We start from the raw sequence: 57,671 nt of genomic DNA on the forward strand, positions 1-57,671 counted from the left end.
AGACTAAGAAATCCAGATTATCTGGTTCGTCATCGATCGCTAAAATTTTCACCCCTAGAAGATCCTGGGATACTTCAGATCCGCGCTCAGGTTGATCAAGTTGAGTTTGAATCATGGCAATCGGCAATCTGACGGTGAAGGTGGCACCTTGATTTTCTCCTAAACTTTCCGCAGAGATCGTTCCCCCATGCAGTTCGACGAGATGACGTGCGATCGCAAGTCCTAACCCTAACCCGCCAAACTGCCGAGTTGTCGAAGAATCGGCTTGACGGAAGCGCTCGAAAATATACGGTAACACTTCAGCCCGAATGCCTTTGCCCGAATCGCGAATCTGAATCTGAGCTTCCGTCTCAGCCTGCGAGAGCGTGACTTCAACGCGTCCTGAAACCGGCGTAAATTTCACAGCATTCGATAGCAAGTTCCAAAAGACCTGCTGCAATCGGTTGGCATCCCCTCGAACTGAGCCAAGCAGTGGATCAACCGTGAGCAAAAGCTCGATCGCCTTCGATTCTGCGGCTAAGCGAACCGTTTCGACTGCGGCTGTCACCGTTTCGGCAAGATTGATCCAATCGCCGTTGAGGACAACCTTTCCTTGCAAAATCCGAGAGACATCCAGCAAATCTTCGATCAATTGAGCTTGCAACACTGCATTGCGCTCGATCGTGTCGAGCGCTTGGGGCACTCGTTCTGGGGGACATTTCCCGCCTTTGAGCATTTTCACCCAGCCGAGGATCGGATTGAGGGGCGTTCTCAACTCGTGCGAGAGAACCGCGAGAAATTCATCTTTGATCCGATTCGCTTGTTCGGCTTGTTCGCGCAGCAGCTTTTCTCGATCGAGCAGTTCTTGTCGTTCCGCTTCACGGCGTTTGACTTCGGTGACATTGAGCAATGTGCCAACCCACCGGATCGGATTGCCGACGGAATCCGTAAAAACTTTACCGCGACAAGCAACCCACCGCTCAATCCCATCCGAGAACCCAATGACTCGGTACTCGATCACCTCATCGCCTGAGCTTTGTCGAGCGAGTACGGCTTGGACAAATTGATTGACGCGATCGCGATCATCGGGATGCATTCCAGCTTGCACCGTGTCGAAGGTAATTTCGTCCTCGCCGGTTGTTGCGAACATTGCCTTACAGCCGTCATTCCAAATGATCCGTCCGGTCACGAGATTAAAATCCCAAGTCCCGAGTTCTGCCGACTCGATCGCCAGTCGTAATCGCTCTTCCGTCTCTTGTAATGTCGCTTCGATTTGTTTGCGCTCGGTAATGTCAGAGAGCGCGCCTGGAAACGAAATGGGCGTTCCGTCTGCGTCATATTCGACCCGTCCTCGTGCTGTGACCCAACGCTCTGACCCATCGGCTGAGCGCACTCGATATTCTGTGAGATAGTCTTCTCGGGTCTCGATCGCAGTCTGAATCGCGGTTGCAACCGACTCGTGATCGTCTGGGTGTATGGCATTTAAGAAAATTTCGAGCGGTAATCCCCGCATTGCAGTTTCAGGATCAACCCCCAATAACTGCGCCAATGCAGCGTCCACTGAGATGACATTTTCCTGCATTCGCCAGCGCCAGGTATAAATCGATCCGGCAGCGAGCGCTGAAGACAGAAGCGAGTCTGCTTCTCTTAATTCGGCTTCGGTTTGCTTGAGTTGAGACAGATCGATCGCAAAGAAAAACCCACTTTGAGACGCTTGATCAAATTTGCCGCCCCCTAGCAAAATTGGAACCCGATGCCCATTTTTGTGAATGTATTCTTTCTCAAATGCTGTGCAATAACCTCGCGTCATAATTTCTTCAACGGCTTCGGCATCTCGCTTTTCCCATTCAGGTGGGGTCAGCGATTTCCAAGTCAGGAGTCCGGCTTCAAGTTCGGCGCGGGTATAGCCAATGAGATCCAGCAGTGCATCATTCCCGTCCGTTAAGCCCCCGTCTTTTGTCCAAATGCCGATCGGAATAATATTGCACTCAAACAAGCTGCGAAATCGGACTTCGCTTTCAAGTAGGGCTTGCTGCGTTTGTTTGCGCTCGGTAATATCCGACACAAACACAGATATGCCCGTGGCTGAAGGGGAAACCCGATTCAGAAACCAACGATTCCAGGTGGAGTAGAAGCATTCAAACTCGATCGTTTTTTGCTCAGCCAGACTCCGACAATATTCGGTATAAATCGGGGTGTGAATCGCTTCGGGAAATACCTCCCAAATGCAATGACCCACTAATTCCGCTTCAGACTTGAGAAACAATCGGGTTGCCGCAGCATTGACATAAACATAGTTCCATTCTCGATCGAGCACAATGAATGCATCGGTGATGCTTTGCAAAACTGTTTCAGCTCGTGTTTTTTCGGCTTCTGCTGCTTCGCGCAGGAGGCGTTCTCGCTCAGCGACTTCCTGCTGCATTTTTGCATTAATTTTCTCTTGGGTAATGTCTCGAACTTCGATCACGGTTCCGATCGTTTGACCGGCTTCTCGAATGGGACTGGCTGTATAAGCAACCGGATAAAAATGTCCATCCCGATGAACAAAGACTTCTTCGCCTTGCTCTTGGTTGTTTTGCGGAAAGACTTGATCGATCGGGCATTCACATAATGGGTAAGGGCTACCATCCGGGCGAGTATGGTGAATCGCATCATGTAAAGCCCGCCCCTGAAGCTCATGCAGCGCATATCCAGTGAGCTTTTCAGCCGCAGGATTCATATAAACGCACTGCTGATGTTCATCCATCACAAACAGCGCTAGGGTTGCATTGTTGCAGACCGTTTCTAGATACTGCTTGTAGTACCGAGAATCTGCTGATGAGTTTGGAAATTGCTGAAATTCACTCAAAGACTGGCGAGGCTGGGTCATGAATCGCGGAGACGAGAATCGCAAATCTATCATAAGATAGAGCACTGTGGCTTAGAGTCTACCGATCGATAGAATTGACTAGGGTTTGATATAGCTCAATATAGCGCTGTGCTTGAAGTTCTAGCCGATATTCTGACACTGCGATCGTTCGGCAATTCTCGCGCATCTGTTGACGCAATCGGTCGTTTTCGAGCAGGACTAAAATTCCAGTTTTGAGATCCTGAACGTCTTCTGAGTTTGCCAAGTAGCCTGTGATATTGGGGCGAACTAAATCAGGCACCCCTCCGACACGGCAAGAAATCATCGGCGTACCACAGGCAAGACTTTCTTGAAGCACGAGCGGTAAGTTATCGGCGCGGGTCGGAAATACGAGCAGATCTGCGGCGGAATATACGATCGCTTTTTCTGCGTCATCTTGGATATAGCCGAGTGAGACAGTTTGAATTCCAGTCTGCTCGGTGTCGCCACTGCCGAATGTGACAAGTACGAGTTGAGATTTAATCGCGTCTGGTAACTGTTGCAATGCGGCTAAAACTAAATCACCTCCTTTGCGGCGTTCCTGAAGGTGAGTCGCGACAAAGAGTAAAACTCTTTTGCCGTTTGGCAGGTTTAATCGCGATCGACAGTACTCTGGATCAAGCGGTTTATAGACATCCACATCTATTCCGTAAGGAATATGATGCACGGCAAATCGTCTAAATAGTGGGCTTTCTCTGGCAACGGTTGCCAGCCAGCGACTCGGAGCGACGATCGTTAATCGAGCTTTGTGATACGCCCATTTTTTCAGCTTCCATTCCCAATGGCTACTATCGCGCCGCATCGGTGGAAAAATGGTGAGATCGGGACAGTTACCACAGCCAATTTTCCAGCGATCGCAGTCATAGCTAAATGAACAATGCCCGGTCATCGACCACATATCATGCAGAGTGAGAACCGCAGGCTTGTGTTGGGTAAGATGTGCGATCGCTAAATAGTTAAAGTAGCCGTCATGTAAGTTATGAAAATTGAGCAAATCAGCACTTTGATAGCTCGGATGTTGTTTGAGATTGAACGTCGAAAGTAAATGAATCTGAGCAAATCCCAATGGATCAGTAATGCTTTGAATTCGTCTCTCTGTCCGTGAAGGCGAAGGAAGTTGAGTAACGCGATCGCTTTGAGTAACCTTACGAGCAACGAGGAATCGAGAATCAATCTTCTGATCTAATAGTCCTTGATGCAGTCGATAGCCTGCCAGTGCTGCACCTCCTGCTACATCCGTTTGGTTGAAATGGAGAACTTGCATGGATCGGAATACTATCTCTAAGGTGAAGTCGATCGCACATCAAAATAGCTCGGGTTCTTGAGACGGAAGCAATTTAGCTTAGAGAATTTTGAGTGTATGGACAATCAGTTTTTGAGCGATCGTTCAAGTTTTTTGAGCGATCGACAAACGCAGATTCAACTCATTCAAAAGATCAACAAGCATCAGGAGATTCGGCATCTCTCCTTGTTCTAATAATTCATAGCATTCTCGCCATTTGACAGCATTTGATAGCTCAGTCAAACTCGCACGTGCCTCAGCAACGTTCTTCAGGGCTAGGCGAATATGCTGCGGATCGCCATCTTCTAGAACAGAATCCAGGTATGCTGCGGCTTTTTCTGGATCTTGCAGCGAACTAACTAAGAACGCATGATAACTTTTAGTCGTTGGCATTGGCTTGAATTTACTTATGGAGAAGCGCAGCCTAGAGCCTAAGCTGCGCTTCCACAGGTTAGAGCGGGCGATAAACGCGATAGTTAATATCGGGGAAGATATTGTCGATCGCTTCTACTTTTTCAACCCAGCCCGAATCAACCTTGCCGTGGTTGATATCTTCATAGAGCTTGTTGAAGCGCATTAAATGCGATCGTGTTCTTCTAATCGCATACGGAACCATCGTGCCCGTTCGCATGATAAACGCCCAATCCGAAGACTGTGCAAGCAACAATTCGCGGGCAGCTTGATTCAGCGCTTTCCACTCTAGTTCATCCGCAGGCTCACGTTTTGCAAGTTCGATCATGCGTTCTGCGGCTTTGTGCAAATGCGGATAGATCCAAGCATTCGTCTCATTTAACCAGTATTCGTGGAAGCCCTTGTATCCCCAACTCGATTGAGACGGGCGACACACTTGCTGAGTCGGATGCGTTCTCAAATAGTCAGCGAGGTGAGTCATCTCAAAGGTACTTTGATCGAACCACGATTTGCGGAAGAGGTAATCGATGAACATCGGACCTTCATACCACCAGTGCCCGAAAAGCTCTGCGTCATAGGGCGAGACAATGATCGGCGGACGGTGCATGATGCCAAATAAATGCTCGACTTGGCGTTCGCGGTTGTAGACAAAATTCGCGGCATGTTCTGTGGTTTTCTCACGTGCCCAGTAAGGATCGTAAAGCTGCTTATCGCCCAGACCTAAGCCTTTTCCGGTAATTTTGTGGTACTTGATGCCGACATTTTTACGCTGACCGTTGGGCATAACGTACGGTTTGATGTATTCATAGTCCGCATCCCAACCTAAATCGCGATAGAACTCTCGATATTCAACCGCGCCCGGATAGCCGACTTCTGAAGACCAAACTTGCTGCGAGGATTCGTGATCACGTCCAAATGCTGCGACCCCTGGCTCTGTGAAAATCGGTGCGTAGCTGCCATAACGCGGACGAGGACGGGCATAGAGAATTCCATGTCCATCCGTGAGGAAATAGCGCAGACCTGCATCGGCGAGCATCCGCTCGACCCCTTCGTAATAGGCACATTCAGGGAGCCAAATGCCTTTCGCAGGACGACCAAAGGTTTTTTCGTAATGTTCACAAGCGACCTGGATCTGTGCCCAGACGGCTTGCGGATACATTTTCATCAGCGGCAGATATCCGTGGGTTGCGCCGCAGGTGATGATTTCGAGGTTGTTGGAGTCGAGAAACTGTTTGAAGGCGTTGATTAAATTACGATCGTACTTCTCCCAAGTATTGCGAACCCCGTTGAATTCTTTGGCGTTGTATTCCGCCAGATATTTCATGTGCCCAGAATGAGCGTGACGCTCGACTTCCAGTTCTGCTAATTCTTCGAGCTTGGACAAGTGCTCGTCATAGCGTTCTTGGAGCAGTGGATCTGCCAACATCGAGCAGAGCGGCGGGGTCATGCTCATGGTGATTTTGAAGTCTACGCCGTCGCGTTTTAAGCCTTCAAAAACTTGAATTAAGGGAATATAGGTTTCAGTAATTGCTTCATACAGCCATTCCTCTTCTAATACAAAGTCACTCTCCGGATGACGGACGAAGGGCAAGTGAGCGTGCAGAACGAGGGCAACATATCCAATACTCATAAAGACGCTGGGGTAAGTGGGCGGGATCGTTGCCAAAATTGTACGGCAAAATTGAGACTAAGTTTTGTTAAATGGGGAGCAGATTTTTAGATCGGGGATCAAGTTGCAAAATTGGGGATCAAAATGATTTGAGACGCTAGAGCCGCAGGTGGACTGCCAAAAACTAGAGGCAGCGATTTTCTCACTGCCTCTAAAAGCGGTATGAATTTGAATGTAGGCGAGTTTAGGCTGCTCAATCTCCCATTCTGGGAAACACAAAGAACTACATCCGGTTAATAATGTTCTGCACGATTCCCACGCCTGTGACAGCCTGCCAGCCAAACAGTCCAGTAATCACTACGTTGATAACGATGTGGCTGAGTCGCGCCCATTCTTGTCCTTTCTGCATGAATGGTGTAAGCGAAGCTGACATTGCAATCAGACAGGTCATTCCTAATCCTGTTATCAAGTGCGGATTGACAAAAAGTTTACCGCTATTGATATAAGTCGCACCCATTGCCCCGACTGAACCAACCACCATCAACGTGAGTACGATCGCACCGATTTGGTGATGCTTGATGTTGAATCTTTGCTTGACGAGCTCTTTCTTCAAATCACCTTGAGCCGATCGAGTGCGTCGCCATTGCAGCCCGGTATACATTGCGTAACTGGTCAGCGCTAGCAAAACCCACATCAAAACAGGATGGACAAACTGACTGTAAACCTTGAGGGTGTGAAGGATATCGGCAGACATAGAAACGTGTTCTTGAGAGGAATGTAATAGAACTTAACACAATCAATGTAAGAAGTGCCGAATTCCTGTGAGAACCATGACAATTCCAAGTTCGTTGGCAGCTTTGATCGAGTCTGCATCGCGCATACTTCCACCGGGTTGAACGATCGCTTTAATTCCCGCTGCGGCTGCCGTTTTCACGGAGTCATCAAATGGGAAAAATCCGTCCGATGCGAGAATTGCGCCTTGGGCTTTTTCGCCTGCTTGTTCGAGGGCGATTTTGGCAGAGCCGACTCGATTCATTTGTCCAGCCCCGACTCCTAAAGTTGTGCGATCGTTGCTCACAACAATGGCATTCGATTTCACATGCTTACAGATCTTCCAGGCAAATAAGAGTTCTGCAAGTTCTTCAGGGGTTGGCTTTTTCTCGGTGACTAATTGCCAAGCATTCGGATCTGCCACAATGTCATCTGCGGCTTGGACTAAGAATCCACCTGCAATCTGTTTGACGTTATTCTTCGCGCCGTTGGTCAAATCTGGAAGGATCAGCACTCGAAGATTTTGCTTGGCTTGCAGAATGGTTTGAGCTTCGGAATCAATGCCAGGTGCAACTACGCATTCTAAGAAGGTTTTGGTGAGAGACGTTGCGGTTGCAGCGTCGATCGCTCTATTCAGTGCAACAATTCCACCGAATGCGGAAGTCGAATCTGCATTGAACGCTTTTTCGTAAGCTTCAGCGATCGATGATCCCATCGCTGATCCACAAGGGTTGTTATGTTTAATGATCGTTGCGGCTGGATCATCATTGGCAAATTCTGCAATGATCGATCGGGCTGCTTCTAAGTCAACCAAGTTGTTGTAGCTGAGTTCTTTGCCTTGCAATTTTGTAGCGGCTGCCCAACCTGTCGGGGTTGCTCCAGTTTGATACCAAGATGCAGGTTGATGCGGATTTTCTCCGTAACGCAGTTCTTGGATTTGGGTTCCGGTGAGGGTAAAGGTTTCCGATTTCTGTTCGAGTTGCTGTTCGAGATAGGCTGCGATCGCTGCATCATAACTTGCTGTGTGTTTGAAAGCCTGAAGTGAGCAGGCTTGCCGGAATGCGATCGAGGCTTCTCCATTTTTGCGGAGTTCTTCGAGGTACGTGTCGTACTGATTGGGATTGCAAAGGATGGTCAGGTTGGCAAAATTCTTCGCCGAAGCGCGAACCATTGCAGGGCCGCCGATGTCAATTTGTTCGATCGCGTCTTCTAATGTGACATCGGGTTTTGCGATCGTTTGTTCAAATGGGTAGAGATTGACGACGACTAAATCGATCGGGCGAATGTTCTGAGCTTCCAAATCTGCCACATGCTCTGGCAAATCGCGTCTTGCTAAAATTCCGCCGTGAATTCGAGGATGTAGGGTTTTGACGCGTCCGCCTAAAATTTCGGGCGATCCGGTGTAGTCGGAGACTTTCGTCACGGGTAAGCCTGCTGCTTTCAAGGCTTGAGCCGTTCCACCGCTGCTGATAATATCGAAGCCAAATTCTTCGACTAATTGTTTTGCAAATTCGACTAATCCTGTTTTGTTGGAGACGCTTAATAGTGCCAAACGTGCCATCGATTTAGTTCCCAAGTAAAAAGAGATCTCTAAGCATACAATCGACTGGATGAGATAGGAATTTTATGCTGAATACGATGACAATTCCCGCCAAGTCTGGCACTGCAACTGCTGCGATCGTCATATTGCATGGCTGGGGTGCAAATGCTCAGGATGTGGCGTTTCTCTGTTCTTTGCTGAAATTGGATCAGGTGCAATTTATTCTGCCTGATGCGCCGTTTCCGTTTCCTTATAGTCCTGAAGGTCGGATGTGGTACGACTTGAGCGAGTCAAATTTTTCGAGTGATTTTGGTCAGCGATCAGATTTAATCAGCAGTCGCCAGCAGTTAAGGGATTGGCTCAATTCTTTAGAGGCAACAACCGGAATTCCTTTATCGCGCACAATTTTGGGTGGCTTTTCTCAAGGCGGGGCAATGACGTTGGATGTGGGATTGTCTTTGCCGTTAGCGGGGTTGATGATTTTGAGTGGGTATCAACATTCCACGCTGCATCCTGGGGCGACGGTTCCGCCGATTTTGATGGTGCATGGTCGGCAAGATATGGTGGTTCCTCTGGCGGCGGCGCAGCTTGCGAAGAAGAATTTAGAGGGATTGGGTATCGCGATCGACTATCAGGAATTTGATATTGGGCATGAGATTTCGCCGTTGGTTTTGAATGAGGTTTATGAGTTTGTGCAGAAGATTTTGCCGGGAGTGGGGGGAAATTAGTCGGCAATTGCATGAATTTTGTGGGTTGGGAGTGGGGCGATTGTTTCGCTGCGTTGCGATTCCGCCCGTGATTGGAAATCCGGGCTAACAGAGAAAAGTCCACTAAAGGGACTGAAAGGCTCTCATACTGGCTGTTTTAGTCCCTTTAGTGGACTTCATTTTATTAGCCCGGATTTTCAATCACGGGCGAGGCAGAATCGGAGCTTAGGGACTTTATTAAACTGTAAGGCTTCTATCTCCCTATCCGTTTTTGGTGAATCGTTCTAGCGAGACTTGTTGCAACAATGCGTCTGGGGTTCCTTTTGACTGAATAGCAAATCTTCGGGCTAAAGGAGGAACGATCGCTAAAGGGTTGCCAAAGCCTGAGAACACATGCAGCGTCTCGTGTCCTGGAATTTTGCCAACTAAGGGTAAGCGATCGCCGCTGAATGCGACGAGGCAATGTTGCCAGGTTCCGGCTAGTTCGCTGACTTTGGGTAAGACGCGGCTGATTTTTTTTCGCAGGTCGGCTTCACTTTGACGGGCATCGATCGCGGCATTAGGATCAGTTAAAGTTCGGCTGACTTGTCCAATTAAAATGCGACTATCTCGGAACTGAACTGCTCCAGCATCGAGAATGGCAGGGGTTGGTTCTTGTCCGGGTTGATCCCAGATTGCATCATCACGGCTGGCATTTGCTTCTAGGGTGAATCGCTCGGCTTCGGCTGGCATGACCAACGTACTAAGCTGCACGGAACTAGAAGGGATTTCGATAATTTCGGCGTGGGTGAAGTACTGAGCGATCGAGATGCCTGAGTTTTTCAAGAATTGGCGCGTTAAGGCTCCCATGCAGAGGACGATATTGGCTGCAAAAAATTCGCCTTCGGTGGTGAGAACGCTGGTTTTGAGGAGTTGGGTGACGGTTGCGATCGTATAGGTTCCGGTCGAGCGCTGCATGGCTTGGATGTAGGCTTGTGCTGTTTTTGCGGCATTGATGTGTCCGTGTTTGACGGTTAAGGCTCCAGCGATGCCGTTTGGGTCGAGTAAGGGTTCTAGCTCACAGGCGGATTCGATCGTGAGAAATTGCGGAGGGGTTGCAAAGTTGGCGTAGGCGGCAGTTAGGGTTTCGGGGTTGGATTCGGGGGCGATCGTTAACAGTAGATCGATCTCGCGAAATTCGGTGTCGGCATCGAGTTCGGCGGAGAGGTTTTGATGAATGATTTTTGCTTCGGTGCAGAGTTGGCGGGTGAGGTCGGTTGTGCCTGACCAGTAGGCGATGCCGCCATAGCTAAAGCGGGTTGCTGAGGGGGGATTGCGATCGACATCGAGTAAGAGGACGGAGTAGCCTTGTTGGGTGAGTTCGTAGCTGAGGGATGCGCCTGTGATTCCTGCGCCGATGACGATCCAATCGTAGGTTTGCATAGGTGAGTGTGTTGTGGATGGGTGTGGAGTGCTATCACTGCTCAGAACTATGAATCTCAGCAGTGATAGTGAGTGAGTCTGGCAAGCTTTTTCATCGTATTGGGTAATTGGGTTTCAGTTGATAGATCAATTCTGCGGTGGAGCATTTTCTTCTGCTCTTTCCTCCGGATCAAACTGTAAGCTTTCATCGATCCCTTGAGCTTGGTGATATTTGGCGATCGCGTCTTCAATTTTGCCTGCTTTTGCTAAGCGATCGGCTTCGTCAAGCAGTTGAGCAGCAGTTGAAAGATTCTGGGCATGGGTTTTGGGGTCAAAGGTAAGGTTGGGATTCCAGGATTTGGCGAGGGTTAAGTTGGCGATCGCGTCTTCAATTTTGCCTGCTCTGGCAGCATCTTCGCTCTGGTTGACTAGGGTTAGCGAACTGGCGAGGAGTAAGGCAGGCTGATGGCAGGTGGAAAGCGATTTGAGAACCTGGGGATTGACGATCAAATAGTTTGTTAGCCATCGGCAGCCACGAGCTAAAAGCATGTTGAGGTCTTCTACAGGTACAATCTGTGCTGTGTGGTCGAGTGAGGCAGTCAGGATGCGTTGTCCATCGGGGCTGAACTTGGCTGCACTTACCCAGGATTGATGTCCGGTGAGCGTGGCAATTTCCTGTCCGGTGTTTGCATCCCAAACTCGAGCTGTGTTATCAGCTGATGCCGTCACGACGTGTTGTCCATTGGGGCTGAACTCGGCTGCACCCACGCTGCTTTGATGTCCAGTGAGCGTGGCAACTTCCTGTCCGGTGTTTGCATCCCAGACTCGAGCTGTGTTATCGGCTGATGCAGTAATGATGCGTTGCTTATTCGGGCTGAACTCGGCTGCACTCACACTGCTTTGATGTCCAGTGAGCGTGGCAACTTCCTGTCCGGTGTTTGCATCCCAGACTCGAGCTGTGTTATCGGCTGATGCAGTAATGATGCGTTGCCCATCAGCACTAAACTTGGCTGCCCACACTGTGCCTTGATGCCCAGTAAGCGTGGCAATTTGCTGTCCAGTTTTTGCGTTCCAGACTCGAGCCGTTTTGTCGTCTGATGCAGTGAGGATGTATTGCCCATTCGGGCTGAACTCGGCTACCCACACAGCGCCTTGATGCCCGGTGAGCGTAGCAATTTGCTGTCCATTTTTGGCATCCCAGACTCGAGCCGTTTTATCGGCTGAAGCAGTCACGATGCGTTGTCCATTCGGGCTGAACTTGGCTACAATCGCCCATCCTTGATGCCCAGTGAGCGTGGCAATTTGCTGTCCAGTTTTTGCGTTCCAGACTTGAGCCGTTTTATCGGCTGAAGCAGTCACGATGCGTTGTCCATCAGGGCTGAACTTAGCTGCCCATACAGTGCCTTGATGCCCGGTGAGCGTAGCAATTTGCTGTCCAGTTTTTGCGTTCCAGACTTGAGCCGTTTTATCGGCTGAAGCAGTCACGACGTGTTGTCCATTGGGGCTAAACTCGGCTGCACCCACACTGCTTTGATGTCCAGTGAGCGTGGTAACTTCCTGTCCGACGTTTGCGTTCCAGACTCGAGCTGTTTTATCGGCTGAAGCAGTCACGATGCGTTGCCCATCGGGGCTGAACTCGGCTGCCATCACCGTGTCTTGATGTCCGGTGAGCGTGGCAATCTGCTGTCCAGTTTTTGCATCCCAGACTCGAGCTGTGTTGCCCCACGATGGAGAGAGGATGCGTTGCCCATCGGGGCTGAATTTGGTTGTCATCACAAAGCCTTGATGTCCGGTGAGCGTGGCAATCTGCTGTCCAGTTTTTGCATCCCAGACTCGAGCTGTGTTGTCATCTGATGTAGTCAGGATGTGTTGCCCATTGGGGCTGAATTTGGCTGCCATCACAAAGCCTTGATGTCCGGTGAGCGGGCCAATCTGCTGTCCAGTTTTTGCATCCCAGACTCGAGCTGTGTTGTCATCTGATGTAGTCAGGATGTGTTGCCCATTGGGGCTGAATTTGGCTGCCATCACCGTGCCTTGATGTCCGGTGAGTGTGACAATCTGCTGTCCAGTTTTTGCATCCCAGACTCGAGCCGTTTTATCGGCTGATGCCGTCACGATACGTTGCCCATCGGGACTGAACTCGGCTGCTCCCACACTGCCTTGATGTCCGGTGAGAGTAGCAACTTCGTCTCCGGTGTTTACATCCCAGACTCGAGCTGTGTTATCAGCTGCTGATCTAGTGAGGATGTGTTGCCCATCGGGACTGAACTCGGCTGCTCCCACACTGCCTTGATGTCCGGTGAGAGTAGCAACTTCGTCTCCGGTGTTTGCATCCCAGACTCGAGCTGTGTTATCAGCTGCTGATCTAGTGAGGATGTGTTGTCCATCGGGGCTGAACTTGGCTGTACTCACACTACCTTGATGTCCGATGAGCGTAGCAACTTCGTCTCCGGTGTTTGCATCCCAAACTTGAGCCGTTTTGTCATCTGATGCCGTCACGATGCGTTGCCCATTCGGGCTGAACTCGGCTGCCCACACATTGCCTTGATGTCCGGTGAGAGTGGCAACTTCCTCTCCGGTGTTTGCGTCCCAGACTCGAGCCGTTTTATCGGCTGATGCCGTCACGATGCGTTGCCCATTGGGGCTAAACTTGGCTGTTAGCACATTGGATTCATGTGCTAACAGTATTTGTCTTTGAAAAGGTTGCCGCGATCGATTTTCCACCCTATCCAAGATCGTTTGTAGTGAAAAAATCGGACTCGCCGCAAATCCATCTTGCCCCTTCGTTTTGATCAAACCCTGTAGGCGCTGCCCTGCTTGCATCGCATCTATTAGCCCTCGGATTTGTTCGACATTAGAGAGCTTTAGCGCTGCCACGCCGTCTTTCTCCAAAGCATTCGCAGTCAAAATCGTATTGCGTTTATCCTCAGCTACCCTAAGACTCGTCTCTGCCCGTTCAGTCTGTTGCTGTGCGGCTGTCGTTGCGGCTTGCGCTTTCCCTAACTGCACCTGTGCTACCTGAATCTGCTGCTGTGCCTGTTGCAATTGCTGTTCCGCCTGCTCTTTCGCCACAGCCACAACTTCCTTCTCCTGGTTCACCTGCGCCAACTGCTGTGCTGCAACCTTCGCCTGCTGCTGCGCCTGAGTAAATTGCTGCTGCGCCACCCGTGCTTTTTCTGCCGCCTGTTTTGCCTGCGTTTCTGCTGCCTGCTTCTGCTTTTGTGCCTGCTCAAATTGCTTTTGCGCTAATTGCGCTTTCTCATTCGCTGCCTTCTCTTTTTCCTGAGTCTGCACTAAACTCTCATTCGCTTCCTGCATCTGCGATCGCGCTTCTGCTGCCTGCCGCTGCGCCTGGATTGAAGCTGGAATTGCGATCGCTGCCACAGTTACCGCTGCCCCAACTGCCAATAAACTCAGCAAACTCACCCGCTTCGCTTTCGCTACCGCCTGTTCTAGAATCCGCTTTGCCTCTGCTGTCGCATCCTCCGTCGATCGACTCGCCCGAATATAGTTCTGCTGCAACTCAGTCGGCTTCGGCTCTTTCGCTTCCCCCTGACTCAGCCATGCTTCCGCCGATCGCAAATCATCGCCCTTCAGCCCAAAACTCTCATTCCGCTTTTGTTCTTGCCACTCGATCGCTTTTTCCAAAATCCGAGTGTGTGCTCTGACATACTCCAAATCGGTATCGATCGCCTTCAACAAAACCCGCATTCCTGACTCAAACTCATCTGTTTCGCGAAAAAACAGCCAATTATGCATCGAGAGGTTGGGATGTACCTTTGCCATCTCAAAATCATCTCGGCGCACGATTGGAACCAGTCGCTTATTAACGTGAGTTCGACACGCTAAAAGATGGCAGGAGGCAAAGCAGGCAACCCTTTCGGTTGCAAATCGAGCGACGGTAACTTGGGCTGATAGGTGTAAGCAATCAACCCGGCCATCAGGTTGACCAGAAAATTCCAATAACTGCGATGACGAGAATGCTCAATCTGACAAATGTTCTTCAATTGGTCATTCACTGACTCAATGAGGGAACGCTTTCGCAGCAGAATCTTATCCATCAGCGTGACGAGCTTCTGTTTCATATTGCGCTTGCGTTTGGTGATCAGTTTCAAGCCGCGCTCGTACAGTTCCTCAAACAACTTCTGTGAGATATAGCCCCGGTCTCCAAACAGCTTGCCGAAGATGCCTTCGGTCATTTCAGCCACAGGAGCACGGTCGTCAGTATTGGCAGGAGTCAGCTTGAACGCCAGGAGTTCTCCGTGTTCGTTGATGATCAGATGCAACTTGAAGCCGAACTTCCAGCCCGTTGAGCTTTTGCCCCAACCCACTTGATGTTTGAACACCTTGTGACTGTGGGCACGGGCGGGATGGCACACCTCAATTGGAGTGGAATCGACAAAGGCAATCCCCGTCATCTCGCCGCGTCGGGTCATCAGGAAGCAACACAACAGCATCAAGCACCAAGGCATCAGTTCCACAAATCGGGTGTAGCTCACCAAATTCGGAAACGCTTTGCGCCAATGCGGTAGAACGGTCAGGGTATAGAAATCCTTGAATGTCCTTGCACCAGAAGCATGAAAGGCAATCACGATGGTCATCACTTCACTCAAGCGCAACCGGGAACGACTGCGTTTCTCTCCAGGCATCGACGGCAGTTGGGGCTGGTGTGCCCATGCCCATTCAAAGGTCTGGCAGAAGTCGTCTACGTCGCAGAACAAAGCTGTCAGGTCGAGGCGCGATACGATAGGTTCCATAAGCTGAGACTCGAAAGATTTTGATTACTCTTTCAAACGTAGTCTCAGCTTTTCTTTTGCGCTACTTTCCCTCGTCGAACTCACGTCTTATTATGCTGAACGGCGTGCTCAATTTCGTCTCGACAAACCTTCGACTCGATCGAATCGCGGCTGATCACAAACACAAATGTATTTGCACTTTCGATGCCACGCTGAATTTCATGCCACCATTCTGCACTGAGGGGAATATCTTCCCAATCGACCCACGCATCCCGATTCTGCGCTTCGAGTGCCTGATGTAACTGTTCTACAAATGACTTATCCTTCCGGGAGTAGGAGATGAAAACGTCACGCATTTTGCCCCTGATAATTTCTGATTTCTCAGCTTTTTAGACTATAAAGCTTTCGTATTTAATTAATGAATTGGGTGCTAAGTGTTTTGACGGGCGAAACACAACTGAACTCTGCCGATCGTATTGAGTTGGATCGCGATCAAATTAAGTTAGATCATGATCGTATCGAGTTGAATCACGATCGCATTAAGTTGAAACGCGATCGCGTCAAGTTGAATCATGATCGTATTGAGTTGAAACGCGATCGCATCAAGTTGAAACGCGATCAAATTAAGTTAGATCGCGATCGCATCAAGTTGAATCGCGATCAAATTAAATTTAGCTAAGCGGGTACTTCAAAGTATAAAAAACTCTTCGCTCACGCTGTCCTCCCACCCCCGAATTCATTCCGTGGCGAGATAGAACGGAGCGAGGAAACTACTGATACTTCTCAAACACCCTCTAAGCAACTGCCCAATAGAACAATTCAAATCGCGATCGCATAGAGCAAAACGACTAAATTTTCTCTCGCGGTCGGCTACTCCTTACTTGCCTTAGACATTTCTACTCAGCCTCCTCAAAAGCGACAAACAGTGGAGTGCAGAAAACATTAAATTTCTTGAGGAGTAACTCATGGCAAGACAAAAACGAGGCTCACAAATTCTCGTCCAAGCCGAACAGCGCGCCGCAGGCTTAACCACCATCGATCCCAACCTAACCCTCAGCGACGAATCGACCCTCTCCAACTATTCAAAGCTGATCCAAAAACTGCGGACTCAAATCGACACCTACAACGCCACCCTTTCCACCCTCGACGAACTCACCCGCGACATCAAAGCCACCGAAACCCTACTTACGCGATCGTTCCGAACGAATGCTCGCAGGAGTCGCTGCCAAATACGGTAAAAATAGCAACGAATACGGCAAAGCAGGCGGCACACTCAAAAGCGAACGCCGCCGCTCAACCAAAAAGAAAACGCCTATCCTTGCCCCTGTCGAAGAATCCCCCGTCAAAGAGAGCGACTCTCTGCAAATGCTAATCTCTGCCCTCAAAACCGAAGAAGCACCCACTTCAACCAACGGCAACGGTTACAAACCTACCCTATCCGAGCTTCAATAGTCCAACCCATCAAACCCAAGAAAAAGCACTGCGAGAGTTTGATCTCAGCAGTGCTTTTTCTTATAAACCCAATTGATAAACCACATCCAAGATCAAATCAGCTTGAAAAGTATCGTTTATCGTATTCACCCGCTCCCGGATTGGATGTCGGGGCTAGTTGAACGAAGTCTACTAAAGGGACTAAAAGCCAATTAGAATCAGGTCTTCAGTCCTTTTCAAAGGACTTCGCACTGTTAGCCCCGAATTCATTCCGGGGCGAGATAGAACGGAGCGAGGAAACAATTGATACTTCTCAAACATGCTCTAAGCGTTCTTCGGCTCCACCAAATTCTCCAACCCATCAACCACTTTCATCGACTCAATCTTATCCCCCGCCCGCAGCTCTCTTAAAACATCTGCGCCTTCCGTCACAAATCCGAAAATCGAATAGCGACCATCCAGCAGATTCGCACCCGCAGGCGTTAGCTCCGGCTCAAACAAGAAAAAGAAAAACTGAGACGATCCCCCATTCGCATCAAAATCAGGACGCGCCAGAGCCATCGCCCCATAAGCAGAAAACGGCAGCACAGGCGGATCAAGATAGCGTCCCGCATCCTCTAACGTGATGCCATACGTCGGAACCTTATCGCCTTTGACTAAAACTTCCAAAGGAATCGCCCGATACTTCTTCGTCTTCGGATCGACAAAGCCAACCTCATCTCCAGGTGGATCACCGACTTGCAACACGTAAGACTCTTCTGCACGAGTAAACGGCAACCCGTTATAAAAACCACGCTGCACCAAATCAACAAAATTCCCTGCCGTTACAGGCGCACTAAACCCATCTACCACGATCGTTAAATCCCCTTTCGAGGTCTTCGCTGCGATCGTTGCGCGTCCCTTTAACTGCGGCAAATTGCTATACTCTTGCGGCACTTCATACGGGAACTTAGAAACCATTGCTGCTTCCAAGTCGCCTATTTTATCTAATAGTTCTGCTCGCTTCTCTAGCGTTTTGGTTTTATCTTTTGCAGTAGCAATTTCGGTCATCTCCGCAATCCCAGCTTTCAGTTGCTCGATCAACTGCTCCGCTTCAGACTTGCGATCGTCCACCACGCTTGCCAATAATTTGTCACTTTTCTTCGTCAAAATGTTATTCGCACGACTCAAATCCGAATTCACCGCACCCCAGCGTCGATTTGCCCGCAACTGAGCCGCGACATCCTCCAAACTGTCCTGAAGTTGACGCACTTCAGGATTCTCGATCGGTAACGCATAGCGCAACAACGCTTTCGGATCTTTAATCGCATTCCCCTGCGGCAGTGCCAACACTGGTGGCTCAAATCCCACCAAAATCACCACCACGCAGAGCAAGGCAACTCCGCATTGGCTCAAGCGCACGATCGCGCGTTTCCATGAATCATTACAAAAAGACATACAGCTTCAACCCTAGAGATCAGTCAGCCACTCCGATTGTCCCATGTCGAGTCGCGATAAAAAGCGGTCGGGGGACGGTAAAATGAAGTGCCGAATGTTCTCCCCCAATTAGTAAGTTAAAGTCATGATTTCCAGTAACGATTTTCGTCCCGGTGTCAGTATTGAGCTAGACGGCTCAGTCTGGCGTGTAGTGGAATTTTTACACGTCAAGCCGGGTAAGGGTTCTGCATTTGTTCGTACCAAGCTCAAAAACGCCCAAAATGGCAACGTGGTCGAGCGCACATTCCGAGCCGGGGAGACCGTACCGCAAGCAACGCTCGAAAAAAGCACGATGCAACACACCTACAAAGAAGGTGATGAGTTCGTGTTTATGGACATGGAAACTTACGATGAAGGTCGGCTCAGCGCGGCTCAAATCGGCGATCGCGTCAAATACCTCAAAGAAGGCATGGAAGTGAACGTCGTCCGCTGGAACGAACAAGTTTTGGAAGTTCAACTTCCAAACTCCGTCGTGCTGGAAGTGACTCAAACTGATCCCGGTGTCAAAGGCGATACCGCAACGGGTGGCACAAAGCCCGCGATCGTTGAAACGGGCGCACAGGTCATGGTTCCGTTATTCATCACCATCGGTGAAAAGATCAAAATTGACACTCGCAACGATACATATTTAGGTCGCGAGAAAGAATAGCGAACCCCCGATCTGAGATCAGAAAGATCCTCTACATATCTTTCTGATCTCCCATCTAATTTTTGAGGAGTATAAGAACTGTGCCACTTGATCTGACTGAGCTACGCGAATTATTAACCACGTTAAATCAAACTGATATCTCGGAATTAACGTTAAAAGCAGACGATTTTGAATTAGTCGTACGCCGAGGAACGCGAGTTGAAGTTGCGCCTGTTGCCGCGATCACAACGACTGCCTCTACCCCTGTTGTGATGTCCCCGGAACCCGCGAAGGCAGAAACGCCGGTGGCACCCAAGAACGATCGTAAATTAGTCGATGTTGTCTCGCCGATCGTGGGTACGTTTTATCGCTCTCCTGCGCCCGATGAACCTCCCTTTGCCGATATCGGCAATCGCATTCAGAAAGGACAAGTCGTGTGCATCATCGAAGCGATGAAAGTGATGAACGAAATCGAAGCCGAAGTCTCCGGCGAAATCGTCGAAGTCCTCGTGCAGAATGGACAGCCCGTGGAATATGGACAGCCTTTGATGCGCGTCAATCCGGCTTAGTCTTGTCGAGCATTGCCGGGGTCTCAATGCGATGGACACGAATCTGATGCAAGCGTGGCCCCTCCACCGAAACCACGGTTAATTCATAATTGGCATATTGCAGCGTTTCTCCAGGCTGCGGAATTTTTTGCCATTGGTAAAATAGAAAACCGCCTAAAGTTTGATACTCCTCGATCACAGGTAGATTGAGATCCAATCGATCGTTAATTTCTTCTAGATTCATCTGTGCCTGAATCATAAAGGTATTTTCATCGATCGTTTGAATCGGCTGCTCCTCATCGCTTTCTTCTGTCTCCCCAATAATTTGAGTCACGAGATCTTGAATCGTGACCAATCCCGCTGTGCCGCCAAACTCATCGACCACTAAAACCATATGTTGTCGATCGCGCTGCATCAGCGTCAGTAGCTCTCCCAAACTCGTATACTCCGGGACAAATCGCGCTGGCTGAATCCAAGACTTCAAGGGACTATCCATGTTTAACGTCCCTTGCACCAAAGGCTCAGCCAGCTCTTTCAAATGCACAAACCCACAAATATCATCCAGCGATTCTCCCGTAATGGGAAATCGCGAATGTCCGCTTTCCGCCACTTCGACCAACAAGTCGCGCACCGTTGCCTCGATCGGTAAAGTAATCATGCTCGGTCGCCGCACCATCACTTCTTCCGCCGAAACTTCCGCAAATTCAAACACATTGCTGAGCAATTCGCGTTCTTCCTGCTCCAACCCGCTCGACTCGCTAGAAGTCGCAATAATCAGCTGTAATTCTTCCGGTGTGACCTGGTTGTACCACCCTTGCCCGGTATACTGCACCCCAATCAAGCGCAATAAGAACTGAGTCGATTGATTCAAAATCCAGATAAAAGGATTGAAAAATCGCGCGATCGCCAAACTAAACGGACCCAAAAACCGCGCAATTTCCTCGGAGTACCGCATCGCCAGAGACTTTGGGCACAGTTCACCGAGCACAATTTGCAGATAAGCAATCAGCAAAAACGAGATCGGAATCGAAGCCGAGTGTGACAAAGGCTGTATCCAGGTTTGCGGCAAAGGAAGCTGAGTGATCCACATGGACACGATCACCGCCATCGATGATTCACCAATCCAGCCCAGCGCTAGACTCGATAACGTAATGCCAAGCTGAGTGGTAGACAGTAAGCGATCGATACTTTGTTGTAAAGACTGTACGGTGCGAGCTTGAATATCCCCCGCATCGACCAATTGATTAATTCGAGAGCGACGCACTGACACGATCGAGAACTCAGCCGTCACGAAGAACGCATTAATCGCGATCAAGAGCAGCACCGAGAGAAATCGCAAACTGACATCGGTAAAATTTAGAGGCTGAAGCACTACCGCTAGAGCAAGCGGAATGGGGGCAGTCATTGGGCAATCAGAGTAAGAAAATTCGGGCTGAGAAGTTGAGTTTAGCGTTATTTAATGGGAATGTCTGCCATCTTCAGTTGCAGTTTTTGGTCAGGATAATCACTCAGTTGAATTGAGAGCTTCTGAGCATCATCTAGCATCGAAGTTGGAATACTAATCGTCCCACTTAAGCGATCGCTCTTGGCAGGCAATTCCGATGGCAATCCGGTTGTTTCTGCAACGATCAGGCGACCTTTATCATCCGTGACATTCAGGAAACTATAGAGAAATTTCACGGGTTGACTGCCATCATTTTTCATCGCTACGTCGAGCAGCATCGAATCACCCTGTTTGCGAATCCCCGTTACTTCCATCGCAACATCATTCGATCGTGTAAGAATGGGCAGCTTTGCCGTTGTCACAGTCGCCACAGATTTCTCAGATTTTGCTGGAGGTGCTGCGCTTGTATTCGAGCTTGTACTCGCTGAACCTGCCCGACCCGTCGCATTGATTTTTTCTTTGACCGATTTGATGATGTCTTCTTCTTTCAAGATCACCAATTCTTCTCGTCCACTCGAATTTTTGGCAGTGCCCTTATTCGTGGGGCGAGAGTCGGGTTGGGTAATGCCTTTGAGTGCTTCTCGTCCGATCGCGTATCCCCAAGTCGCGGTAAAAACTCCTGCTCCTAACATCAGGGCAAGTAACGTAAAGGTTAGGGCAACGGTGGAATTAACTTTCATGGGCGATCCAACGCAATGGGAACTGGAAATTTATATCAGCAATTGTATGCTGCAATTCTCATTCTTGGACAATTTGAATTTTTGAGGCTGGACAGAGCGAGAGATAGGTGAAGCGCGGCGTTATCAATCGCAAAAATCGATCGGTTCAATTTTTCTAAGCGAGGCGTTAAAACCGAAAAAGTCGAGTTAAAATACGGCTAATTCCCAGGGTTGGCCGAGCGGTTTAGGCAGCGAACTCATAATTCGCCTCAGGCGGGTTCAACTCCTGCACCCTGGATTCAGTTAATTTTGGATTCAGTCAATTCAAGAACTGAATCCAAACTCCAAATTCCTAGTATCGCTGCGGCAATAGTGAATTCGGCGGGGTCATCGGCTGGACTGGAAATTGTGGATCGAGTGGCTGTTCGATCGCAAATTCACTTCCCACAACGCGATTGCCAGAAGTTGGCAGCGTTTGCACCGACAGATTAAATGGGTTGGGCAAATCGGCTGTCCGAATCAACGGATCGCTTGAATTTTGCTGATTCATTAAGTCTAAGTAAATGCGATGAATCCGCTCCCCATCGCGAGAAATTTGATTTTCCGGATACCCATAAGGCGTTCCGATGATGGTTTGGGTATACCGTAGGGGATTGCGATCGGAGAATTCGCCGAGTGCTCCGAAATAGGCACGATCGATCGCATTCGGAATGGTTTCGTTCGGACGAAATACGGGTGCCTCTTGCGCGCTGGCTGCGATCGCCATCAAACTAGAAGAGGCACTGAGCGCAATTGCGCTAAATAGGCTCTTGATCCTCACGCCCATAGTTCTTTATCCTCAATGATTGGCTAAAAGGTAGAAAAGATTGGGTGGTTTCACAATTAACTGCGTGTTTTACCGCATTCATGTATGAAATTTAACCAAATCCATGCTTTTTGACACGTAATATTCATTAGTTTGCCCGCATATGACAAATGTGACTAAGTTCGACGCAAAAACATTTCCTTGGTCAACGGCTGAGATTGAGGAAGTGCGCGATCGCCTTTTGGATCTGTTCTGTTTGGGTGCTTATCGGGAGGGAGATTTTCTCTTGTCTTCGGGTCAGCGCAGTTCGTATTACATCAATGGGAAGCAGGTGACCTTGCATCCCCAAGGTGCTTTGGCAGTCGGACGAGTGTTGTTAGCGTTATTGGAGCCGGATACCGTTGCTGTGGCGGGTTTAACGTTAGGGGCTGATCCGATTGTAACGGCGACGAGTGTGGTCGGGGCGTATGAAGGAAAATCGATCTCCGCGTTGATTGTCCGTAAAGAGGCGAAAGGGCATGGAACGCAGGCATATATTGAGGGGTTGACGTTACCGGAGGGAAGCCGAGTTGTTGTTTTAGAAGATGTCGTGACAACGGGGCAATCCGCGATGAAGGCGGTTGAGCGATTGCGCGATGCCGGATATCAAGTCGATGAAGTGATCTCGCTCGTCGATCGTCAACAGGGGGGCGCAGAATTTTATCAGCAGCAAGGGTTAAAATTCCGAGCGGTTTATACGATCGAAGATCTCCAAAAACGTTGGAAGCAATTGCAAGCTTAGACGCAGAAGAGATTCAACTTTCTGCATGAATCCCTCCGAAGTTAATTTGCAGAGGCACTCATGCAGAAAGAAATGATTTGCACGGCTTGACCCATTGTTTGGTCGCAAGCCGTCGAGGCATTTTCACTTGAAAGATCGAGTTCACGCCTAACCCGAATTACCCCACCTATTCCTTCTGCTTCTGCTTAATCTTGATGTTCTGCGATCGGGACTCCCCATCAACAAAGCTGAGATTATCATCCTAATTATTACAATTTGTTATACGAATGAAATCACTTGATCGTTGCCGCATTCCAGCGAAATGACGGCAGGATGCACAAATCATTCTTGAGCTATATACCAGGGATGCACAACAAAACTCTATATTTGTGACTATGTTTAAAGTGTTTAAAGTTGAACATTAGTAGCCGCACATCCGGTTAGTGGTCGGCTGAACAACTGTACAAAGAATCGTTATTTTTCTATGCAAATTTGATATTTTCTAAACATTGTGGGAGTCTTCGTATATGAATGATATTCGCATTACGCTGATTGAAGATCATGATCTAACGCGAGTCGGTATGAAAACGGCTTTACAGCAAAGACCCGGCTTTCAAGTGGTTGGCGAGGCTGCAAATGGCACAGATGGGCTAAAATTGCTGCTCCAGCATAAACCCGATGTTGCGATCGTCGATATTGGTTTACCGGATATCGACGGCATCGAGTTGACGCGCCGCTTCCGCCAAGCTCAAGCTGCCTCGGAGGATCAATCCGATACGAGAGTCTTAATTCTTACCCTACAAGATCAAGAAGATACGGTTTTAGCAGCATTCGCGGCAGGTGCAGATTCTTACTGCATGAAAGATGTCAGTCTCGATCAGTTGGTCGATGCATTGCGGGTGACGAATGAAGGAAATTCTTGGATTGATCCTGCAATTGCGAGAGTCGTGCTCCGTCAAACTCAGACGCAGACCCCGCCTACCCCGATTACAGACGAACTACAGCAGGTTGCGATTACCGCTGCCGAACCGGAATACAACCAAATTATTGAAGCCTATCCGCTGACTGAGCGTGAGTTAGAAGTGCTGCAACTGATTGTCGATGGCTGTAGTAATGCTGTGATTGCAGAAAAGCTCTACATCACAGTAGGTACAGTCAAAACACATGTCCGCAATATTCTCAATAAGCTCTGTGCCGACGATCGGACTCAAGCAGCAGTGCGAGCGCTGAGAGCAGGATTAGTTGGCTAACGTGAATTCGAGATAAGAGATTTCGCCCATTCGCCAGCCGCCCAAACGTTAACCCGAGCTGACATTGACTAGGTTACTCAACTCAGATTAAATACGACTGATATTCTTTAATCGATCGCAGTTAAGCCGCGATCGCCAATCGGCAAGATCTTCCGTTTCATTCCGGTTAGATTGTCAAATCGAATGGCTAATGTTGCTTTGCTTCCACTACCAAACACATTCGTCACTTCGCCGATGCCAAACTGACTGTGCATGACGCGATCTCCCACGCTCCATTCAACATCACTCTGTAAAACGGGTGCAGGCTTAGATTGAGGTTTCTTTTCTGTGAATTTCTTAGGAATCGCAGCTTTTGTATTGCTATCCATCAATTCACGCGGGAGTTCTCCCAGGAAAAGCGAAGGACTCGCAGGTTCGCGGTTTCCATACAATCGACGTTCGCGAGCATGAGAGATAAATAACCGCTCTTGAGCACGGGTAATGCCCACATAGCAAAGGCGACGTTCTTCTTCGATCGCGGCTGGATCATCAAGCGATCGATAACTGGGAAATAACCCTTGCTCTAAACCGACGAGAAATACGATCGGAAATTCCAACCCTTTCGACGAGTGCAAGGTCATCAGCGAGACTTTCGTCGATTCTTCCTCGGTGTCATCCAAATCGGAGGCTAAAGAGGCGCTTGCTAAGAAGCCGATCAAACTCTTGTCGTCTTCGTTTTCTTCTTCGTATTGCAGAACCGCGTTATATAACTCCTGTACGTTCTGTAAGCGATCTTCTGCTTCGTCGGTGCCTTGAGCTTTCAAATCTCTGACATAGCCTGAATCTTCTAAAACCCCTTGAACGAGTTCTGAAGCGCTTACGGTGTCAATCTGTGCGCGCCATCGCTGAATAATTTCGACAAATTGAATCACTCCTTTCGAGGATCGACCCGCCAGAGTTTTGATCGAGGTTTCATCGCTGAGAATTTCCCACAGTGGAGTACCAAGCTCGATCGCTGCTTTTTGTAAGGCTTCGATCGTGGTTTTGCCTACGCCACGACGCGGAGTATTAATCACACGCAGCAAACTTAATGAATCCGATGGATTTGCGATCGCTCTCAAGTAAGCTAGAACGTCTTTAATTTCTTTACGATCGTAGAATCGCAGCCCGCCGACAATCTTGTAAGGGACACCCCACCGCACCAAAATTTCTTCAAAGGCTCGGGATTGAGCGTTGGTACGATAGAGAATAGCAAACTTACCCCAATGCAGATCAGAATTTACCGCTTCTAATCTCCGCATTTGTTGAATCACGAATTCGGCTTCATCGATCTCATCTTGAGCGCGATAGCAGAAAGTCGGTTCGCCTTGTCCGCGAGTTGGTTTGAGAACTTTATCAATCCGTTCTGTGTTGTTCTCGATCAGGTCGTTTGCAAGTTGGAGAATGTTCTCTGTCGATCGATAGTTCTCTTCTAATTTCACCATCGTTCGCGTATCATCATCGGGCAGTCCATCGCCAAAGTCTTGCTGGAAGCCCATCAGAATCGTGAAATCTGCCATGCGGAACGAGTAAATCGATTGATCTGCGTCGCCGACAACGAAGATCGATCGATAATCCCACTCTTTAAAGCTGCGGGCAGATTCTCCATTCGTGGTCAGAAGTTGCAGCAATTCGTATTGTGTGCGATTTGTATCTTGATACTCATCTACTAGAATGTGACGAAAGCGTTTGTGCCAGTATGCGCGAATCTGTTCATTCTGACGGAATAGTTGCACCGGAATCCAAATCAGATCATCAAAGTCAACCGCATTGTTTTCAGCGAGTTTATCTTGATAAACGCTGTAGATATTTGCAATCACTTTTCCTTTAAAGTTAGATTGCTCTCGCTCGTAATCTCGCGGGGTTAACCCCTTATTCTTAGCGTTGCTGATTGCATACCGAACGCTGCGTGGATCAAATTTCTTATCGTCAATATTCAGTTGATTGATGATGATGTCTTTGACTAAGCTCTGGGCATCGGATTCATCAAAAATCGAGAAAGACTTTGTCCATTTCCGCCCTTTCTCATCTTGGAATTTCTCAATATCGAAGCGCAGAATCCGGCAGCAGAGTGCGTGGAAGGTTCCGATCCAGAGATCTTTCGTAATGGATTTGTAGACTTGCGATCGCAATTTCGTCTGCACATGTCCCGGAAGCGATTGCAGCGATTGCCCATACTCAGTCAATGCCTGCTGTTCTGCAAACAGTCGTTCGATGCGATCCTTCATCTCCCGTGCTGCTTTGTTCGTAAAGGTTACAGCCAGAATATTTTCAGGATCAACTCGATGAGTCAGCACCAAGTTGGCAATCCGATAAGTCAATGCGCGCGTCTTTCCTGAGCCTGCACCTGCAATCACGAGCAGAGGACCACAAAAATGCTGAACGGCTTGTTTTTGGGACGGATTCAGATGACTCAAAAAATCGACAGCCATAGGACGACTAGCACAAATCTACTTCCATTAGATAGGCTATCCTATCTCGCCCCAGAATGTTGTGCAATTTTCGGTACGTATCTCTCTACTTCCAAACTCGCTCAATGGATGACTCTACTGCGGATTGGAGAATGGAGTTTTATCGATCTCTGACTCAACTGCACTTAAGCGCGGTTGAATCACTCCACCAAGCTCGATGAAAGCTTTTGGCAAACCGCAGTATACGCATCTTTTTAATGGTTCAGCGTTTGTGTGAACTGAGCGCTGATTCTAGAGAGATGTGAAAAATCCAATGATTCCGTGTCCGGTGAAGACTTCCAGTGCTAAGAGGGAAACGAATCCAATCATTGCGAGACGACCATTCAAGCGTTCTGCATTAATGTTGAAGCCGAATTGGGGCTGATCGGTGACGTACATTTGAGGCTCGATCGCGAAATTGTTCAGTTTGCCTTGATCGTCGATGATTGAACCGCTTCTCATAATTTTGATCTCAATGAATATTTTACGTTGTTCTTTACAAAGCGTAACATTAAGTATTGAGATTTGTAAACAAAACTTAAAATGATGTGAGTTGATCAGCGATCGCATTGAGATTCAACGGCTGAAGTCCTTATAAATTGAGAAATTCAGGATCGAGCCTCATCAGAGATCAATCCTGAATTTGGTTAATATCTCGGCTCAATCGGCGAGGATTTCAGTTCTGAAGTGGTGAGCAGGGTCAAACTGCGTCGGCTTGGAGAGGTTGTTAAACCTGAGCGATCGCATCTTCAACGATCGCGATCTCTTGGGGATCGAGTCGAACTTCTGCGGCTTTGACAGAATCCGCAATACTCTCAGGCTTGCTTGCACCTGGAATCGGCACAATACAAGGCGATTTCGACAACATCCACGCCAAAATCAAGCTGTAAATCGAGATATTTTTCTCGTTTGCCAAGTCGGAAATTCCATGAATCTCTTTTAACTGAGACACACGCTGGCTGCCACCTAACGGACTCCAAGGCAGAAAAGTGATTCCTTCCGCTTCACAATATTCCAGAACGCCATCATATTCAGGATTGCGATGCCAAGGATTGTATTGATTCTGCACAGAGACGATTTCAACGACATCGCGCGCTTGCTTGATTTGTTCGACGCTAAAGTTCGATACGCCTACATAGCGAACAATCCCTTGGTGAACCGCTTCTTTCGCAGGCGTGAGCGCTTGAGCGATCGAATAATTTGGATCGGGTGAATGATACTGCCAAATATCGATCGGCTGATCTCCACCGAGGGCTTCAAAACTTTCTCGAATGGTCTGTCGCAGATGATCTGGATTCCCATTCTGTGTCCAAGCTCCGTCTGGACGCATCAAACCACCTTTGGTTGCAACCATGACTTGGCTTTTGTCACCCGAATATTGCTGTAATGCCTTGTAAATGAGTTTTTCGTTGTGATGCTTATCGGATTCATCGATGCAATAAGCATCGGCGGTATCAATCAATGTGACACCCAGTTCTAAAGCTCGATGAATTGTAGCGATCGCTTGAGATTCCGACGGGCGATCGCGGATTGACATTGGCATTCCACCTAGCCCGATCGGAAAGACCATTTCCCGAGTGTTTCCTAACTCTCTAAGATGTGCAAGTTCTGCAACTTTATCCTGAGTTGCCATGACACTACCTCGATATACTGTTTTTCAGTAAAATCGATATTGTTATGATCTCACGTCACACTCTAGAAAGAGTTTTGAAATGATTCAAGTGCAAGATACAGGAATTGGGATTGTAACAGCACAGTAGAAGCGAGTTTACGATCGCTGACCCTAATGAGCTAATGGAATCTCTACTATAAAAATACTCCCTTGCCCAACTTGACTTTCAACCTTGAGTGTCGCTTGATGATGGTGAGCGATCGCCTGTGCAATGGCGAGTCCTAGCCCTGTTCCACCTGTTTTGCGAGAGCGATCTCTATCGACTCGATAGAAGCGATCAAAGATTCGATCCTGATCCTTGGGGGCAATGCCAATTCCGGTATCTTTCACCGTAATGAATGCTGTGCGATCGCGAGCGATTAAGCTGATAATAATCTTTCCATTACTGGCTGTGTACTGAATCGAATTTGCAATTAGGTTTGAAACTAAACGGTAAAGTTGAGACTCATTCCCTAAAACGTAAACATCACGATCGGGAACCTGATGGATAAGATCAAGTTTCGCCAGGGTTGCTAACTCTAAAAATTCTTCAGTTAAGTCACTAATTAGATCATTTAAGCAACAGCGCTGCGAGGGCTTAAGTGACGAATGGTGCTCAAGACTCGTCAGAAAGAGCAGGTCTGCAATCAAATGGCTCAATCGTCTGCCCTGCCGTTCAACCGTGTGCAGCATGGTTTGCATCTCTTGGGGATCAGACTGAGGCACTCGCAAGATTGCCTCTACGGTTGCTAAGAGACTAGCTAGGGGCGATCGCAGTTCGGGTGCAGCATTTGCGGTAAACTGCTGCTGCTGTTGGTAAGACTGATAAATCGGTTGCATTGCTAAGCCGGAAAGCCACCAGCTTGAAACCGCGACTAAACCTAACGCGATCGGAAATCCAACCAGTAAGATCCATCGCATTTGCAGAATTTCGGTATCAAACACCTCTAAGTTTCGTCCAAGTTGGAGATAGCCCCATGATCCATGAGGTTCTGAAGGATTGTGATTGCCATGCAAGATGATTGTAAATTGGCGATAGCGCGTTCCTGATGCGGTTTGAAATGTTTGCCACGGAGTCGGATTGAGCGTTTGAGGCAGTTCAGTCGGGGGATTCGGAGAAAAAGCAAGCAGCTTACCTCGGTGATTGAACAGGCGAATGTAGTAGGTGCTGCGATCGCGGTGAAAATCTTCGGTCCTGATCTCGCTGAACTGAGAAAGATCGGGGAACAAGTTCGCGATGTGATTCAGCCGATTCAGGGTGTTGTAGACTTGCAGCTTGAACCTCAGTTGCCAATTCGACAAGTACAAATTCAATACGATCGGGCTGCCGCTGCGACTTATGGCTTGAGTATGGAGCAGATCTCGAACACTGTTGAAACGGCGCTCAATGGTCGTGTGGTTTCTCAAGTCGCAGAAAATCAACAGTTAATTGATATTGCAGTTTCGCTGACAGAACCCGCCCGTAACAACCTAGACGCGATTCGGGCGATTCCGATCGTTGCTCCAACTGGACAAACGATTTCGCTTGGTACTGTCGCCAAAGTAGACTACGGCATGGGCGCGAATATTGTGAATCGGGAAGATGTTTCTCGCTTGATTGTGGTTTCTGCGAACGTTGCAGAACGCGATCTCGGGAGCGTGGTCGGTGACATTCAATCGCAGATTCAGCAAAGGGTGAAACTGCCGAATGGCTACTTTATCCAGTACGGCGGACAGTTCGAGTCTGAGCAGCGGGCAACTAATAATCTACTGGTGTTTAGTATTTTGGCAGCCGTTATGATTGCTGTGCTGATGTTCTTCTCAGTTCGATCTCTGCCTGCTACGATCGCTATCATGATCAACCTTCCCTTAGCACTTGTGGGTGGTATTGTCTCAATTCTGTTAAGTGGGGGTGTGATGTCTGTTGCTTCTTTAGTAGGCTTCATCACATTGTTTGGGGTTGCAGTTCGCAATGGGTTGTTGCTGGTTGATAACTACAACAACAAGTTTGCGCAAGGAATGCCGCTGAAAGATGTTATCGTCAAAGGCTCGCTTGAGCGGATTGATGCCATTTTGATGACGGCTTTAACTTCGGCGTTAGGAACCTTGCCGCTGGTACTTTCGAGCGGAGCCGGAAACGAAATCCTGCAACCGTTAGCTATTGTGGTGTTAGGGGGCTTGTTTACGTCTACGGCGCTAACACTACTCGTCATTCCTGCCATCTATGCGAAGGTTGGCAAGCGATTGATTCCGAGACAGTGGGATTCTACTGTTGACGAAGGCTTTTCGCGCAGTTCAACTCAGCCTTCCGCAGACTCCGTGCTGTAATTCTGTTAATCCCAAAAGTAGAGGCGCGATTGTTTCTGGATTAAAGAAGCGATCGCGCCTCTCCATCTAGCATGAATCAGCGATTGCTATCAGCAAGTGGTTTTTGTCTGAATATTCTGAAGCGTTTAATGGACTTTTCTAGCAGATTAAAGTAACACGCTCCTGTTTTGAAATTGCTACTCTATTAATTTTCAAATAGCAATTCAAATTCGGTTTTGAGCGCATCAATATCTGCGACACGGCTGACTAAAAGACTGTCTTTTCCTGCATCTTGAAGTCGATCCTTCCAGTGAGAAATCGCATCTGAATTTTTCACCCAAAAGCTCACAACAGTATCAACCACTTCATCTAGATTCCACGGATGGTGAGGGCTGACCGTTTCCACGGAATAAATCAGTGCATCTAAAGTACACTCAAAGCTCGATAAGTATTCAACTCCTGTTTCTAAATCTTTTTGAAGAAGGTCTTGTTGTTGATTGAAGAAAGACAAAATTGGAGAGACTCCAACAATGTTAAACGTATACATCTATACTTTTTCTCCTCAAAATTGCGAACAATCTTTTTATGAGAATAGTTTAAGTAGTTCTAAATAGATTTGAATAGATTTGTATCACAAATTTAATGTTGATTCGTCACCCATGCATCTATCTCTAGGTATTGATTTCGGCACTTCTGGCGCACGCGCGATCGCGATTCGCCCCGATGGCAAAATCGAGGCTCAAGCCGCAGTCTCTTATACTTCTAATCTTGCCCAGACTTGGCTTGAAACACTGTGGCAATTGCTACGAAATCTGCCCGAAGTGGTGAGAAATCATCTCGATCGCATCGCAATTAATGGGACATCTTCAACCGTGCTACTGTGCGATCGCGCAGGTCGTCCGATCACTGAACCTCTGTTGTACAACGATGCACGTGGAGTGAGTGTTTTAGAGAGAATTCGAGCGATCGCACCTGCTGATCATCCGGTTGTGAGTTCAACGTCTACACTGGCTAAATTGCTGTGGTGGCAAGAGAACTGCGAGGATTTTTCCCAAGCGAGATATCTATTGCATCAAGCTGACTGGTTAGCATTTCAACTGCACGGTCAATGTGGAATTAGTGACTATCACAATAGTTTGAAGCTTGGATACGATGTCGAGCACTTCAACTATCCCAGTTGGCTTCCACTTCAAGAATTATTACCAATCGTCCAAGAGCCAGGAAGCGCGATCTCACCGATTCAATCTTCGATCGCTCAAGCATTTAACATTCCTGCTGACTGTCGAATTCATGTAGGTACAACCGATAGCATTGCAGCTTTTATTGCTAGTCGAGCTAGTACCTCTGGAGAAGCTGTGACTTCACTCGGATCAACGCTTGTTCTGAAACTCCTCAGTGATACTCGGATTGATGATACTCGTTACGGGATCTATAGCCATCGATTTGGCAAGCGCTGGCTCGTCGGTGGAGCTTCAAATACAGGTGGAGCAGTGTTAAAGCAGTTCTTCACGACAGAAGAACTGATTGAATTGAGCGATCGTATTTCTGCTAGTCAAGAAAGTCCGTTAGATTACTATCCGTTGTTAAAACCGGGAGATCGATTTCCAATCAATGATCCTGAATTAATGCCGAGATTAGAGCCGCAACCGCTCGATCGTGTTGAGTTTTTACATGGCTTACTCGAAAGTATGGCAAGGATTGAAGCTCAGGGATATCGATTACTTGAATCGTTCGGTGCAACGCCGTTAAAGCAGGTTTTCACCGCAGGAGGCGGAGCAAAAAATTCGGCTTGGACAGCAATTCGACACAGACAGCTTGGTGTGTCTGTGAGCGAGGCAGTCCAGACAGAAGCGGCATATGGGACGGCTTATCTTGCTTTGGAGGGGATTTGAAGAGGTGGGGAGTGGGGAGTGCCTAGATTTAGATTACTCCCTATCCCTCTATCTTCTTATCCGATTGATTGGGGTGAACGACTAGCGGAATCTTTCTGACTGACACAATCTCTTATTCTTCCTCTGAAATTCGCGACTTCCGTTGCATAATTTCTTTCACGATGAGCGTGACGACTGCAAGCAATGCGAGCAACACTGCTGCTGAATAAGCTGACTCGGTTGCATACTGCTTATACTCTTCCTCGATAAACAGTGGCAAACTTTGCGTCTTACCTGCCAAATTTCCTGACACAACTGACACAGCCCCGAACTCACCCATCGCTCTTGCATTCGTCAAAATGACCCCATAAAGCAAGCCCCAACGAATACTCGGTAACGTGACTCGCCAAAACGTTTGCCAGTGACTAGCACCTAAAGTACTTGCTGCTTCTTCCTGCTCTGGGCCAATCTCATCTAAGACTGGAATCACTTCTCGTGCTACAAACGGCAAGCTCACAAACATCGTTGCTAGTACCATGCCCGGAAACGCAAAAATAATTTTAATATCAGCAGCATTCAGCATTGGTCCAAACCAGCCATTCCGTCCATACAGCAAGACCAACATCAAACCTGCAACTACAGGCGAAATCGCAAACGGCAGGTCAATAATGCTCAACAATAAAGCGCGACCTCGAAACTGCTTTCGTGCGAGTGCCCAAGCTGTACACAATCCAAAAATGATGTTCAGCGGTACAGAAATAGCGGCTAATGCGATCGTCAATCTCACGGCTGCCATAAAGTTCGGCTGTCGTAAATTCGCGAGAAATGGAGCAACCCCATTCTTAAAAGCCTGATAGAAAACATTGATCGCGGGAATGTAAATGATCAGCGCGAGAAATGCGATCGCGATCGTAATTAAAACGGCTGGAACCCATGCGACTTTCTTCCTTGAACGAGTTGAACTCACGATCGTACTCATCTCATTCACTCCTTAATGTCCTACTCGTTTACTCGAAGAACCCGAATCGTAACGTCTACCCCACGCTTGCAGTAGATTGAGTCCCAACAGCATCAACAGCGAAATTGCGAGTAGCACAATTCCGATCACAGTTGCACCCGCATAGTCATACTGTTCCAACCGTTGAAAAATCAACACAGGTGCAATCAAATCCCTAAATGGCGTATTCGAGGCAACAATCACCGTCGAACCATATTCACCCACTGCACGCGAGAATCCCAAAGCAACCCCGGTTAAGATTGCAGGTAACAGAGGCGGCAAAATCACATGTCGAAACGTCTCCCATTCAGAAGCACCCAAACTCCAAGCAGCCTCCTCAGTCTCTTTCTCCATTTCAGCTAAGACTGGTTGCACGGTGCGAATCACAAATGGCAGGGAAATAAACACCATCGCAATCCCAACACCCAATCGAGTGAACGCAATCTTAATGCCAAAAGGAGCCAACAGCGAGCCAATCCATCCTTCCTCGCTATACACTGTTGCCAACGTTAAACCTGCAACGGCTGTTGGCAAAGCAAACGGCAAATCGACTGAAGCATCGATGAACTTTTTGAAAGGAAAATCGTATCGGACTAAAACCCAAGCAATCAATGTGCCAAACACGCCATTAATTAAAGCTGCGATTAAAGCAGTCGTAAACGTGATGTCATACGTTGACAAAGCGATCGGGCTAGTAGCAATACTCCAAAACTTCTCTACTCCGACGGTTGATGCTTTCAAGAACATTGCAACTGTTGGAATGATTAGCATCACAGTGAGATAGCCAATCATGATCCGCCATGTCCAAGGAGCCTGAACAATCGATCGGAATGCGACCTTCCAAAATGGGACTTTCTCAGAGCTAGAAGTAACCATCAATTTCCTCTTATGACTGTTTTGATGCAGTGATCGTTTGATCAAAAATGCCGCCGTCTTCAAAGAATTTTTTCTGAACTTTGCCCCAGCCGCCAAAGTCCTGAATCGTTGCTAAATCCTTGACAGGCTGGAATTGTCCAGCATCTTTGCTAAAGGGACGAAATCCTAATTTGACAAACTCTGCTTGCGCTGCGGGCGTAAATAAGAACTTTGCATACGCTTCTGCGGCGTCGCGAGTTTTATTGCGATCGACATTCTTATCGACCACTGCTAAAGGAGTATCGATCGAAATATTCACGTCTGGAACAATGTATTCGATTGGAATTCCTTTCTGCTGCGCGAGAATTACCTCATTTTCATAGTTGATCAGCGCATCTCCCTGTCCCTGTTTTGCGAAAGCATCGGTTGCTTCCCGCGCATCTCGAGCCAGGACTGCAACATTCTTAAACTCCTTCGCAACTAAGATTTTCGCTTTCGCTTCATCATTGTTACTGCGTTTCAAGGCATCATTCCACAGCGCCATAAAATTCCAACGTGCACCTCCTGATGTTTTGGGATCAGGCGTTACCCACTTCACATCATCGCGTGTTAGATCTTGAAAGGACTGAATATTTTTAGGATTTCCAGGTCGCACCACGATCGCGACAACTGTTCTCGCAACAATGCCTTGATTTGGAACTCTCGCTGCCCAGTCTTGACGAATCAATCCCTCTTTGACAATTCTCTCCGTGTCGGCTGCCACTGCTAAATGTGTAATATCAGCATCGAGTCCATCAATCACAGCCCGAGTTTGAGAGCCTGATGCGCCATAGCTATAGCTGAAGATCACATCTTGACCCTTTTCTTTTTTCCACTGTTCGATGAATCTTGGAATAATGGCATCATGTGCCGCTTTGGGAACTGCATAGCCAACCAGCGTCAGTGCCACATTCGAGCCAGCATTGCCACCACTACAGGCAGCAACCGTCATACTCAATGTCACGCCTAGCAAAAATAGGGCGATTGATTGGATTCCAAGTCGTCGAAACTGCATCGTGCTCTCCCTGCCTTTTACGGTTGATCACAGGTGTTACCGTAATTAGGCGATCCCTATCCTATCGGGGAATGAGCGCGATCGCAATAGAATTCCTCATTTTCTGACCGGAATATGCGGGATTAGATATAAATCGAGTTTGAACTGTTATCTTGGCGGAAGATGATGTCTTTTCAGGAATAAGTATGCTCAAGCTCAACTTCCGATGGCTAGCGGCTCTTTTTGTGAGTTGTGTCTTATTTATCAGTTGCGCGGCAAATTCTCAGAATATCGCAGAGCCTCCAATCCAAACTCAACGAGAACTTGCAAAAGCAGTGCTGGCTGAAGCTGGAATTGATCAAAGATACGATCTATATCTCGGCAACAGTATTGATATGGCAATGTTTTCACCAGAACCAAGAAACTTAAAACTGATGGCATGGCTCAAATCACTCGTCGCCAAAGAAGCAGGATGGAAATTTGCTGAAACAACCTACGTGACTCAGTTAGAAGCAAATTTTTCAGCACCGGAACTCAAGGAACTCTTAGCTCTAGCAAAGCAGCCATTGATGAAAAAACTGCTCCAGGCTGATTTAGATGCCTATGTTGCAGCAGGTGGAGAACGGCGCAAGCGATTCTTTCAAGTTTGGGATGACTACAATTACGGGAAGTTCGATATCCCCGCTGAAGTTCGCAACGATCACTCAAACTAGCGCAACTCACAGTTATGACTTGCAAGTCAACCCTATTGCCTACAGCATTAACCTCCAAGCTTACTCAGAACGAATGCAGCGAGAAATCCGCACACTGTAATTAGTCCTGCGAAATCATGTGTGTATTCAAACGCCTCAGGAATCATCGTATCTGCAATCATGGCGAGAATGGCTCCTGCTGCAATTGCATCCGTCGCTGCGATAATCTCCGTGGAAACGTGGCTAAACACAACATAGCCAAATAATGCAGCAATGCCTGATGAGATCGCAATCAAGCTCCAAATTCCGAAAATATATTTGAGCGATCGACCCGCTTGCTTCATGCCCGCAGCGCTGGACAATCCTTCAGGAACATTCGATAAAAACACGGCTGCTACCGTCACCCAACTCACCACACCCCCACCGAGCATACTCACACCAATCACGATCGATTCAGGAATACCGTCGAGTAGCGCGCCGACTGCGATCGCGGCTCCGCTGCCCGAATTATCCGCTTCACTCGGTTGCTTTTGCCCAGACCGCTTGCGATGTTTTGCCCCTTGAGTCGAGAGAAACCAATTGGCTAAGGTGTAAACGGTAGCTCCGCTGATAAAGCCGATCGCAGTTGAATCAAATCCACCGCGCTGAAAGGCTTTGTCCATCAATTCAAAAGACAACGCTGAAATCAGTACTCCAGCACCAAACGCCATAATTGCAGCGATGAGGCGTTGGGGTAATCGGGCAAAATAACCTACTGCCGCTCCTAAAACAAGCGCTGAACCGCCAAGTAAGCCCCATAAGCCTGCAATGAACCAAGAAGGCATGGTTCTCTCACTTAGAATTGATTGTTTTCTAATAAGCGTGCTAGAAAAGCACTACTGATTGCGCCATAACCCACGATTAATAAGAGTCCAGTTAACATAAGGTTCGCCCCTAATGCTTAGAATAGCTACACTTTAGAGCGACGAATTAACAATGACTTCCTCACTGGGATATTATCCGATCGAGAGAGTTCTATGTCCGAAGCTGAAGAACAGCCTTACCTAGAAATCGCCGATCAGTTAGTTGCTGGGCGACTTGAGCAACCTCTTGCCATGAAGCTTCTAAATCGATGTGAGGCTTCAGTAAGCCTTGTTCCACGAGTTTGACTAGGCGCGTCAGTCCAGCAGCAGCAGTTTGCTTGGTCAGTTCATGAAACAGAATAAACCCATACAGACTCAAGCCACCTTTGCCATAGAATTTGGAGACGTTGAAAGTTACTTCTGACCCTGCTGTCGCTCCGAAGGTTACGCAGGTTCCATCGAGTGCAAGGTTTTCTAGCACACCTGGTAATACGTCTCCGCCCACAGAATCGAGGGCAAGATCATAAGGCGCAAACTGATCAAATCGATTGCCAACAATCACTTGATGCGCTTTGGCGGTTTTGACAAATTCTACTAACTCAGAGCGACGCACTTGAGCCGTGACGATCGCGCCTGCTGCTGCCGCAAGTTGACAGGCAAAATATCCGACTCCACCCGATGCACCCGTAATTAGAACCGAACGATCGAGTAAACTCCCACCTTTCTCCAACGCTAACAATGCGGTCAATCCTGCCACAGGTAGCGTCGCGGCAGTTTTAAAATCAACCGAATCTGGTAAAGCCGCGATCGCATCCGTCGAAACGGCAACTTCTTCTGCCCAAGCTCCCCCGCTCAAAAATCCTACAACCCGAGTTCCAACCGGAAATCCAGAGCCATCAGCGGCAGCGACTGAAATCGTTCCGGCAAAGTCCCAACCGGGTCGCCAACCTGCTGCTGCACTCAGCGATCGTCGAACTTCACCGCGATTCAGCGAAATGGCAGCAACTTCAACAATTGCTTGATTCGGCAAGGCTGAAGGGGGATCAACTAATGCGATCGCTAAGCGTCCAGGTACATCTGGGTCAACAACAACGGCTCGAATCATATCTGTACCCATGCACTTTTTCGACGATCAGTTTATCAGATTCACATCCCCACAAAATCCTCCCGCACCCAACCTCTTGCCTTAGAAGCTGGAAATTCAACGAAATACCAGGTTCTATTATCCTCGCCCAGCGTTTGCTCCAAGACAACGACTCGATCCCCAACTAATCCATAGCTTGGCGCACTCGCAGTAGTCGAAGGTGCAGAACGGATATTCACACGACTTCCAATCGTTTCGCCTAGCAATCGTCCCTCACGAGGAAATTGGGAAATTTCAGATGGATCATTGATGGAATCGGTTTGTTCTGCTTGAATCCAGCCCTCCGCACCTGACGGAAACTTCACATAGTACCAAAGCTCTTGAGTATCATTTTCTGTCAGTCGGGTAGCAATTACTTGATCACCTGTCAGACCGTAATGGGGGGAATTCGATCGCGTAGAAGGCTGAGCATAAACTTTTACCTGTCCTCCAGCAATTCCTTTAAGAACCAGCGGCACAGAAATCACTTCCCCGGGTGGATTATTGTCCGTTGGAGAGGGTTTAGGATTGCTAGAAGTAATAGGACTCGGCTCAGGAGAAGCAGTGCGAACCCGAGGACTTTCAACCGGCGATGGGGATGGGCTTGCTTCCGTGAAAGGCTTCCCGGTTGGGTTAGGACTCGCAATCGTAGATCGAACAATGGGCGGCAGAGTGAGAACATGAGGATCACGACTAAGGAAAAAGCTCACTGTTCCAACGGCTGCAAGTAATCCACCGCCAACAATTCCAGCCGTGATCAGTTTTGAGCGATCGGGTTGAGTCGATGAAGCAGACACCACACTCGATGAATTCGAGGCGAGCATGACAGTGCCGACCTCAGTGCTAGCTTGATGAATCTGAGTCGAAGGGACGGTAGACGTTGGAGATTCTAGGACAGCTCGAAGTTGAGCCGCACTCGCATATCGATCGCGTGGATGCGAGTGCACCATTTTGGTTAAAATTGCCGCAAATTCAGGGCTTAACTGAGGTGCGTTCTGCTGCCATAAAATTTCTCCAGTTTGCGGATCGGTTTCTAACAGTTGAGGCGATCGACCTGTGATCAGATAGATTGCAGTCAATCCTAAACTGTAAAGATCACTTGAGGGAATGGGTCTACCTGCGGCTTGTTCAGAGGGCATATAGCCTGGTGTGCCAATCACGATCGAACTGGTAGGATTTCCTCTCGAATTAAACACCGTGCCCATTGTTTCGCGAACCGCTCCATAGTCAATCAGCACTGGCTCCTGATTAGAATTTCGCAGAATGATATTTTCAGGTTTGATATCGCGGTGAATCATGCCCTGAGCGTGGATAAATTCCAGCACAGGTAAAAGATCGAGCAAGATCTTACGGACAGAATTTTCGGTGAACAGTGCTTTGCGATCGACGAGTTGTTCTAACGTTTCGCCTTCAATCCATTCTTGTACGAGATAAAACTGCCCCGCATCATTGAAATAGGCGTAGAGTCTAGGAATTTGGAGATGATTTTCGCCTAGTTTTTCTAAAATCGCAGCTTCTCGCTGAAATCGGTCTTGAATCACTTGATAAACGCCTGCTTCAGTCGTGACAGGCTTGAGTTGTTTAATCACACAAATCCGTCTAGAGGGCATTTGGGTGTCTTCTGCTAAGAAGGTCTGACCAAATCCTCCTTCGCCTAACGTTCGTAAGATCTGATATCGATTCGCAAGCAGCATTGTCAAGTTTTTAAGGGAGTTGAAGAACCTAGACCCTGATGTGGAGACATTTTCCCAACTATATCAACAGAAGCCAGTTTGTCTCTATGCCTCTCCTCGATACAATGAGTACAACCCATCGGACAGAAAGATAGAATCCATGACTGCTCCCTCGGAACTCGAAACGACTCAATCCACCGATATCACTTCAGATACGGCGAAGGATCTCGCGCCTGCTGATCCACCGACCCTAGCAGATGATGGAGACATTCTCGATGATGTTGAGATGTCGCTGTTTGATCATTTAGAAGAATTGCGGCAGCGAATTTTTTATTCGTTAATCGCGATCGTCGTTTGCATTATTGGGTGTTTTGTCTATGTCAAACCGCTGGTGCAATTCTTGGAAGTGCCAGCCGTTGGGGTGAAATTCCTCCAGCTTGCGCCCGGAGAATATTTCTTTGTTTCGATGAAGGTGGCGGGATATAGCGGTCTGGTGCTGGCTGCACCGATGATTTTGTATCAGATTGTCGCGTTTGTGCTGCCGGGGCTGACACGCCGAGAGAAACGGTTTTTAGCGCCCGTGATCTTTGGGTCAAGTATTTTATTTCTGGCAGGATTGGCATTTGCTTATGCGTTGCTGATTCCGGCAGCGTTGAATTTCTTTATCTCTTACGGTGCGGAAGTGGTTGAGCAGGCTTGGTCAATCGATCGCTATTTTGAGTTTGTGTTGCTTTTGATGTTTAGTACTGGATTGGCGTTTCAAATTCCAGTTGTGCAGGCATTGTTGGGATTCTTGGGAATTGTTTCTTCTCAAACGATGCTGTCAGGATGGAAATATGTGCTGTTAGGTTCAGCGATTTTGGGTGCAGTGATTACGCCTTCAACTGATCCATTGACGCAGAGTTTATTAGGTGGAGCGGTTTTGGGCTTGTATTTTGGTGGAATTGGCTTGGTGAAACTGTTAGGCAAGTAATTGCATTCAACACAAAAGCGGCAAACGATTCAGTTTGCCGCTTTTGTTTTAAGCGAGGATTATGCCGATCGAGATTGCTGACGTTGCTGAATGCGATCGATTGAACCGACTGGAATTGCAGAAATTAATTGCCGTGTGTAAGGGGTTTGCGGTTTGGAGTAGATTGTATCGGCTGTACCAATTTCTTCGATCTTGCCGCGATTCATCACGATAATGCGATCGCTCATGAACTTGACTACACTCAAGTCGTGTGAAATGAAAATGTAAGTCAAGCCGAATTCTGCCTGCAATTCCTTTAATAGGTTGAGCACTTGTGCCTGCACAGAAACATCGAGCGCAGAGACAGACTCATCGCAAATAATGAATTTAGGATTCAGGGCAAGCGATCGCGCAATACAAATCCGCTGCCGCTGACCGCCTGAGAATTCATGCGGATAGCGTCGCATCCATTTGGGGTCAAGTCCAACTCGCTGTAAAAGATATTCGGCGCGCTCTCGATACTGCTTGCGATTGCCTCGACCATAAATCACCAAAGGCTCCATCACCGCATCCCCAATATTCATCCGCGGATCGAGGGAGCTAAATGGATTTTGGAAAATAATTTGGGCTTCTCGGCGCAGTTGACGCAATTGAGATTTTGACAGCTTGAGAATGTCTTGATCCTCAAAAAAGATCTTGCCTTGCTTCGGTTCGATCAATCTCAGCAACGTTCGTGCCAAGGTGGATTTGCCACAGCCCGATTCACCCACTAATCCCAGGGTTTCCCCAGGATAGACATCGAATGAAACATCATTCACTGCCATGAGATATCGCTTGGTCTGTCCAAACACGCCACGAACTGGAAAGGCGACTTGCAAATTTTGTACGGAAACGAGCGGAGCATGTTTCTGGAGGTCTTGCAGTCTTTGATCGAGTTCTGCTTCGCTGACTTCTTGAGCTTCCGCTAGAACTGCCTGAACATCTTGTTTTTTTGCCTGGATCAATTTTTCACCCGTTGGCAACATGGAGACTTCCATGAAATCTGAAACTGTGGGCAGGAATCTCAACCGTCGATGAGGCTGTGGGCGGCAAGTCAACAATCCGCGCGTGTAAGGATGTTTGGGATTGGAGAAAATTTCTAGAACCGAACCATATTCGACGATTTTGCCTTCGTACATCACCGCCACGTCATCCGCGATTTCTGCAATCAAGCCTAAATCATGCGTGATGAACATCATTGCCATTCCCCGACGATCGCGCAGTTCTCGCAGCAGATCCAAAATCGTTGCCTGCACCGTTACATCCAATGCAGTCGTCGGTTCATCTGCAATCAGCAGGGTTGGGTTACACGCGATCGCCATTGCAATCATGATCCGCTGCAACTGTCCGCCGGAAAGTTCGTGCGGATAGCGATCGAGCATTGAGGTTTTTTGGCGATTTAGTTCTGCATCGATTTCTGAATCCGAAATTGATTGCTCTTCTAAAATTCGCCGCTTCATTTCGTCATCGGGCGGCAATACGCGGACTTCTTGCAGCAGTGCAGCCGCACGACGACGGGCTTCGGATTGAGAAATATCTTCATGCTGCCGAATAGCTTCGACGAGCTGAAAACCGCATGTGTAAACCGGATTCAGCGAAGTCATCGGTTCTTGGAAGATCATCGAGATCTGCTCACCCCGATACTTCTGGATCTGTTTTTCGGGAACCGTGAGTAAATCAATTGGCTCTTGGGCATCTCTCGCCTGAAACCAAATTTCGCCGCTTGTAATCCGTCCAGGGGGATTGGGAATTAATTGCATCACTGCAAGAGAAGTCACCGATTTCCCTGAGCCTGATTCGCCGACAATTCCTAAAGTGCGTCCACGTCTGACCTGAAATGAAATACTATCAACAGCTTTGATGATTCTTTCATCGGTTTTGAATTGAACCTGCAAGTTGCGGACATTCAGGATAGTGTCGCTCATGAGAATCGGTGCACTCTAGAGAAGATTAATGATGTGATTTTAACAACGCGATCGCCGTTTGGAAGGTTCCAAGTGCAACTAAAGCATGGAAAGTTCGCCCGCGACATCGAGTCGCTTATATTGTCCGATCGTGATGTACTTCTCAGAGAGATTTTCCGCAATGGCAGGGGTAATCCACCCCATTTGGCGCAAAACGTGAATGGCGATCGCGTATTTGGCGCGTTTTGCACCGTCCATCACCTTAATCGCCAGCCCCATGCCTTCCCCGACTCGCCCAATACACTGAATGCCTTCCGCACCCGATTTGCTGACGAGTTCGCCTTCACTCAGCCGCATTAATTCGGTGTCAAACTCGCCTTCTCCCGCCACCAAGGTTGGATGATGAGTCATGGCTCTGACAATGCGTTCCATGTCGAGATTTCCGCCAGAAGCAAGCTGACCATAGAGCCAAGCCAGTTGGCGAAGCTGCATAAAATAAGTCGGTGCGCCACAGTCGTCACGGGCAGGAATGAATTCTTCGGCAGGATTTTTGAGAAATTCTGCGAGCTTACTCAGAATCAGTTGCTGCACCGGATGATGGTAGTTCAGATAGTCAGTAAATGGAAAGCCTAGTTGTTGAGAGACTGCCAACATTCCCGCATGTTTGCCTGAGCAGTTGTATTCTAGGGGGCTTTTCTTGCCAGCAGGAATAGGACATTGCAGGGCGCTCGGATCGATATCAGCACGCCAGAGAATGTTAAAAGCTTGGCGAACTTGTTCGATCGAGCCTTTGTGCGAACTACAAATAATGGCTAAATCGCGATCGGTCAAGTTAAACCGCTCCAATGTGCCAGATGCAGTCACAGCAATGGCTTGAAACGGTTTGAGTGCGGATCGAGCAAATGTGGCGGTTTCAGGATTGCCCGCGCATAGGAGCAATCGACCGCGATCGTCACAAATGACCGCTTGAGCATGATGTACGGATTCGGTGATCCCTTCGCGCAGTAACCGGACTTCGAGTTCTGCGGTAGTTTGAATTTTTCTTCCCCTTGTCATACGTAGAAATCTAGCATATGGACTCAAATCCGATTCATGAATGTTAGGAATTGCAATGCACTCAACGACCAGATTTCTCTATACCCCCTATCTACCCGCCTCAATGATCTAGTTTGATCGATTGTCAAGAAGTTTAAGAAATGTTACGTTATGGAGAGTAATCTATCTTGAGAAAGAGGTCACGAAAGATGGAGAAGAAAAGCACTTTTGGATTTACCGATTTTGCTGAGAACTGGAATGGTCGTTTGGCGATGTTAGGTCTTGCGATCGGACTTGCAACTGAGTTGATGACTGGAAAAGGGATTTTGGCTCAGTTGGGTTTGATGTAATTTTTCACGGCTAGTTTTTATCGTTACTGTGCCTGGGGATGTTCTGTCCCCAGGTTTTTTAGCGTCGTTGCCACCAGAGTGCGCCTGCGGTGATGAAGCCGAAAAGCGGCACGATCGCTAAAGCGAGGAATCCGAGCAGTAAGGCTTGCTCACCGCTAAGAGCAATGCGGCGATTTTTTACATCTTTAGGTCGAATGGAGAGCGGTTGCTGCTGATCTGGAGTCAACCAATTCACAGAATTCAGAAAAACATCCGCATTCAACTGCTGAGCAAAAAATCCGTTCACCATAAAGGTTGAATTGCCAAACACGACCATGCGTGAAGGTTTGGCAGGTGTAGAAGCGGTTGGACTGGGAACTGGACTCGGCGAGACAGTTGGAGATGGACTCGGAGAGGGAGAAGCAGTTGGGCTAGGAGAAGCAGTTGGGCTAGGAGAAGCAGTTGCGTTGACCGTGCGTTCGAGTGCAACTGCAAGCGCTAAAGGTCCAGGTCGATCGCCACCATCTAGCTTTAACGGTTGTTCTTTGAGATTGCTTTCTGCCCAGCTATTGGGGTCAGTCAGTAAGAGCGGAGTGGCTTGAACGCCTGGAATCGGTGTGATATCGATCGGGCGAGCAACCGGATAGAACGAAATGCCCTTGCCGAAGGGGGCAGTAATCGGATGATTTCCGTATTGAGTGACGATCGCTACAGCCGGGCCTGCGTTGCTCAATCGCTGGTTTGGCGCATTGATTGCAACGCGATCGTCGAGTTTCACGCCCCACGAATTGAGAAACTGATCAAGTCCAGATTTCGTGTTGGGATCGCTCGCGATGAGGAGATTTCCGCCTCGGTTGGCATACGCTTCGAGGGCTTTCGTTTCTCCTTCTGCTAAAGGACGAGTTGAGCCAATGACCAGCACGATAGAAGCATCTTCGGGAACAGAACCCAGTTGGGCAAGATTCAGAGGTTCATTGATAAAATTCTTATCTTCTAAAGCTTTCACCGATTCTGAAATCGAGTTGTCTCCTGCTGTGAGCGATTTTTCTCCATGACCTTGCACGAAATAGGCTTTGGAGCGGCGATCGCTAGTAATCTGCAAGATTCCATTCGTGATGCGATTTTCGGAGAGACGGATTTCAGGTGAAATACTCTGGAGAAACTGTCGCCGTTTACTCGATTGCAGTTCGATAAATACATCGCGGGTTTCGCCTGCGTTCTTGATGCCAAAGGCTTGAGCGACTCCAGGATTAGAGTTGGGGTCTAGATATTCAAATGAGAATTTAGGCGTGATCCGCTGATAGTTTTCGAGCAACGCCCGATCTTGAGGATTTTGATCGTTCGTGAAAATCCAGAGTTTTACGCCTTGCTGCATTTCGCGCAAGACTTGCTGGGATTCTGGCGAGAGTGTGAACAGTCCTGATTCGGTCAGGTCGAATCGCTGTACCGATCGCACCGCGAGAAAATTGATCAATCCGAGAATTGCTAAAACCGCGATCGTACTCACTAACGCATTCGTGCTGGCTTGTGTCGATCGTCTTCGCCAAAAGCTCGGCTCTAACGGATCGTCAAATTGCCCAATCAGCAGCATCCACAGCCCAATCACGACAATTCCAGCAATGATCAATCCCAGCGGAATCGATCCCCAAGTGCCTGAAACAATCCCTGCGGAGATGCCCGCCAAAATCAGCATGAATCCTGGCAGGATCAGGAATTTTACAAAATTAAGTCGTCTTTTCATGAGCGTTGGAAGCGGAATGTATCGATCGATTGAGCAGTGAGGAAAATTCCCAGCAGAATGTAGCTTGCAAAGACCACTAAGCTACTGGTATCGACAATGCCTTGAATTAAATTCGTGTAGTGCTTGAGTAAAGATAAATGCCCGATCGCACTACCAACAACTCCACCAAAATTTTGAGCGATTAGATCCACAACCCACAAGGCGAGAACCAAAGCAAAGGTCAGAATTGCAGCTACGATCGTGCTATCGGTGAGCGACGACATAAACATACCGAGCGAGAGTACTGCACCCGCAAGAAGCAATAACCCTGCGTGACCGAGCAGTAAAACACTGATTTGAATCGGTGGATTGAGATTCGCAAGTGCGATCGCTTCATATAACAACAGCGGCAACGACATGGTGAAAAAGAAGGTCATCACACCTAGCAATTTCCCGACTGCAACCGACCAATTCGTCAGCGGTGATGTTGCTAGCAATTCTAATGTGCCGCGTTTTCGTTCTTCGGCATATAGACCCATAGACAGCATGGGTAATACAAAGAGAGATAAAGAACCAATCACGCCGAGCAGCAAGCGAATAAATTCGTAAGGAATATCGACGGGAGCAGTATTAATGCCCGATGCAGTAGCTTGGTCATACTGTGCTGCATTCGCAATCACACCATCTAAAGTCGCTGTAAACAGAAAGCCAGAAATTAACCAAAATACAGCCGCGATCGTATAAGCGAACGGCGAAGTAAAGTAGCTCAGAAGCTCCCGTCGATAGATCGCCACAATATTCAACAATACAGTCTTCATTCTTCCGCCTCGGTAGACTCTTCAACAGGGTTTTCTTCGGTCGTCAACTTTAAGAACACATCTTCTAAACTCGCCTGTACTCGCCGCATTTCATAGAGTCCTAATCCGTGACTCACGAGTGCATTCGCGATTTCTCGACCCAAATCGACCTCTGAAAAGACGCGAACGCGATGCCGTTGATGAACCGTCGATTGCTGCTCGACAGATTGCACGGCTTGAATCATGTTTAAGCAATGATCGATCGTGTTCCAATCGCCTTCGACTTCGAGTTCATAGCCTGCACCCCGATTGAGTTGTGCCATTAATTGATCGGGCGTATTGGTTGCGACGACTCGACCGCGATTGATAATGGTGACGCGATCGCAGGTCATACTCACTTCCGGCAAGATATGCGTGGAAAGAATGACCGTGTGATCGCTTGCTAATTGTTTGATCAGATTGCGGACTTCGATGATTTGGCGCGGGTCAAGTCCGACGGTCGGTTCGTCCAAAATAATCACGGGTGGATCATGCACGATCGCTTGAGCTATGCCTACCCGTTGCCGATAGCCTTTAGAAAGTTTGCGAATGATCGTTTTTCGCTTCTCGACGAGTCCTGTTTTTTCGAGTGCGATTTGAATGCGATTTGGGCGATCGCCTGCATTCACCCCTTTAATTTGGGCAACGAAATTCAAGAATCCCTGGACGGTCATTTCAGGATAAAGCGGGGGAGATTCCGGCAAGTAGCCAATCTTTTGTCGGACTGCCATGAGATTTTCATGCACCTCGAAGCCTGCGACTTTAGCCGTTCCTCGACTAGCTGGTAAATAGCCCGACAGGATTCGCATTGTGGTGGTTTTTCCGGCTCCATTGGGACCGAGAAAGCCGAGAATTTCGCCAGGTTCGACTGAAAACGTGACATCTTCGATCGCAGCGGTAGAACCGTAAAGTTTGCTGAGGTGTTCGACTTCAATCATGAGGGATTCGCTCGATCGCAGAATTTGGGTCGCAGTCTCGTAGGGTAGCAAAATTTAACGACCACTGCTCAACGTTCGACGCAAACCGATACGATTTTGCTCCAGGATAATTATGCAAAGAGCGATCGTGCTCCCTAGACGAACTCACAGGGCAATCTCACACACAGGACACTCTTGTTTAGAATTTTTTCAGCGATCGAAACGGTGAAAACTCAGGGTCAAACCTGTCTAAGTTGTAATCTTAACTAGGTGTTCACTGTATACACTATCTGATAAAAAAAACAGCCTAATTAAAATTAAGGCTGCCGAAAACGCTCCGAAGCAAGTCTGATTATATCTAATCAGATTTTTTGCAAAATGGCTATCACACAATTTAGTGAGGAAATCTGTTAGTAGATTCTCCTGGTTTCTCCTATATCCACAAGTTAAGGATCAAACATTACGCCTACTGAGAATATGGGGACGAAATGATCTCAGAATCAGGAGAGCGATTCTCGTGTGCTTCGGTTTTCCGAGCCAATGACATTACGGATAAGAGCGTCAGTTCCATCAGCTCAATGTATGCCTGAATCTCGACTTGATCCTGGATCAGCATCTTCCGGTATTGCTGTTTTAGGGACGTGAGTTTTTGCAGCGCTGATTCTGGGTCGATTTGCAGCGCAGCTTGCCAGTCGTCCAGAATCAGCAAGGTATCGAGCACTAATTCTTTATGCTGTTGCTTAATGGTTTTGCGGCATTCCTCGGTGAAGGTCTGGGTTTTGTGCTGAACTTGCTCATAGGTATCAGCGGTGATCCGTCCATCAATGAACATCAGACGATGTTCTTGACTGAGATCTTCAACACCCGAAAGTGCTTGTTGAGCATTTTGAGGCAGCAGTTGATTGAGTTCGTTGAGACGAGTAATGGTGGATGTGAGGAGCTTTTTGCAGCGCTCGCGGTTCCAACGCCGCATGATCAAACCAATCCCGCTCGTTCCTACCAGAATCACAATCCCGGCTTGAAGGTCGTTATTGGATTCTAAGTATCGTAGCCAGGCTTCGCGAGGATCGGCGTTTTGACTGTAAACGCTTTGTGCGCCCGGATGTACATAAAGCAAGTTCTTTTGCAGCAGCGATCGCGCTTCTCCGGTTTGTAATTCAGGATAAAAGAGAGAGAACTGGCGCGAGTTGTAGAGAATTGACCAGGTGAGGAGTCCAACGGTTTTTTCATCGACATCCGGGCGCGTCACGAGAACGGTGGCAGTTGCGAGCGTGGAAATATCGCGATCGGGAATCGTGGGACGCGCGCTGTAAATACCTTGAGGAATGCCCATGGCTTGATATGCGCCAGGATTGCGATTCATCAAATAGTTAATGAATGTCGGTTGGATTGAAACAAGTTGCAAAGAGGGTTGTGCGACGAGTTGTTGGCGGATACGATCGCTCGCGCCGATTGAGCCGACGTAGATGGCAGCATCAATTTGGCGGTTGTTGAGTTTGCGAAACGCTTCGTCAAATCCAGACGTGTCTTTCTGAATGTTTAAGTTGAAAGCGGTATTGATCAGTTCAGAAGTGTAGTAAATTCCGCTGCCTGGAGCGCCGATACCGACTCGTTTTTTTTCTAAATCGCTCAGCGATCGCACGTTTGAATTTTTAAGGGCAATGATATGAATGGGTTCATCGGCAAGCACGGCGATCGCTTGGACTTTTCCTTGCTGCATTGCCTCACTCACAACATCCAACTGCACCAGCGCAAAATCGACTTGACGATCGAGGAGACGATTGAGATTCTCGATCGAGCCTTCGGATTTTTGATCTTGAATCTGGACATTGACGGTGCGGTTTGTGGCAGTGGTAATCTGCTTGGCGAGGCGGCTGTAATAGCCATTGCTGGTGCCGCTAGAGAGTGTGATCGGTTTGGGCGATCGACTGCATCCAGCAAGCAGAGAAAAAACAGCCACAAGACTGAGAGTCAGAAGGTTCGATGGTTGCAGAAAAAGTTTTTGCATTCAAATTTGATTGCCGTCACGCCTGATGTCATGTTTAACAGAATATAGACAGCTTTTTCTGAAGACGCGCACAAAATTTTCAATGCAACTTTACCGATGCTCAGATCAATGAAATCTGCGGCAAACCAAACGGGAGTTGTGCAGTCTGAAATCAGCTAACCGACATCTCCAGCAATTCGGCTTCCGATTCTTCTTGCCATCCTGTTGCTGACAAGCGATCGATTGCCTTATTGATTAATTCCAATCCCTGATTCACATTCTCAATCAGACTTAACTGCCCTCGGAGTTCTGCTGCTCCAGCAAATCCTTTTGAGTACCAAGTCATGTGCTTGCGCGCTTGTCGAACTCCGCGATCGCCTTTGTACTCCCACAACATTTGCAGATGATCGCGCGCACATTCTAAACGCTCGATCGGAGTCGGTTTTGCTTTCTCTTCTCCTGTCTTGAGAAAATAGTCAATCTCTCCGACTAAAAACGGATATCCTAATGTCCCGCGCGAACACATCACACCGTCGGCTTTGGTAAATTCCAAGCATTTGACTGCTGCTTCTACCGAGAAAATATCGCCGTTTGCAATCACTGGAATCGAGAGAATTTCTTTGACTTTGGCAATCCATTCCCACTTAGCTGCGCCGTTGTACCCTTGCGATCGCGTACGTCCATGAACGGTGATCATTTTCGCGCCTGCATCTTCCATGCGCTTCGCAAATTCCAGAATCGTAATTTCTTTATCCGTCCAACCAATTCGAGTTTTAACCGTGACGGGAACATCGACTGCATTCACTACCGATCGCACAATCTCTTCTGCAAGTTCTGGCTGCCGGAGTAAAGAAGATCCACCCCCATTTTTCGTAATTTTATTCACGGGGCAACCCATATTGATATCAACCGTGTCTGCTCCCTCGTCTACTGCTTTTTGTGCGGCTTCCGCTAGAAAATCAGGGCGACAATCAAACAGTTGAATACTAATCGGGCGCTCATTCGGATCGACTTCCATGAGAATCGGAATCTCTTTGACATAATGCAATCCGGTTGCGTTCACCATCTCGGTATACATCATCGAATCCGGAGCATGACGACGCACTAATCTCCGAAATACGAGATCTGTTACACCCGATAGTGGCGATTGCAACACCCGACTTTTCACCTCAAAATCACCAATCTTCAGAGGTTGAGCTAAGCGAGTTTGCAGTTCGGGAGAAAGAATCATCATAGCCAGAGAAGCAGTTTGACGTTTTCCAGCATAGATCATCCTTGCCGAAATCGGATCGATTGCGCGCTTACGCATTGCTTATGAAGTAAAAAATGATGCATTAAACTATTAGTTGAAATCGCCCCTCTAACCAAAGTGAGAGATTAGAATTTCCTCTAAAAATTAAGTCCAAAAAAAGTGATCTGCTCTACTTTCTATGAGGTTAGTTCTTTTGTAATTTCAGATGAGTCTGAAATCGTTCTATCTAATTGTTAGGGTTCTAATGGATTGGTATTTCTAATCCATCGTAGAAGTTGATTCGCTCGTTCTTATTCTTGCTGCACTCAATTTGGTGATTATAATAACGTGCATCCTTCACAATATGTTCCACGCTTGATATCTAGACGTGATGTAGCAATCTTTGGGTAATTTGTATAGCCCATATAGTTAATAAAAATAATTTTTGTAATTGACTTGACAGCAATCATTTCGTTTCTTAGGCTTTTTACAGAACGCCTTCGCACTCAAATCCTAAATCTAAATATATCTAAATATTATTTGGTTTCGGTTTGGGCAAGTCTTTGCAAAAGCAAGTCTGTGTTCCGAGGTTATCAACGATTCACTTTACATTACTCGGAATTAGCTTCATACAGCCTGAGCGAACTGATCGTATTTCGCTTGGTGCGAGTTTGAATTCGATCGAAACGTGTTGTTTTCTAATGTTAGGTAGGCTAAAGATGTCGAGATTCAAAATTATTTGTAGACGCGGCTTACGATACCGACGATGGGATAGACAGCACCACTGAGTTTGTCGCTTCTAATAATGGAATCACTCAGAATAACAAGATTCATTGAATCTTGATCGTTGTTTTATGGCTTGGTAATCGAGATTTGTACGAGGTCATCCTAACGCCCCAAGGATGTCAATTCATTATGAGGAAATTTGTCATGCACACTCGCATCAGTGCAGGGATATTCCATTCTATTGCAACGATTTCGAGAGTTCTAGGGAATACCAGTTCATTAATTTATTCAAACTGACGCTCAAACTTGAGTCCATCGCTCAAAAAATCTGCCAAATTGGCGACAAATTTGCGGAGAGATTGTCACCATTGAGAGCAAGCATTTTAACGCTCGCTGGAGAGATAGTCAGCTTTTAAGAAAAATACTCAAAATGCCAGGAAGTTAGGATATGAATTCAGCCTCGAACCTTCAGGCACTGCTTCAGCCTCAACGCTTAGGAGGCGCGATCGACATCCAAATTGCCCTCCGAAAACTGCTCGCTGCTGCCCAGATGGATGAAACGATCGCGCAAGCTTTGAGCCAGGACTTTCAGCTGTGCGAATTTCAGCTTGGGAATGAATTGAACGATAACGCAGAAGACAAATCCCCTGCTGCTTCTGACGAACAAAATGCACACTTTTATGTCATTTGTCAGGGGAAAGTTAGATTGATCTGCCCTGATCTGCGGCAGCAGCGAGATCTATCAGTCATGCTTTTAGAGACCGGGCAATGCTTTGGGGCAGAGTCGATATTTTGCCAGAATTCACTCCCTTATACTGCGATCGCGGCGAGTCCTGTGACGCTTGCGCGTATCTCTGTGACCAAACTTGAAAGTTGGTTAAAAAAGCTTCCCCAACTGCGGAATTTTTTAGTCCAGCAAGCGACTCGCTTCGCCCGTTTAATCTTTCTCAGAACTGCTATCGCTTGGGATATAGAGGGTGCTAGCTCGAAGAAAACGCTGACGAGTCATCAGGCGCAGCAGTTGTTATTTTTCTTAGAGACGATTGAAGTGCCGGCAGGGGCAAAACTGGTGGAAGCAGGCATTGATTCGGGTTACTTCTGGCTATACCAAGGTGAGATTGACGCTCAAAATTCTGAGGTGACACCCGCGATCGTCGGGGAAAGTTGGGGAGAGATTCAGAAAACTCCCCCAGATTGGATCGCGAAGACAAAATTGCTGATTTACAAAGTCTCGATCGAGCAATGGAAAGCAATTTCCTCGCCAGTCACGGCTTCTGGAACATTGGGGCGCTACCAGCAAGAAACGATCGCCTTGGGGCGCGGCTCACCGCAACTTTTACTCTCAACTTCGACTCAGGGAGATGCGACTCAAAAAGCCCTGAGTCAGGATGTGACTCATTCAACGCCAGCGAATCAGGTTGCAGTCAACTTTCCTAAACCCGCTCGGCATGTTCCTTGGCAACCCAAACTGCTGAAGCGGTATCCATTGATTCAGCAGCAGAGCGCAGCAGATTGTGGGGTTGCCTGTATTGCAATGATTGGTCAGTACTGGGGAAATCGGCTGAGCCTGAACACACTGCGGGAACTAGCAAAGGTGGGACGTTCTGGGGCTTCACTCAAGAACTTAGCACTCGCAGCAGAGAATGTTGGGTTTCAGGCACGACCGGTTCGGGCAAGTTTAGGGCGGATGGCGGAGCAGAGAAATCCCTGGATTGCTCACTGGGAAGGGGATCACTATGTGGTCGTTTATCGGGTCAAAGGGGGACGGGTACTGGTCGCCGATCCTGCCCGTGGTAAACGCAATCTCACTCATCAAGACTTTCTCAAGCATTGGTCGGGCTATGCCTTGATGCTTGATCCGACCCCGCAACTCAAAACGGTTCAAACCACAGAGCGTAACTTAAAACGGTTTTGGGAAGTCTTGTGGTCATATCGGTCTGTGCTGTGGCAAATCATTCTACTTTCTTTGCTACTGCAACTGTTTGGGCTAGTTACACCGCTCTTTACTCAAATTATTCTTGATCAGGTCGTCACGCAGAAAAGCTTGCCCATGCTGCATCTTTTCAGCCTTGGGTTGCTGTTGTTTAGCGTTTGGCGGATTGGACTGGTTGGGGTACGGCAGTATCTATTAGATTATTTTTCTAATCGATTTGATTTGACGTTGATCAGTGGGTTTGTTGGTCATGCTTTAGTGTTGCCTCTGAAATTCTTTGAATCTCGCCAGGTTGGAGACATTCTGACGCGGGTGCAAGAAAATAGCAAAATTCAAGCTTTTCTAACGCGGCAGGCGGTTGCGACTTGGCTAGATACGACGATGGCGATCGTTTATCTCGGGTTGATGTTCTACTACAACTGGCATCTGACTCTCTTCGTCATCGCATTGATTCCACCGATCGTAATTTTGACCCTGGTTGCGACTCCATTTCTGCGGCAAATTTCGCGGGAAGCCTTTAGCGCAACGGCTGAGCAAAACTCGCTGCTGGTGGAAATGATGACAGGTGTCGCAACCGTAAAATCGGTGGCAGCAGAGCGAGAAGTCCGCTGGCGTTGGGAAGACCGCCTAATTGGAATGCTCAACATCCACTTTAAGGCGCAAAAACTGACCAATGGGCTGCAAGTGACAGGCGGATTGGTCAATTCGATCGGAAGTACTTCGCTACTTTGGTACGGTGCAAGTTTGGTGATTCAAGATCAGTTAACGATCGGGCAATTCGTTGCTTTTAATATGTTAATTGGTAATGTGATTGGACCTGTACTAGCACTCGTTGGACTGTGGGATGAGTTCCAGGAAGTTTTGATTTCAGTCGAACGATTGAATGATGTATTTTCCGTTAAACCGGAAGAGACACCTGGACAATCGATGTTAGTGCTCCCTCCGATACGAGGGGAAGTACAGTTCGAGAAAGTTACGTTTCGCTATGAGCAAGCCGAAGAACGCAACACGCTGGAAAACATTTCAGCAAAAGTTGAAGCAGGTCAAACGATCGCGATCGTGGGGCGGAGCGGGTCTGGAAAAAGTACATTGATCAAGCTCCTGCAAGGGTTATATCATCCCACCACTGGTCGAATTTGGATCGATGGTCATGACATTAAGCATGTCTCACCCCAGTCTTTACGCAGCCAATTAGGAGTTGTGCCGCAAGAGTGCTTTTTGTTTTCAGGCACGATTCTAGACAATATTCAGCTTTATCGTCCTGAATACACGCTAGAGCAAGTGGTAGAGGTTGCGAAGCTAGCAGAAGCTCATGCTTTTATCCAGGATTTACCCTTGGGATATAACACCAAAGTTGGTGAGCGCGGTGCAAATCTATCGGGTGGACAGCGGCAGCGAATTGCGATCGCTCGTGCGCTTTTAGGGCAACCCGCAATTTTGATTTTAGACGAAGCCACGAGTTCTCTCGATACAGAATCAGAGCGCCGCTTTCAGCAGAATTTAGCCAGAATTAGTCGAGGACGCACCACATTTGTGATTGCTCATCGTCTATCTACGGTGCGAAATGCCGATCGCATTTGGGTCCTCGATCGTGGAGTTTTAGCAGAGCAAGGAACTCCTGAAGAATTAATTGAACTCAAAGGCATTTATGCACATCTAGCTCAGCAACAACTCGATCTCTAAACTGAGGCTCGATCGATAGTTCCAATGCTGAAGAAGGTCTGAAAAGTTTCCGCAAGGTGTGTTTACTAACACTTGAAAAGCAGCACCCTAATGACTAAGATGATCGACGTTTTAGGGTTAGTTCTCACAAGATTTGTCCTATCTGAATACTATGACTCTACGAGGCATACTCTATGGTTCAGCTTGCCCCTCACAACCAAGGTTCTCCAGTCAATGATCAACAGCATGATCAACAGACGGAGAATTCCTTTCCCAAACCCTCAGGTTCCGCCCATTCTCACTGGTCTGCCCCTTTAGAAGCGGTGCTCGATCAACCTCCTTCTACATTGCCCCTGCGTCTGATGGTAGGAGGTGCGGTATTTTCGATTTGTTTTGCATCTTGGGCTTGGTTTGGTCAGATCAATGAAGTCGCTCGCGCTCAGGGCAGGCTGATTCCCAGAGGTAGCGTGTATAAAGTCAATCCGACTGAGACAGGCAAGGTTTCTCGCATCTTAGTTGAGGAAGGGAAGCCTGTGAAAGCTGGACAAGTCATGATGGAACTGGATAATGAACAAGCCAATCATGAAGTAGAACGGTTAGAGAAAGAAAGAACCGCAGCCCAGATCGAGTGGAGTCAGACTCAATCTTTACTGGCTCAAGTTCAGCTTCAGGCAGAGAGCCGTTTAGATGCGATGCACGCTGAAATGAGAGCGCAGCAGGTCGAAATTTCCCAAGGTAAAACCAATATTGCGACTACTCAACAATTACTGGATCAACTGAATGAAGATGCGATCGCTCAGGAAACTCGGCTGAAGCGATTCCAACCTTTAGTAGAAGCAGGCGCGATCGCGCAAGAACAAGTTTTTCAAGTTCAACAAGGGTTACGCGATCGCCAACGAACGATCACAGAGCAGCAAGGAACCTTGCAACGATCGGTAGAAGATATCGAACGCCTCAATGCAGGAATCGCCCAAAAGCAAGCAGAACAAGCAGAACTGCAACAACAGTCGAACCAGCAAGTGCGCCAACTCGAAATCAAACTCTCTCAGATTCAAGCAAGAATTAGTGAACTACAAACCTTGATTGCAGCAGCAAATTCTAAACTTCGGGAACGTTACTTATACGCACCGACGAGTGGTATCGTTTCTGCACTGAGTCTGCGGCATCCTGGAGAAGTCGTTCAACTGGGACAAGCGATCGCAGAGATTTCTCCAGCCCAAAAGCCACTGATCTTATCCGCAGTCCTTCCAAACCAAGAAGCAGGGTTTGTCAAAGTAGGGATGCCTGTACAGGTAAAGCTTGATGCTTATCCGTATCAGGACTATGGCATTGTTACTGGACATGTTGCGAAGATTTCTCCCGATGCTCAACCCGACGAACGCTTGGGACGCGTGTACCACATCGAAGTGGAATTAGAACGCTCCTATATTACGAAAGATCAACAGAAAGTTTTGTTTAAGGCAGGGCAAACTGCGACGGCTGAGATTGTGACTCGGCAGCGGCGCATTGTCGATTTATTGTTTGATCCTCTGAAAAAGCTTCAGGCAAGCAACAACGTGATCCAGTGATTTTAAGATCTGACTAGGATATAAAAAAGGTGAAAAGCATGACTCAACAAGGCTTTAGAAATTCGAGCGCATCGCTCGATCGCGTCATGGAAACTGAGCAATTTAACCAAGTGATTGAAGCGATCTTAGCAGGAAAATATTCGTGGGCTTGTGTTTTAATTTTGCAGTTTGGTGGCTATAATCCGCTCCACTACATTCCCTACAGAACCTATAACCGGATTATGAAGGATCACTATCAAGCAGGGCAAAAGCAAGCTCAAACTCCTGATTCAAATCCGCAGCAACCGAATCCGATCAAGGATTTGAATTACTTGGAAGTCGTGAGTGAGCCTCGAACTCGAATTAAAGGCGGAACATTTGCAACCTTAGAACAATGGTTGGGTCAATGCAACGACTTGCCCGTGAATAAGGTGCCAAAATGGCAGGCTTCTCTGTTGACAACTGACTAGAATACTGGCAAATAAGGAGTATTTATATGCTGATTCGCGACTTGTCTCATCTTGAAATTCTGGATCACTCATCAGATATTTTTGGTGCTCTACAAGCGAATGACGGTATCCTGACCCTTTCACTGAGTGAGGACAACACGCTTTCTCTGAAACAGGGTAGTACAGAGCTGTGGAGCACAAAGCTAGCAAATTCACCTCAAGGTATCAGCCTCTCTCTCCCTGGTAATCCAAATCTTGCAGTCTCTAGCACAACAATGGCGACAGCAGATGGCAAGTCTAGAACAATCTTGGCTCTAAACTTCGGCACATCTCCGGTTGTCTCTTTCGCCTCTGCTCGGAGCTTGACAGCCAGTTTCCCATTCTAAATCTAATTACGACCTAGTAAAAACACAACACGGAACTCGTGTTGTGTTTTCTGTATGATTAGATTGAATTTACTAGCTCGATGCTGAAGAACTGTTGGAGCAACTTGTAGAGCGACTACTTGCGCTTTGGCTCGTTCCTGCCGAAGAGACGCTGATGCTGACAGATTGATGGGAAACCGTTGTGGGGTCTGAGAGAATCACCT

General features: G+C 47.8%; 50 protein-coding genes and 1 tRNA gene (2 of these 51 running past the window's edge). 18 read left to right on the forward strand and 33 right to left on the reverse strand.

Annotation, left to right across the window (positions count from 1 at the left end):
• The 6 genes from LEPBO_RS36765 to purH all read right to left on the reverse strand — a co-directional run.
• A protein-coding gene (locus LEPBO_RS36765; protein WP_017287564.1) for a hybrid sensor histidine kinase/response regulator crosses the window boundary here: on the reverse strand, positions 1–2,848 show its 5' portion. 299 nt of this gene lie to the left of the window's left edge; only the first 2,848 of its 3,147 coding nucleotides appear in the window; its start codon is at positions 2,846–2,848; its stop codon lies off the left edge, out of view.
• Between the two features lie 58 nt (positions 2,849–2,906).
• Entirely contained in the window at positions 2,907–4,130 is a 1,224-nt protein-coding gene (locus LEPBO_RS0110725) for a glycosyltransferase family 4 protein (protein ID WP_017287565.1), read from the reverse strand.
• 123 nt (positions 4,131–4,253) lie between these two features.
• On the reverse strand, positions 4,254–4,541 hold the full coding sequence (locus tag LEPBO_RS0110730; RefSeq protein ID WP_017287566.1) for a helix-turn-helix domain-containing transcriptional regulator: 288 nt from the start codon (positions 4,539–4,541) through the stop codon (positions 4,254–4,256).
• A gap of 58 nt (positions 4,542–4,599) precedes the next feature.
• Positions 4,600–6,189 carry a glycoside hydrolase family 57 protein gene (locus tag LEPBO_RS0110735; protein ID WP_017287567.1) on the reverse strand — a complete coding sequence of 530 codons (1,590 nt, stop codon included), beginning with the start codon at positions 6,187–6,189 and terminating at the stop codon, positions 4,600–4,602.
• Positions 6,190–6,451: 262 nt separating this feature from the next.
• The gene (locus tag LEPBO_RS0110740; RefSeq protein ID WP_017287568.1) at positions 6,452–6,922 is read right to left on the reverse strand and encodes a DUF4079 domain-containing protein; all 471 of its coding nucleotides are present in this window, start codon (positions 6,920–6,922) and stop codon (positions 6,452–6,454) included.
• Positions 6,923–6,964: 42 nt separating this feature from the next.
• Positions 6,965–8,500 (reverse strand): bifunctional phosphoribosylaminoimidazolecarboxamide formyltransferase/IMP cyclohydrolase, encoded by a 1,536-nt coding sequence (gene purH / locus LEPBO_RS0110745; protein ID WP_017287569.1) that lies wholly within the window; start codon positions 8,498–8,500, stop codon positions 6,965–6,967.
• A gap of 65 nt (positions 8,501–8,565) precedes the next feature.
• Between purH and LEPBO_RS0110750 the strand changes: the two genes are divergently transcribed.
• Positions 8,566–9,207: an alpha/beta hydrolase gene (locus tag LEPBO_RS0110750; protein ID WP_017287570.1), complete on the forward strand. Its 642-nt coding sequence runs from the start codon at positions 8,566–8,568 to the stop codon at positions 9,205–9,207.
• Positions 9,208–9,447: 240 nt separating this feature from the next.
• Here LEPBO_RS0110750 and LEPBO_RS0110755 read toward each other — a convergent pair whose 3' ends face one another.
• The 4 genes from LEPBO_RS0110755 to LEPBO_RS0110770 form a co-directional block, all read right to left on the reverse strand.
• Positions 9,448–10,608 (reverse strand): NAD(P)/FAD-dependent oxidoreductase, encoded by a 1,161-nt coding sequence (locus tag LEPBO_RS0110755; protein ID WP_017287571.1) that lies wholly within the window; start codon positions 10,606–10,608, stop codon positions 9,448–9,450.
• A gap of 126 nt (positions 10,609–10,734) precedes the next feature.
• Positions 10,735–14,373, reverse strand: a complete 3,639-nt coding sequence (locus tag LEPBO_RS39975; RefSeq protein WP_081614734.1) for an eIF2A-related protein — start codon at positions 14,371–14,373, stop codon at positions 10,735–10,737.
• Between the two features lie 59 nt (positions 14,374–14,432).
• Positions 14,433–15,344 (reverse strand): IS982 family transposase, encoded by a 912-nt coding sequence (locus tag LEPBO_RS0110765; protein ID WP_026148520.1) that lies wholly within the window; start codon positions 15,342–15,344, stop codon positions 14,433–14,435.
• 80 nt (positions 15,345–15,424) lie between these two features.
• Entirely contained in the window at positions 15,425–15,679 is a 255-nt protein-coding gene (locus tag LEPBO_RS0110770) for a toll/interleukin-1 receptor domain-containing protein (RefSeq protein WP_017287573.1), read from the reverse strand.
• A gap of 62 nt (positions 15,680–15,741) precedes the next feature.
• On the opposite strand from LEPBO_RS0110770, the gene LEPBO_RS0110775 reads away from it, so the two are divergent.
• The 3 genes from LEPBO_RS0110775 to LEPBO_RS42270 all read left to right on the forward strand — a co-directional run bounded on the left by LEPBO_RS0110775 (position 15,742) and on the right by LEPBO_RS42270 (position 16,775).
• Complete coding sequence (locus tag LEPBO_RS0110775; RefSeq protein WP_017287574.1) at positions 15,742–16,002, forward strand: DUF874 family protein; 261 nt, start codon at positions 15,742–15,744, stop codon at positions 16,000–16,002.
• Positions 16,003–16,288: 286 nt separating this feature from the next.
• The gene (locus tag LEPBO_RS41730) at positions 16,289–16,561 is read left to right on the forward strand and encodes a hypothetical protein (protein ID WP_144056186.1); all 273 of its coding nucleotides are present in this window, start codon (positions 16,289–16,291) and stop codon (positions 16,559–16,561) included.
• The gene (locus tag LEPBO_RS42270; RefSeq protein ID WP_017287575.1) at positions 16,530–16,775 is read left to right on the forward strand and encodes a hypothetical protein; all 246 of its coding nucleotides are present in this window, start codon (positions 16,530–16,532) and stop codon (positions 16,773–16,775) included. Before LEPBO_RS41730 ends, LEPBO_RS42270 begins: the two co-directional genes overlap by 32 nt.
• Before the next feature lie 303 nt (positions 16,776–17,078).
• Here the strand turns inward: LEPBO_RS42270 and LEPBO_RS0110785 are convergent, their stop codons facing one another.
• Complete coding sequence (locus LEPBO_RS0110785; protein WP_017287576.1) at positions 17,079–18,191, reverse strand: peptidylprolyl isomerase; 1,113 nt, start codon at positions 18,189–18,191, stop codon at positions 17,079–17,081.
• 124 nt (positions 18,192–18,315) lie between these two features.
• Here LEPBO_RS0110785 and efp point away from each other — a divergent pair, with 124 nt between their 5' ends.
• Entirely contained in the window at positions 18,316–18,879 is a 564-nt protein-coding gene (gene efp, locus LEPBO_RS0110790; protein ID WP_017287577.1) for an elongation factor P, read from the forward strand.
• Positions 18,880–18,959: 80 nt separating this feature from the next.
• Positions 18,960–19,427 carry an acetyl-CoA carboxylase biotin carboxyl carrier protein gene (accB, locus tag LEPBO_RS0110795; protein ID WP_017287578.1) on the forward strand — a complete coding sequence of 156 codons (468 nt, stop codon included), beginning with the start codon at positions 18,960–18,962 and terminating at the stop codon, positions 19,425–19,427.
• Here the strand turns inward: accB and LEPBO_RS0110800 are convergent.
• Positions 19,414–20,811 carry a hemolysin family protein gene (locus tag LEPBO_RS0110800; RefSeq protein WP_017287579.1) on the reverse strand — a complete coding sequence of 466 codons (1,398 nt, stop codon included), beginning with the start codon at positions 20,809–20,811 and terminating at the stop codon, positions 19,414–19,416. The genes accB and LEPBO_RS0110800 overlap by 14 nt on opposite strands.
• Before the next feature lie 47 nt (positions 20,812–20,858).
• Positions 20,859–21,530, reverse strand: a complete 672-nt coding sequence (locus LEPBO_RS0110805; RefSeq protein WP_017287580.1) for a hypothetical protein — start codon at positions 21,528–21,530, stop codon at positions 20,859–20,861.
• 204 nt (positions 21,531–21,734) lie between these two features.
• On the opposite strand from LEPBO_RS0110805, the gene LEPBO_RS0110815 reads away from it, so the two are divergent.
• A tRNA-Ile gene (locus LEPBO_RS0110815) sits at positions 21,735–21,807 on the forward strand.
• Between the two features lie 54 nt (positions 21,808–21,861).
• On the opposite strand, the gene LEPBO_RS39985 is transcribed toward LEPBO_RS0110815, so the two are convergent.
• Positions 21,862–22,335 (reverse strand): hypothetical protein, encoded by a 474-nt coding sequence (locus LEPBO_RS39985; protein ID WP_051077789.1) that lies wholly within the window; start codon positions 22,333–22,335, stop codon positions 21,862–21,864.
• 142 nt (positions 22,336–22,477) lie between these two features.
• Here LEPBO_RS39985 and pyrE point away from each other — a divergent pair, with 142 nt between their 5' ends.
• The gene (gene pyrE / locus LEPBO_RS0110825) at positions 22,478–23,095 is read left to right on the forward strand and encodes an orotate phosphoribosyltransferase (protein ID WP_026148551.1); all 618 of its coding nucleotides are present in this window, start codon (positions 22,478–22,480) and stop codon (positions 23,093–23,095) included.
• 506 nt (positions 23,096–23,601) lie between these two features.
• The gene (locus LEPBO_RS0110830; RefSeq protein WP_017287583.1) at positions 23,602–24,324 is read left to right on the forward strand and encodes a response regulator; all 723 of its coding nucleotides are present in this window, start codon (positions 23,602–23,604) and stop codon (positions 24,322–24,324) included.
• Between the two features lie 107 nt (positions 24,325–24,431).
• On the opposite strand, the gene pcrA is transcribed toward LEPBO_RS0110830, so the two are convergent.
• From pcrA to rppB, 4 genes are all read right to left on the reverse strand, one after another.
• Positions 24,432–26,774 (reverse strand): DNA helicase PcrA, encoded by a 2,343-nt coding sequence (gene pcrA, locus LEPBO_RS0110835; RefSeq protein ID WP_017287584.1) that lies wholly within the window; start codon positions 26,772–26,774, stop codon positions 24,432–24,434.
• A 270-nt stretch (positions 26,775–27,044) separates the two neighbouring features.
• Complete coding sequence (locus tag LEPBO_RS0110840) at positions 27,045–27,254, reverse strand: chlorophyll a/b-binding protein (RefSeq protein WP_017287585.1); 210 nt, start codon at positions 27,252–27,254, stop codon at positions 27,045–27,047.
• Between the two features lie 265 nt (positions 27,255–27,519).
• Positions 27,520–28,425: an aldo/keto reductase gene (locus tag LEPBO_RS0110845; RefSeq protein WP_017287586.1), complete on the reverse strand. Its 906-nt coding sequence runs from the start codon at positions 28,423–28,425 to the stop codon at positions 27,520–27,522.
• 150 nt (positions 28,426–28,575) lie between these two features.
• Positions 28,576–29,673 (reverse strand): two-component system sensor histidine kinase RppB, encoded by a 1,098-nt coding sequence (gene rppB / locus LEPBO_RS36785; protein WP_017287587.1) that lies wholly within the window; start codon positions 29,671–29,673, stop codon positions 28,576–28,578.
• Here rppB and LEPBO_RS0110855 point away from each other — a divergent pair.
• A complete protein-coding gene (locus LEPBO_RS0110855) occupies positions 29,623–30,750 on the forward strand; it encodes an efflux RND transporter permease subunit (protein WP_017287588.1) in 1,128 nt (375 codons plus the stop codon). The genes rppB and LEPBO_RS0110855 overlap by 51 nt on opposite strands.
• A gap of 184 nt (positions 30,751–30,934) precedes the next feature.
• On the opposite strand, the gene LEPBO_RS0110860 is transcribed toward LEPBO_RS0110855, so the two are convergent.
• Positions 30,935–31,276 carry a hypothetical protein gene (locus tag LEPBO_RS0110860; RefSeq protein ID WP_017287589.1) on the reverse strand — a complete coding sequence of 114 codons (342 nt, stop codon included), beginning with the start codon at positions 31,274–31,276 and terminating at the stop codon, positions 30,935–30,937.
• Between the two features lie 112 nt (positions 31,277–31,388).
• On the opposite strand from LEPBO_RS0110860, the gene LEPBO_RS0110865 reads away from it, so the two are divergent.
• Positions 31,389–32,621 (forward strand): FGGY-family carbohydrate kinase, encoded by a 1,233-nt coding sequence (locus LEPBO_RS0110865; protein WP_017287590.1) that lies wholly within the window; start codon positions 31,389–31,391, stop codon positions 32,619–32,621.
• Positions 32,622–32,733: 112 nt separating this feature from the next.
• Here LEPBO_RS0110865 and cysW read toward each other — a convergent pair whose 3' ends face one another.
• Genes cysW through LEPBO_RS0110880 form a run of 3 tightly spaced genes read right to left on the reverse strand, consistent with a single transcriptional unit; the run spans position 32,734 to position 35,506 of the window.
• Entirely contained in the window at positions 32,734–33,579 is an 846-nt protein-coding gene (cysW, locus tag LEPBO_RS0110870) for a sulfate ABC transporter permease subunit CysW (RefSeq protein WP_017287591.1), read from the reverse strand.
• Positions 33,580–33,591: 12 nt separating this feature from the next.
• Positions 33,592–34,473 carry a sulfate ABC transporter permease subunit CysT gene (gene cysT / locus LEPBO_RS0110875; protein ID WP_017287592.1) on the reverse strand — a complete coding sequence of 294 codons (882 nt, stop codon included), beginning with the start codon at positions 34,471–34,473 and terminating at the stop codon, positions 33,592–33,594.
• Between the two features lie 10 nt (positions 34,474–34,483).
• Entirely contained in the window at positions 34,484–35,506 is a 1,023-nt protein-coding gene (locus LEPBO_RS0110880) for a sulfate ABC transporter substrate-binding protein (protein ID WP_017287593.1), read from the reverse strand.
• Positions 35,507–35,691: 185 nt separating this feature from the next.
• On the opposite strand from LEPBO_RS0110880, the gene LEPBO_RS0110885 reads away from it, so the two are divergent.
• Positions 35,692–36,198 (forward strand): DUF2059 domain-containing protein, encoded by a 507-nt coding sequence (locus LEPBO_RS0110885; RefSeq protein WP_017287594.1) that lies wholly within the window; start codon positions 35,692–35,694, stop codon positions 36,196–36,198.
• A 47-nt stretch (positions 36,199–36,245) separates the two neighbouring features.
• Here the strand turns inward: LEPBO_RS0110885 and LEPBO_RS0110890 are convergent, their stop codons facing one another.
• The 3 genes from LEPBO_RS0110890 to LEPBO_RS36790 form a co-directional block, all read right to left on the reverse strand.
• Positions 36,246–37,001 carry a ZIP family metal transporter gene (locus LEPBO_RS0110890; RefSeq protein WP_017287595.1) on the reverse strand — a complete coding sequence of 252 codons (756 nt, stop codon included), beginning with the start codon at positions 36,999–37,001 and terminating at the stop codon, positions 36,246–36,248.
• A gap of 190 nt (positions 37,002–37,191) precedes the next feature.
• Entirely contained in the window at positions 37,192–38,136 is a 945-nt protein-coding gene (locus LEPBO_RS0110895) for a zinc-binding dehydrogenase (protein ID WP_017287596.1), read from the reverse strand.
• Positions 38,137–38,165: 29 nt separating this feature from the next.
• Positions 38,166–39,836: a serine/threonine protein kinase gene (locus LEPBO_RS36790; protein WP_017287597.1), complete on the reverse strand. Its 1,671-nt coding sequence runs from the start codon at positions 39,834–39,836 to the stop codon at positions 38,166–38,168.
• Between the two features lie 139 nt (positions 39,837–39,975).
• On the opposite strand from LEPBO_RS36790, the gene tatC reads away from it, so the two are divergent.
• Complete coding sequence (gene tatC / locus LEPBO_RS0110905; protein WP_017287598.1) at positions 39,976–40,788, forward strand: twin-arginine translocase subunit TatC; 813 nt, start codon at positions 39,976–39,978, stop codon at positions 40,786–40,788.
• A 59-nt stretch (positions 40,789–40,847) separates the two neighbouring features.
• Here tatC and LEPBO_RS0110910 read toward each other — a convergent pair whose 3' ends face one another.
• Complete coding sequence (locus LEPBO_RS0110910) at positions 40,848–42,731, reverse strand: ABC transporter ATP-binding protein (RefSeq protein WP_017287599.1); 1,884 nt, start codon at positions 42,729–42,731, stop codon at positions 40,848–40,850.
• A gap of 78 nt (positions 42,732–42,809) precedes the next feature.
• Positions 42,810–43,766, reverse strand: a complete 957-nt coding sequence (locus LEPBO_RS0110915; protein WP_017287600.1) for an asparaginase — start codon at positions 43,764–43,766, stop codon at positions 42,810–42,812.
• Between the two features lie 188 nt (positions 43,767–43,954).
• Here LEPBO_RS0110915 and LEPBO_RS0110920 point away from each other — a divergent pair, with 188 nt between their 5' ends.
• On the forward strand, positions 43,955–44,095 hold the full coding sequence (locus tag LEPBO_RS0110920) for a high light inducible protein (protein ID WP_017287601.1): 141 nt from the start codon (positions 43,955–43,957) through the stop codon (positions 44,093–44,095).
• A gap of 58 nt (positions 44,096–44,153) precedes the next feature.
• Here LEPBO_RS0110920 and LEPBO_RS0110925 read toward each other — a convergent pair whose 3' ends face one another.
• From LEPBO_RS0110925 to dusB, 5 genes are all read right to left on the reverse strand, one after another.
• Entirely contained in the window at positions 44,154–45,815 is a 1,662-nt protein-coding gene (locus LEPBO_RS0110925) for a GldG family protein (RefSeq protein ID WP_017287602.1), read from the reverse strand.
• Positions 45,812–46,612: an ABC transporter permease gene (locus LEPBO_RS0110930; protein ID WP_017287603.1), complete on the reverse strand. Its 801-nt coding sequence runs from the start codon at positions 46,610–46,612 to the stop codon at positions 45,812–45,814. The genes LEPBO_RS0110925 and LEPBO_RS0110930 overlap by 4 nt, the downstream gene beginning before the upstream one ends.
• Positions 46,609–47,568, reverse strand: coding sequence for an ABC transporter ATP-binding protein (locus LEPBO_RS0110935; protein ID WP_017287604.1), 960 nt, complete (start codon positions 47,566–47,568; stop codon positions 46,609–46,611). Before LEPBO_RS0110935 ends, LEPBO_RS0110930 begins: the two co-directional genes overlap by 4 nt.
• 445 nt (positions 47,569–48,013) lie before the next feature.
• Entirely contained in the window at positions 48,014–49,555 is a 1,542-nt protein-coding gene (locus tag LEPBO_RS0110940) for a TAXI family TRAP transporter solute-binding subunit (protein WP_017287605.1), read from the reverse strand.
• Positions 49,556–49,706: 151 nt separating this feature from the next.
• The gene (gene dusB, locus LEPBO_RS0110945; RefSeq protein WP_316426824.1) at positions 49,707–50,843 is read right to left on the reverse strand and encodes a tRNA dihydrouridine synthase DusB; all 1,137 of its coding nucleotides are present in this window, start codon (positions 50,841–50,843) and stop codon (positions 49,707–49,709) included.
• 1,096 nt (positions 50,844–51,939) lie between these two features.
• Here dusB and LEPBO_RS0110950 point away from each other — a divergent pair.
• The 4 genes from LEPBO_RS0110950 (at position 51,940) to LEPBO_RS0110965 (ending at position 57,468) form a co-directional block, all read left to right on the forward strand.
• Positions 51,940–55,107 (forward strand): ABC transporter transmembrane domain-containing protein, encoded by a 3,168-nt coding sequence (locus LEPBO_RS0110950; protein ID WP_017287607.1) that lies wholly within the window; start codon positions 51,940–51,942, stop codon positions 55,105–55,107.
• Between the two features lie 173 nt (positions 55,108–55,280).
• Positions 55,281–56,654, forward strand: a complete 1,374-nt coding sequence (locus LEPBO_RS0110955; RefSeq protein WP_017287608.1) for an HlyD family type I secretion periplasmic adaptor subunit — start codon at positions 55,281–55,283, stop codon at positions 56,652–56,654.
• A gap of 38 nt (positions 56,655–56,692) precedes the next feature.
• Positions 56,693–57,103, forward strand: coding sequence for a HetP family heterocyst commitment protein (locus LEPBO_RS42865; protein WP_017287609.1), 411 nt, complete (start codon positions 56,693–56,695; stop codon positions 57,101–57,103).
• A 26-nt stretch (positions 57,104–57,129) separates the two neighbouring features.
• Positions 57,130–57,468, forward strand: coding sequence for a hypothetical protein (locus LEPBO_RS0110965; RefSeq protein WP_017287610.1), 339 nt, complete (start codon positions 57,130–57,132; stop codon positions 57,466–57,468).
• Positions 57,469–57,540: 72 nt separating this feature from the next.
• On the opposite strand, the gene LEPBO_RS42280 is transcribed toward LEPBO_RS0110965, so the two are convergent.
• Positions 57,541–57,671 carry the 3' portion of a hypothetical protein gene (locus tag LEPBO_RS42280; protein WP_071596156.1) on the reverse strand. 73 nt of this gene lie beyond the right edge of the window, so the window shows 131 of its 204 coding nt (coding positions 74–204); its start codon lies off the right edge, out of view; its stop codon occupies positions 57,541–57,543.

It is taken from the genome of Leptolyngbya boryana PCC 6306 (genome assembly GCF_000353285.1).
Lineage (GTDB): Bacteria > Cyanobacteriota > Cyanobacteriia > Leptolyngbyales > Leptolyngbyaceae > Leptolyngbya > Leptolyngbya boryana.

Bases quoted from the DNA above. Each gene is read 5' to 3' on its own strand.
- LEPBO_RS0110725 (WP_017287565.1), bottom strand. From the start codon at position 4,130: ATGCAAGTTCTCCATTTCAACCAAACGGATGTAGCAGGAGGTGCAGCA.
- LEPBO_RS0110730 (WP_017287566.1), bottom strand. From the start codon at position 4,541: ATGCCAACGACTAAAAGTTATCATGCGTTCTTAGTTAGTTCGCTGCAA.
- LEPBO_RS0110735 (WP_017287567.1), bottom strand. From the start codon at position 6,189: ATGAGTATTGGATATGTTGCCCTCGTTCTGCACGCTCACTTGCCCTTC.
- LEPBO_RS0110740 (WP_017287568.1), bottom strand. From the start codon at position 6,922: ATGTCTGCCGATATCCTTCACACCCTCAAGGTTTACAGTCAGTTTGTC.
- purH (WP_017287569.1), bottom strand. From the start codon at position 8,500: ATGGCACGTTTGGCACTATTAAGCGTCTCCAACAAAACAGGATTAGTC.
- LEPBO_RS0110750 (WP_017287570.1), top strand. From the start codon at position 8,566: ATGCTGAATACGATGACAATTCCCGCCAAGTCTGGCACTGCAACTGCT.
- LEPBO_RS0110755 (WP_017287571.1), bottom strand. From the start codon at position 10,608: ATGCAAACCTACGATTGGATCGTCATCGGCGCAGGAATCACAGGCGCA.
- LEPBO_RS39975 (WP_081614734.1), bottom strand. From the start codon at position 14,373: ATGGCAAAGGTACATCCCAACCTCTCGATGCATAATTGGCTGTTTTTT.
- LEPBO_RS0110765 (WP_026148520.1), bottom strand. From the start codon at position 15,344: ATGGAACCTATCGTATCGCGCCTCGACCTGACAGCTTTGTTCTGCGAC.
- LEPBO_RS0110770 (WP_017287573.1), bottom strand. From the start codon at position 15,679: ATGCGTGACGTTTTCATCTCCTACTCCCGGAAGGATAAGTCATTTGTA.
- LEPBO_RS0110775 (WP_017287574.1), top strand. From the start codon at position 15,742: ATGAATTGGGTGCTAAGTGTTTTGACGGGCGAAACACAACTGAACTCT.
- LEPBO_RS41730 (WP_144056186.1), top strand. From the start codon at position 16,289: ATGGCAAGACAAAAACGAGGCTCACAAATTCTCGTCCAAGCCGAACAG.
- LEPBO_RS42270 (WP_017287575.1), top strand. From the start codon at position 16,530: ATGCTCGCAGGAGTCGCTGCCAAATACGGTAAAAATAGCAACGAATAC.
- LEPBO_RS0110785 (WP_017287576.1), bottom strand. From the start codon at position 18,191: ATGTCTTTTTGTAATGATTCATGGAAACGCGCGATCGTGCGCTTGAGC.
- efp (WP_017287577.1), top strand. From the start codon at position 18,316: ATGATTTCCAGTAACGATTTTCGTCCCGGTGTCAGTATTGAGCTAGAC.
- LEPBO_RS0110800 (WP_017287579.1), bottom strand. From the start codon at position 20,811: ATGACTGCCCCCATTCCGCTTGCTCTAGCGGTAGTGCTTCAGCCTCTA.
- LEPBO_RS0110805 (WP_017287580.1), bottom strand. From the start codon at position 21,530: ATGAAAGTTAATTCCACCGTTGCCCTAACCTTTACGTTACTTGCCCTG.
- LEPBO_RS39985 (WP_051077789.1), bottom strand. From the start codon at position 22,335: ATGGGCGTGAGGATCAAGAGCCTATTTAGCGCAATTGCGCTCAGTGCC.
- pyrE (WP_026148551.1), top strand. From the start codon at position 22,478: ATGACAAATGTGACTAAGTTCGACGCAAAAACATTTCCTTGGTCAACG.
- LEPBO_RS0110830 (WP_017287583.1), top strand. From the start codon at position 23,602: ATGAATGATATTCGCATTACGCTGATTGAAGATCATGATCTAACGCGA.
- pcrA (WP_017287584.1), bottom strand. From the start codon at position 26,774: ATGGCTGTCGATTTTTTGAGTCATCTGAATCCGTCCCAAAAACAAGCC.
- LEPBO_RS0110840 (WP_017287585.1), bottom strand. From the start codon at position 27,254: ATGAGAAGCGGTTCAATCATCGACGATCAAGGCAAACTGAACAATTTC.
- LEPBO_RS0110845 (WP_017287586.1), bottom strand. From the start codon at position 28,425: ATGGCAACTCAGGATAAAGTTGCAGAACTTGCACATCTTAGAGAGTTA.
- LEPBO_RS0110860 (WP_017287589.1), bottom strand. From the start codon at position 31,276: ATGTATACGTTTAACATTGTTGGAGTCTCTCCAATTTTGTCTTTCTTC.
- LEPBO_RS0110865 (WP_017287590.1), top strand. From the start codon at position 31,389: ATGCATCTATCTCTAGGTATTGATTTCGGCACTTCTGGCGCACGCGCG.
- cysW (WP_017287591.1), bottom strand. From the start codon at position 33,579: ATGAGTACGATCGTGAGTTCAACTCGTTCAAGGAAGAAAGTCGCATGG.
- cysT (WP_017287592.1), bottom strand. From the start codon at position 34,473: ATGGTTACTTCTAGCTCTGAGAAAGTCCCATTTTGGAAGGTCGCATTC.
- LEPBO_RS0110880 (WP_017287593.1), bottom strand. From the start codon at position 35,506: ATGCAGTTTCGACGACTTGGAATCCAATCAATCGCCCTATTTTTGCTA.
- LEPBO_RS0110885 (WP_017287594.1), top strand. From the start codon at position 35,692: ATGCTCAAGCTCAACTTCCGATGGCTAGCGGCTCTTTTTGTGAGTTGT.
- LEPBO_RS0110890 (WP_017287595.1), bottom strand. From the start codon at position 37,001: ATGCCTTCTTGGTTCATTGCAGGCTTATGGGGCTTACTTGGCGGTTCA.
- LEPBO_RS0110895 (WP_017287596.1), bottom strand. From the start codon at position 38,136: ATGGGTACAGATATGATTCGAGCCGTTGTTGTTGACCCAGATGTACCT.
- LEPBO_RS36790 (WP_017287597.1), bottom strand. From the start codon at position 39,836: ATGCTGCTTGCGAATCGATATCAGATCTTACGAACGTTAGGCGAAGGA.
- tatC (WP_017287598.1), top strand. From the start codon at position 39,976: ATGACTGCTCCCTCGGAACTCGAAACGACTCAATCCACCGATATCACT.
- LEPBO_RS0110910 (WP_017287599.1), bottom strand. From the start codon at position 42,731: ATGAGCGACACTATCCTGAATGTCCGCAACTTGCAGGTTCAATTCAAA.
- LEPBO_RS0110915 (WP_017287600.1), bottom strand. From the start codon at position 43,766: ATGACAAGGGGAAGAAAAATTCAAACTACCGCAGAACTCGAAGTCCGG.
- LEPBO_RS0110920 (WP_017287601.1), top strand. From the start codon at position 43,955: ATGGAGAAGAAAAGCACTTTTGGATTTACCGATTTTGCTGAGAACTGG.
- LEPBO_RS0110925 (WP_017287602.1), bottom strand. From the start codon at position 45,815: ATGAAAAGACGACTTAATTTTGTAAAATTCCTGATCCTGCCAGGATTC.
- LEPBO_RS0110930 (WP_017287603.1), bottom strand. From the start codon at position 46,612: ATGAAGACTGTATTGTTGAATATTGTGGCGATCTATCGACGGGAGCTT.
- LEPBO_RS0110935 (WP_017287604.1), bottom strand. From the start codon at position 47,568: ATGATTGAAGTCGAACACCTCAGCAAACTTTACGGTTCTACCGCTGCG.
- LEPBO_RS0110940 (WP_017287605.1), bottom strand. From the start codon at position 49,555: ATGCAAAAACTTTTTCTGCAACCATCGAACCTTCTGACTCTCAGTCTT.
- dusB (WP_316426824.1), bottom strand. From the start codon at position 50,843: ATGCGTAAGCGCGCAATCGATCCGATTTCGGCAAGGATGATCTATGCT.
- LEPBO_RS0110950 (WP_017287607.1), top strand. From the start codon at position 51,940: ATGAATTCAGCCTCGAACCTTCAGGCACTGCTTCAGCCTCAACGCTTA.
- LEPBO_RS0110955 (WP_017287608.1), top strand. From the start codon at position 55,281: ATGGTTCAGCTTGCCCCTCACAACCAAGGTTCTCCAGTCAATGATCAA.
- LEPBO_RS42865 (WP_017287609.1), top strand. From the start codon at position 56,693: ATGACTCAACAAGGCTTTAGAAATTCGAGCGCATCGCTCGATCGCGTC.
- LEPBO_RS0110965 (WP_017287610.1), top strand. From the start codon at position 57,130: ATGCTGATTCGCGACTTGTCTCATCTTGAAATTCTGGATCACTCATCA.